The organism is Nocardioides sp. NPDC054178, from assembly GCF_055585005.1.
The window spans coordinates 1,139,266-1,192,896 of record NZ_JBVJKY010000002.1 but is presented as its reverse complement, the minus strand read 5'-3'; the positions used below and the strand labels follow the sequence as shown (position 1 = coordinate 1,192,896).

General features: G+C 69.8%; 58 protein-coding genes and 3 tRNA genes (2 of these 61 cut by a window edge). 31 read left to right on the top strand and 30 right to left on the bottom strand.

All coding sequences use genetic code 11. The features are described 5' to 3' along the window. A protein-coding gene (locus tag ACZ6WN_RS12435) for a cytochrome P450 (RefSeq protein ID WP_465864941.1) crosses the window boundary here: on the top strand, positions 1–691 show its 3' end. It extends 701 nt beyond the left edge of the window; the window shows 691 of its 1,392 coding nt (coding positions 702–1,392); its start codon lies beyond the left edge, outside the window; the stop codon is at positions 689–691. A 59-nt stretch (positions 692–750) separates the two neighbouring features. Here ACZ6WN_RS12435 and ACZ6WN_RS12430 read toward each other — a convergent pair whose 3' ends face one another. Beyond that, positions 751–1,701, bottom strand: a complete 951-nt coding sequence (locus ACZ6WN_RS12430; RefSeq protein WP_465864940.1) for a helix-turn-helix transcriptional regulator — start codon at positions 1,699–1,701, stop codon at positions 751–753. A gap of 127 nt (positions 1,702–1,828) precedes the next feature. Here ACZ6WN_RS12430 and ACZ6WN_RS12425 point away from each other — a divergent pair, with 127 nt between their 5' ends. From ACZ6WN_RS12425 to ACZ6WN_RS12415, 3 genes are read left to right on the top strand one after another with little or no spacing between them, the layout of a single operon-like run. Continuing rightward, complete coding sequence (locus tag ACZ6WN_RS12425) at positions 1,829–2,464, top strand: histidine phosphatase family protein (protein ID WP_465864939.1); 636 nt, start codon at positions 1,829–1,831, stop codon at positions 2,462–2,464. Beyond that, positions 2,461–2,790, top strand: a complete 330-nt coding sequence (locus ACZ6WN_RS12420; protein WP_160026218.1) for a YnfA family protein — start codon at positions 2,461–2,463, stop codon at positions 2,788–2,790. Before ACZ6WN_RS12425 ends, ACZ6WN_RS12420 begins: the two co-directional genes overlap by 4 nt. 10 nt (positions 2,791–2,800) lie before the next feature. After that, on the top strand, positions 2,801–3,370 hold the full coding sequence (locus tag ACZ6WN_RS12415; protein ID WP_465864938.1) for an NUDIX hydrolase: 570 nt from the start codon (positions 2,801–2,803) through the stop codon (positions 3,368–3,370). A gap of 265 nt (positions 3,371–3,635) precedes the next feature. Here the strand turns inward: ACZ6WN_RS12415 and ACZ6WN_RS12410 are convergent, their stop codons facing one another. The 4 genes from ACZ6WN_RS12410 to mobA all read right to left on the bottom strand — a co-directional run bounded on the left by ACZ6WN_RS12410 (position 3,636) and on the right by mobA (position 6,216). After that, a complete protein-coding gene (locus ACZ6WN_RS12410) occupies positions 3,636–3,851 on the bottom strand; it encodes a hypothetical protein (protein WP_465864937.1) in 216 nt (71 codons plus the stop codon). Between the two features lie 198 nt (positions 3,852–4,049). Next, positions 4,050–4,640, bottom strand: a complete 591-nt coding sequence (locus ACZ6WN_RS12405) for a bacterial proteasome activator family protein (RefSeq protein WP_465864936.1) — start codon at positions 4,638–4,640, stop codon at positions 4,050–4,052. A 14-nt stretch (positions 4,641–4,654) separates the two neighbouring features. Further along, positions 4,655–5,629, bottom strand: a complete 975-nt coding sequence (locus ACZ6WN_RS12400) for an NAD(P)H-quinone oxidoreductase (RefSeq protein ID WP_465864935.1) — start codon at positions 5,627–5,629, stop codon at positions 4,655–4,657. A 17-nt stretch (positions 5,630–5,646) separates the two neighbouring features. Then, positions 5,647–6,216 (bottom strand): molybdenum cofactor guanylyltransferase, encoded by a 570-nt coding sequence (gene mobA / locus ACZ6WN_RS12395; protein ID WP_465864934.1) that lies wholly within the window; start codon positions 6,214–6,216, stop codon positions 5,647–5,649. Between the two features lie 23 nt (positions 6,217–6,239). Here mobA and ACZ6WN_RS12390 point away from each other — a divergent pair, with 23 nt between their 5' ends. The 4 genes from ACZ6WN_RS12390 (at position 6,240) to ACZ6WN_RS12375 (ending at position 9,244) form a co-directional block, all read left to right on the top strand. Then, positions 6,240–7,040: a carbon-nitrogen hydrolase family protein gene (locus tag ACZ6WN_RS12390; RefSeq protein ID WP_465864933.1), complete on the top strand. Its 801-nt coding sequence runs from the start codon at positions 6,240–6,242 to the stop codon at positions 7,038–7,040. A gap of 169 nt (positions 7,041–7,209) precedes the next feature. Continuing rightward, entirely contained in the window at positions 7,210–8,835 is a 1,626-nt protein-coding gene (locus tag ACZ6WN_RS12385; RefSeq protein ID WP_465864932.1) for a hypothetical protein, read from the top strand. A gap of 48 nt (positions 8,836–8,883) precedes the next feature. Continuing rightward, positions 8,884–9,114 carry a biotin/lipoyl-binding carrier protein gene (locus ACZ6WN_RS12380; protein ID WP_465864931.1) on the top strand — a complete coding sequence of 77 codons (231 nt, stop codon included), beginning with the start codon at positions 8,884–8,886 and terminating at the stop codon, positions 9,112–9,114. A gap of 42 nt (positions 9,115–9,156) precedes the next feature. Beyond that, a tRNA-Ser gene (locus ACZ6WN_RS12375) sits at positions 9,157–9,244 on the top strand. A 3-nt stretch (positions 9,245–9,247) separates the two neighbouring features. Here the strand turns inward: ACZ6WN_RS12375 and ACZ6WN_RS12370 are convergent. Continuing rightward, entirely contained in the window at positions 9,248–9,472 is a 225-nt protein-coding gene (locus tag ACZ6WN_RS12370) for a hypothetical protein (protein WP_465864930.1), read from the bottom strand. 171 nt (positions 9,473–9,643) lie between these two features. Here ACZ6WN_RS12370 and ACZ6WN_RS12365 point away from each other — a divergent pair, with 171 nt between their 5' ends. From ACZ6WN_RS12365 to ACZ6WN_RS12355, 3 genes are all read left to right on the top strand, one after another. Continuing rightward, on the top strand, positions 9,644–10,138 hold the full coding sequence (locus ACZ6WN_RS12365; protein WP_465864929.1) for a hypothetical protein: 495 nt from the start codon (positions 9,644–9,646) through the stop codon (positions 10,136–10,138). Between the two features lie 43 nt (positions 10,139–10,181). Continuing rightward, positions 10,182–10,272: transfer RNA gene (locus tag ACZ6WN_RS12360), tRNA-Ser, on the top strand. Between the two features lie 182 nt (positions 10,273–10,454). Then, entirely contained in the window at positions 10,455–10,601 is a 147-nt protein-coding gene (locus ACZ6WN_RS12355; RefSeq protein ID WP_465864928.1) for a hypothetical protein, read from the top strand. 77 nt (positions 10,602–10,678) lie between these two features. Here ACZ6WN_RS12355 and ACZ6WN_RS12350 read toward each other — a convergent pair whose 3' ends face one another. Further along, entirely contained in the window at positions 10,679–11,734 is a 1,056-nt protein-coding gene (locus ACZ6WN_RS12350) for a LuxR family transcriptional regulator (protein ID WP_465864927.1), read from the bottom strand. Positions 11,735–11,841: 107 nt separating this feature from the next. Here ACZ6WN_RS12350 and ACZ6WN_RS12345 point away from each other — a divergent pair. Then, positions 11,842–11,914: transfer RNA gene (locus tag ACZ6WN_RS12345), tRNA-Arg, on the top strand. 110 nt (positions 11,915–12,024) lie between these two features. Here the strand turns inward: ACZ6WN_RS12345 and ACZ6WN_RS12340 are convergent. Further along, the gene (locus ACZ6WN_RS12340) at positions 12,025–12,330 is read right to left on the bottom strand and encodes a tyrosine-type recombinase/integrase (protein ID WP_465864926.1); all 306 of its coding nucleotides are present in this window, start codon (positions 12,328–12,330) and stop codon (positions 12,025–12,027) included. A gap of 63 nt (positions 12,331–12,393) precedes the next feature. Between ACZ6WN_RS12340 and ACZ6WN_RS12335 the strand changes: the two genes are divergently transcribed. The 6 genes from ACZ6WN_RS12335 to ACZ6WN_RS12310 all read left to right on the top strand — a co-directional run bounded on the left by ACZ6WN_RS12335 (position 12,394) and on the right by ACZ6WN_RS12310 (position 16,757). Further along, positions 12,394–13,515, top strand: coding sequence for a hypothetical protein (locus ACZ6WN_RS12335; protein WP_465864925.1), 1,122 nt, complete (start codon positions 12,394–12,396; stop codon positions 13,513–13,515). Further along, complete coding sequence (locus tag ACZ6WN_RS12330) at positions 13,505–13,924, top strand: hypothetical protein (RefSeq protein WP_465864924.1); 420 nt, start codon at positions 13,505–13,507, stop codon at positions 13,922–13,924. Before ACZ6WN_RS12335 ends, ACZ6WN_RS12330 begins: the two co-directional genes overlap by 11 nt. A gap of 148 nt (positions 13,925–14,072) precedes the next feature. Then, positions 14,073–14,459, top strand: coding sequence for a hypothetical protein (locus tag ACZ6WN_RS12325; protein ID WP_465864923.1), 387 nt, complete (start codon positions 14,073–14,075; stop codon positions 14,457–14,459). Positions 14,460–14,915: 456 nt separating this feature from the next. Then, complete coding sequence (locus ACZ6WN_RS12320; protein WP_465864922.1) at positions 14,916–15,194, top strand: DUF4265 domain-containing protein; 279 nt, start codon at positions 14,916–14,918, stop codon at positions 15,192–15,194. A gap of 798 nt (positions 15,195–15,992) precedes the next feature. Continuing rightward, positions 15,993–16,118 carry a hypothetical protein gene (locus ACZ6WN_RS12315; RefSeq protein ID WP_465864921.1) on the top strand — a complete coding sequence of 42 codons (126 nt, stop codon included), beginning with the start codon at positions 15,993–15,995 and terminating at the stop codon, positions 16,116–16,118. Between the two features lie 342 nt (positions 16,119–16,460). Then, positions 16,461–16,757 (top strand): hypothetical protein, encoded by a 297-nt coding sequence (locus tag ACZ6WN_RS12310; RefSeq protein WP_465864920.1) that lies wholly within the window; start codon positions 16,461–16,463, stop codon positions 16,755–16,757. A 488-nt stretch (positions 16,758–17,245) separates the two neighbouring features. On the opposite strand, the gene ACZ6WN_RS12305 is transcribed toward ACZ6WN_RS12310, so the two are convergent. Further along, a complete protein-coding gene (locus ACZ6WN_RS12305) occupies positions 17,246–18,043 on the bottom strand; it encodes an APH(3'') family aminoglycoside O-phosphotransferase (RefSeq protein ID WP_465864919.1) in 798 nt (265 codons plus the stop codon). A gap of 74 nt (positions 18,044–18,117) precedes the next feature. On the opposite strand from ACZ6WN_RS12305, the gene ACZ6WN_RS12300 reads away from it, so the two are divergent. Beyond that, on the top strand, positions 18,118–19,467 hold the full coding sequence (locus ACZ6WN_RS12300; protein ID WP_465864918.1) for a serine/threonine-protein kinase: 1,350 nt from the start codon (positions 18,118–18,120) through the stop codon (positions 19,465–19,467). Here ACZ6WN_RS12300 and ACZ6WN_RS12295 read toward each other — a convergent pair. Beyond that, complete coding sequence (locus ACZ6WN_RS12295) at positions 19,464–19,895, bottom strand: anthrone oxygenase family protein (RefSeq protein WP_465864917.1); 432 nt, start codon at positions 19,893–19,895, stop codon at positions 19,464–19,466. The genes ACZ6WN_RS12300 and ACZ6WN_RS12295 overlap by 4 nt on opposite strands. Then, positions 19,892–20,680, bottom strand: coding sequence for an NAD(P)H-binding protein (locus tag ACZ6WN_RS12290; RefSeq protein WP_465864916.1), 789 nt, complete (start codon positions 20,678–20,680; stop codon positions 19,892–19,894). Before ACZ6WN_RS12290 ends, ACZ6WN_RS12295 begins: the two co-directional genes overlap by 4 nt. Positions 20,681–20,753: 73 nt before the next feature. On the opposite strand from ACZ6WN_RS12290, the gene ACZ6WN_RS12285 reads away from it, so the two are divergent. Then, entirely contained in the window at positions 20,754–21,665 is a 912-nt protein-coding gene (locus tag ACZ6WN_RS12285; protein WP_465864915.1) for a cupin domain-containing protein, read from the top strand. A 26-nt stretch (positions 21,666–21,691) separates the two neighbouring features. Here the strand turns inward: ACZ6WN_RS12285 and ACZ6WN_RS12280 are convergent, their stop codons facing one another. Together ACZ6WN_RS12280 and ACZ6WN_RS12275 are read right to left on the bottom strand one after the other, a co-directional pair. Continuing rightward, positions 21,692–22,918, bottom strand: a complete 1,227-nt coding sequence (locus tag ACZ6WN_RS12280; protein WP_465864914.1) for a TerC family protein — start codon at positions 22,916–22,918, stop codon at positions 21,692–21,694. A 65-nt stretch (positions 22,919–22,983) separates the two neighbouring features. After that, positions 22,984–23,610, bottom strand: a complete 627-nt coding sequence (locus ACZ6WN_RS12275) for a TetR/AcrR family transcriptional regulator (protein WP_465864913.1) — start codon at positions 23,608–23,610, stop codon at positions 22,984–22,986. Positions 23,611–23,661: 51 nt separating this feature from the next. On the opposite strand from ACZ6WN_RS12275, the gene ACZ6WN_RS12270 reads away from it, so the two are divergent. Both ACZ6WN_RS12270 and ACZ6WN_RS12265 read left to right on the top strand, forming a co-directional pair. Beyond that, the gene (locus ACZ6WN_RS12270) at positions 23,662–26,376 is read left to right on the top strand and encodes an MMPL family transporter (protein WP_465864912.1); all 2,715 of its coding nucleotides are present in this window, start codon (positions 23,662–23,664) and stop codon (positions 26,374–26,376) included. Further along, complete coding sequence (locus ACZ6WN_RS12265; protein WP_465864911.1) at positions 26,373–28,463, top strand: YhgE/Pip domain-containing protein; 2,091 nt, start codon at positions 26,373–26,375, stop codon at positions 28,461–28,463. Before ACZ6WN_RS12270 ends, ACZ6WN_RS12265 begins: the two co-directional genes overlap by 4 nt. A 113-nt stretch (positions 28,464–28,576) precedes the next feature. Here the strand turns inward: ACZ6WN_RS12265 and ACZ6WN_RS12260 are convergent, their stop codons facing one another. Then, positions 28,577–29,269: a nitroreductase gene (locus ACZ6WN_RS12260; RefSeq protein ID WP_465864910.1), complete on the bottom strand. Its 693-nt coding sequence runs from the start codon at positions 29,267–29,269 to the stop codon at positions 28,577–28,579. A gap of 215 nt (positions 29,270–29,484) precedes the next feature. Here ACZ6WN_RS12260 and ACZ6WN_RS12255 point away from each other — a divergent pair, with 215 nt between their 5' ends. The 3 genes from ACZ6WN_RS12255 (at position 29,485) to ACZ6WN_RS12245 (ending at position 32,452) form a co-directional block, all read left to right on the top strand. Then, on the top strand, positions 29,485–30,375 hold the full coding sequence (locus ACZ6WN_RS12255; RefSeq protein WP_465864909.1) for a hypothetical protein: 891 nt from the start codon (positions 29,485–29,487) through the stop codon (positions 30,373–30,375). Between the two features lie 82 nt (positions 30,376–30,457). Then, complete coding sequence (locus ACZ6WN_RS12250; protein WP_465864908.1) at positions 30,458–31,225, top strand: SDR family oxidoreductase; 768 nt, start codon at positions 30,458–30,460, stop codon at positions 31,223–31,225. A gap of 9 nt (positions 31,226–31,234) precedes the next feature. After that, positions 31,235–32,452, top strand: a complete 1,218-nt coding sequence (locus tag ACZ6WN_RS12245) for an acetyl-CoA C-acetyltransferase (protein ID WP_465864907.1) — start codon at positions 31,235–31,237, stop codon at positions 32,450–32,452. A 122-nt stretch (positions 32,453–32,574) separates the two neighbouring features. Here the strand turns inward: ACZ6WN_RS12245 and ACZ6WN_RS12240 are convergent, their stop codons facing one another. Beyond that, positions 32,575–32,826 (bottom strand): type II toxin-antitoxin system RelE family toxin, encoded by a 252-nt coding sequence (locus tag ACZ6WN_RS12240; RefSeq protein ID WP_465864906.1) that lies wholly within the window; start codon positions 32,824–32,826, stop codon positions 32,575–32,577. Further along, positions 32,823–33,083: a hypothetical protein gene (locus ACZ6WN_RS12235; protein WP_465864905.1), complete on the bottom strand. Its 261-nt coding sequence runs from the start codon at positions 33,081–33,083 to the stop codon at positions 32,823–32,825. The genes ACZ6WN_RS12240 and ACZ6WN_RS12235 overlap by 4 nt, the downstream gene beginning before the upstream one ends. An 82-nt stretch (positions 33,084–33,165) precedes the next feature. Between ACZ6WN_RS12235 and ACZ6WN_RS12230 the strand changes: the two genes are divergently transcribed. Further along, positions 33,166–34,770 carry a cation:proton antiporter domain-containing protein gene (locus ACZ6WN_RS12230; RefSeq protein ID WP_465864904.1) on the top strand — a complete coding sequence of 535 codons (1,605 nt, stop codon included), beginning with the start codon at positions 33,166–33,168 and terminating at the stop codon, positions 34,768–34,770. Here the strand turns inward: ACZ6WN_RS12230 and ACZ6WN_RS12225 are convergent. Then, positions 34,752–37,598 (bottom strand): FG-GAP-like repeat-containing protein, encoded by a 2,847-nt coding sequence (locus ACZ6WN_RS12225; RefSeq protein WP_465864903.1) that lies wholly within the window; start codon positions 37,596–37,598, stop codon positions 34,752–34,754. The genes ACZ6WN_RS12230 and ACZ6WN_RS12225 overlap by 19 nt on opposite strands. 71 nt (positions 37,599–37,669) lie before the next feature. Then, the gene (locus tag ACZ6WN_RS12220; RefSeq protein ID WP_465864902.1) at positions 37,670–39,205 is read right to left on the bottom strand and encodes an AMP-binding protein; all 1,536 of its coding nucleotides are present in this window, start codon (positions 39,203–39,205) and stop codon (positions 37,670–37,672) included. Positions 39,206–39,251: 46 nt separating this feature from the next. On the opposite strand from ACZ6WN_RS12220, the gene ACZ6WN_RS12215 reads away from it, so the two are divergent. Beyond that, the gene (locus tag ACZ6WN_RS12215; RefSeq protein ID WP_465864901.1) at positions 39,252–39,869 is read left to right on the top strand and encodes a TetR/AcrR family transcriptional regulator; all 618 of its coding nucleotides are present in this window, start codon (positions 39,252–39,254) and stop codon (positions 39,867–39,869) included. A 137-nt stretch (positions 39,870–40,006) separates the two neighbouring features. Here ACZ6WN_RS12215 and ACZ6WN_RS12210 read toward each other — a convergent pair whose 3' ends face one another. Genes ACZ6WN_RS12210 through ACZ6WN_RS12185 form a run of 6 tightly spaced genes read right to left on the bottom strand, consistent with a single transcriptional unit; the run spans position 40,007 to position 45,512 of the window. Then, the gene (locus ACZ6WN_RS12210; protein WP_465864900.1) at positions 40,007–40,756 is read right to left on the bottom strand and encodes a CoA-transferase subunit beta; all 750 of its coding nucleotides are present in this window, start codon (positions 40,754–40,756) and stop codon (positions 40,007–40,009) included. Beyond that, on the bottom strand, positions 40,753–41,577 hold the full coding sequence (locus ACZ6WN_RS12205) for a CoA transferase subunit A (protein WP_465864899.1): 825 nt from the start codon (positions 41,575–41,577) through the stop codon (positions 40,753–40,755). The genes ACZ6WN_RS12210 and ACZ6WN_RS12205 overlap by 4 nt, the downstream gene beginning before the upstream one ends. Then, on the bottom strand, positions 41,574–42,530 hold the full coding sequence (locus tag ACZ6WN_RS12200; protein WP_465864898.1) for an acyl-CoA dehydrogenase family protein: 957 nt from the start codon (positions 42,528–42,530) through the stop codon (positions 41,574–41,576). The genes ACZ6WN_RS12205 and ACZ6WN_RS12200 overlap by 4 nt, the downstream gene beginning before the upstream one ends. Continuing rightward, positions 42,527–43,549 (bottom strand): acyl-CoA dehydrogenase family protein, encoded by a 1,023-nt coding sequence (locus tag ACZ6WN_RS12195; protein WP_465864897.1) that lies wholly within the window; start codon positions 43,547–43,549, stop codon positions 42,527–42,529. The genes ACZ6WN_RS12200 and ACZ6WN_RS12195 overlap by 4 nt, the downstream gene beginning before the upstream one ends. Beyond that, positions 43,546–44,688 (bottom strand): acyl-CoA dehydrogenase family protein, encoded by a 1,143-nt coding sequence (locus ACZ6WN_RS12190; RefSeq protein ID WP_465864896.1) that lies wholly within the window; start codon positions 44,686–44,688, stop codon positions 43,546–43,548. The genes ACZ6WN_RS12195 and ACZ6WN_RS12190 overlap by 4 nt, the downstream gene beginning before the upstream one ends. After that, the gene (locus tag ACZ6WN_RS12185) at positions 44,685–45,512 is read right to left on the bottom strand and encodes an enoyl-CoA hydratase (protein ID WP_465864895.1); all 828 of its coding nucleotides are present in this window, start codon (positions 45,510–45,512) and stop codon (positions 44,685–44,687) included. The genes ACZ6WN_RS12190 and ACZ6WN_RS12185 overlap by 4 nt, the downstream gene beginning before the upstream one ends. A gap of 47 nt (positions 45,513–45,559) precedes the next feature. Between ACZ6WN_RS12185 and ACZ6WN_RS12180 the strand changes: the two genes are divergently transcribed. From ACZ6WN_RS12180 to ACZ6WN_RS12170, 3 genes are read left to right on the top strand one after another with little or no spacing between them, the layout of a single operon-like run. Further along, positions 45,560–46,738 (top strand): acyl-CoA dehydrogenase family protein, encoded by a 1,179-nt coding sequence (locus tag ACZ6WN_RS12180; protein ID WP_465864894.1) that lies wholly within the window; start codon positions 45,560–45,562, stop codon positions 46,736–46,738. After that, positions 46,735–47,529, top strand: a complete 795-nt coding sequence (locus ACZ6WN_RS12175) for an SDR family oxidoreductase (protein WP_465864893.1) — start codon at positions 46,735–46,737, stop codon at positions 47,527–47,529. Before ACZ6WN_RS12180 ends, ACZ6WN_RS12175 begins: the two co-directional genes overlap by 4 nt. A 16-nt stretch (positions 47,530–47,545) precedes the next feature. Continuing rightward, on the top strand, positions 47,546–48,694 hold the full coding sequence (locus ACZ6WN_RS12170) for an acetyl-CoA C-acetyltransferase (protein WP_465864892.1): 1,149 nt from the start codon (positions 47,546–47,548) through the stop codon (positions 48,692–48,694). Between the two features lie 19 nt (positions 48,695–48,713). On the opposite strand, the gene yidC is transcribed toward ACZ6WN_RS12170, so the two are convergent. The 5 genes from yidC to ACZ6WN_RS12145 all read right to left on the bottom strand — a co-directional run bounded on the left by yidC (position 48,714) and on the right by ACZ6WN_RS12145 (position 52,391). After that, complete coding sequence (gene yidC, locus ACZ6WN_RS12165; RefSeq protein WP_357340926.1) at positions 48,714–49,529, bottom strand: membrane protein insertase YidC; 816 nt, start codon at positions 49,527–49,529, stop codon at positions 48,714–48,716. 56 nt (positions 49,530–49,585) lie between these two features. After that, complete coding sequence (locus ACZ6WN_RS12160) at positions 49,586–49,873, bottom strand: hypothetical protein (protein ID WP_465864891.1); 288 nt, start codon at positions 49,871–49,873, stop codon at positions 49,586–49,588. Positions 49,874–49,908: 35 nt separating this feature from the next. Beyond that, entirely contained in the window at positions 49,909–50,478 is a 570-nt protein-coding gene (locus tag ACZ6WN_RS12155; protein ID WP_465864890.1) for a GNAT family N-acetyltransferase, read from the bottom strand. Positions 50,479–50,494: 16 nt separating this feature from the next. Next, positions 50,495–51,565, bottom strand: a complete 1,071-nt coding sequence (locus tag ACZ6WN_RS12150) for a nitronate monooxygenase (protein WP_465864889.1) — start codon at positions 51,563–51,565, stop codon at positions 50,495–50,497. A gap of 82 nt (positions 51,566–51,647) precedes the next feature. Then, complete coding sequence (locus ACZ6WN_RS12145; RefSeq protein ID WP_465864888.1) at positions 51,648–52,391, bottom strand: enoyl-CoA hydratase family protein; 744 nt, start codon at positions 52,389–52,391, stop codon at positions 51,648–51,650. An 81-nt stretch (positions 52,392–52,472) separates the two neighbouring features. Here ACZ6WN_RS12145 and ACZ6WN_RS12140 point away from each other — a divergent pair, with 81 nt between their 5' ends. Next, on the top strand, positions 52,473–53,354 hold the full coding sequence (locus ACZ6WN_RS12140; protein ID WP_465864887.1) for an SDR family oxidoreductase: 882 nt from the start codon (positions 52,473–52,475) through the stop codon (positions 53,352–53,354). 101 nt (positions 53,355–53,455) lie between these two features. Here the strand turns inward: ACZ6WN_RS12140 and bla are convergent, their stop codons facing one another. Then, on the bottom strand, positions 53,456–53,631 hold the 3' portion of the coding sequence (gene bla, locus ACZ6WN_RS12135; RefSeq protein ID WP_465864886.1) for a class A beta-lactamase. 712 nt of this gene lie beyond the right edge of the window; the window shows 176 of its 888 coding nt (coding positions 713–888); its start codon lies beyond the right edge, outside the window; the stop codon is at positions 53,456–53,458.

Genomic DNA, 53,631 nt, shown 5'->3' with positions numbered 1-53,631 from the left:
GAGCCTCGACATCGGGCTCGACTGGCGCACCTTCCGGGACATGGAGGCCTCTCTGGAGGAGTTCGACACCTGGCTCCGCGGCCACCTGGAGTATCTCGCCGAGCACCCCGGTGACGACCTGCTCAGCCAGCTCGTCGCCCTCCGCGACGACGGTGACCGGCTCAGCGAACGGGAGCTGCGGGCCATCGCCGGGCTGGTCTTCGCGGCGGGCTTCGAGACCACCGTGAACCTGATCGGCAACGGCATCGCGCTGCTCCACGACAACCCCGCTCAGCTCGAGATCCTCGAGGCGCAGCCCGACCTGTGGTCGAACGCCTCCGACGAGATCCTGAGGCTCGATCCGCCGGTGCTGCTCACCGGCCGGGTCGCCCGGCGCGACTCCACCATCGCCGGCCAGGCGATCCCGCGCGGCACGATCATCAACACCGTCCTGGCCGCCGCCAACCGCGACCCCGCCGTCTTCACGGACCCGCACAGCTTCGACGTCACCCGGGAGAACGCCCGCGACCACCTCTCCTTCTCCAGCGGCCGCCACTTCTGCCTCGGCGCCGCCCTGGCCCGGATGGAGGGCGAGATCGGCCTCCGGCTCCTCTTCGAGCGCTTCCCGGACCTGAAGCTCCGCGACGGCCGCGAGCGCCACCCCACCCGCATCCTCCGCGGCTACTCGCACCTGCCGGCAAAGCTCTCCTGAACCTCCGCCGGTCGAGCCGCTCGGTCGCAGGCGGTCTCCCGGCTCGACCAACGGGCGAGTCAGCGCTCGGCGGCGTCGAGGAGTCGCCGACCGAGGACGGCTAGGCAGCGGCGTACCTCATCGCCTTCTACGACGCGGAAGGGGACGGCGCGGCGGGCGAGCTCCTGGGCGTACCAGTCCGGGCTGTTGGTGCTACCGACGAGACGGCAGTGGTCGTCGTCGATGGGCTCGAGGCGGCCCAGGACGCGCGGGAGGTAGCGGTCGACCTGCTCGAACGGGGCGTCGAAGACGACCTCGACCGCGTAGGCCCAGCCCTCGCCGAGGTGTTCCTCGACCTCGGTGACCGGGTCGATCTCGGGACGTACGAAGCTGGTCTCCTCGATGTCGACGGCGCCCATCCGGTCGACCCGGAGCACCCGGCGCGCGTCGGCGGTGTGCGACCAGCAGAGCAGGTACCAGCGGGCGTGGCGCACGACCACCGCCCACGGGTCGACGACCATCTTGCGCTCGTTGCCGTTCTCGGTCGTGTAGGTGAGGGTGGTGCGCCGCCGGGAGTCGCAGGCCTGGACCAGGCTGGTGGTGATGTCCGGGTCGGGGGAGACGGCGCTCTGGTCGGGGACGGCCGAGATCGTACGCCGCACCGCGGCCACCGTCTGGGACAGCGACTCGGGCAGCACCCGGCCGATCTTGCCGACCGCGCTCCCGACCGGGCCGGTGGCGTCGGCGATGTCGTGGTGGCCGTCGAGCAGGGCCATCACCAGGCCGAGCGCCTCCGCGGTGGTGAAGATGAGCGGCGTACGCATCCCTCGGCCGAGCCGGTAGCCGCCGTAGGGACCGCGCTCGGACTCGACGGGGATCCCCGCCTCCCGCAGGATCGCGACATAGCGCCGGGCGGCTCGCTCGGTGACCCGCAACCTCTCGCCCAGCCGCTCGGCGGTGATGCCGGGGGAGGACTGCAGCAGCTCGAGGGTGAGCAGGGCCCGAGCGGTCGGGCTCTCGTCATGTCCCATCGTGGCGGCTCCCGGAAGTAGTTCGTCCGGATTCAGCGTAGTCGGTGACGCCTCGGCCGACGTGAGCGACTTCTCGGCCGTCGTAAGTGACTTCTCGGCGGGGGTGGTCCCGTACCCTTACCGGCATATGAGACTCCTGCTGATCAGACACGGCCAGACCCCGAGCAACGTCTCGGGGGCGCTCGACACCGCCTTCCCGGGGGCGGGCCTGACCGAGCTCGGACTGGCCCAGGCCGCGGCGGTGCCGGATGCCCTGGTCGGGGAGCGGATCGCGGGGCTGTACGCCTCCCGGCTGGTGCGTACGCAGCTGACCGCCGAGCCGCTTGCCAACCGGCTCGGGATACCGGTCGTCGTGCAGGAGGGGTTCGAGGAGATCAACGCCGGCCACCTGGAGATGGCCACTGACACGGAGTCGGTGACGGCGTATCTCGAGGCGCTGGGCGACTGGATCCGCGGCACGCTCGAGACCCCGGTCCCGGGCGGCGAGGCCGGCCACGAGTTCCTGGCGCGCTACGACGCCGCGGTTCAGTCCGTGGTCAAGCAGCACGACCCCGATGACACCGTCGCGATCGTCTCGCACGGTGCGGCGATCCGGATGTGGACCGGGCTGCGCACCACGCGGTCGCCCGCCTTCGGCGACGACAACCGGATCCGCAACACCGGCCTCGCGGTCGTCGAGGGCAGCCTGGAGGAGGGCTGGACGACGATCTCCTGGAACAACGACCCGCTGGGCGGTGCGCACCTGATCGGCGAGGGCTTTTGATCCTCCGATCGCTCCTGCTCTTCGTGCTGGCCGCGATCGCCGAGATCGGTGGCGCCTGGTTGGTCTGGCAGGGACTGCGGGAGCATCGCGGCTGGCTCTGGGTGGGTGCCGGATTCATCGCGCTCGGTCTCTACGGTGTCGTCGCCACGCTCCAGCCCGACGCCCACTTCGGGCGGATCCTGGCTGCGTACGGCGGTGTCTTCGTCGTCGGCTCGATCGCCTGGGGGATGGCGATGGACGGCTACCGGCCCGACCGCTGGGACATCGCCGGCGCGGCGCTGTGCCTGGCCGGGATGGGCGTGATCATGTACGCGCCGCGTGGGTGAGGATGGCGCCATGGCCTCACCGGAAGACTCACCACGCACCTTCGTCCCGGTTCCGCCGGCAGAGCGGCCACGCCGCAGCCGGAGCACGGTCCGTGTGCTCCTGATCGACGACCGCGACCGGATCCTGCTCTTCGCCGACTCCGACCCGGGCATCCCCGGAGCACGCTGGTGGATCACTCCCGGCGGCGGCATCGATCCGGGCGAGAGCGAGCGGGTCGCCGCGGTGCGCGAGCTCGAGGAGGAGACCGGTCTCCGGGTCACCGAGGCCGACCTGCTCGGGCCGACGATGCGGCGGTCCGTGGTGCACGGCTACAGCGACGTGGTCATCGACCAGGACGACGTCTTCTACGCCTGCTGGGTGCCCGCCTTCGAGGTCTCCACCGCCGGCCACACCGAGGAGGAGCAGCTCACCATGGCCGAGCACCGCTGGTGGGCGCGGGCGGAGCTCGCGGCGACCGACGAGGACATCTGGCCGGCGGTGCTCCTCGACCTGTGGAAGGACGCCGACGTACGCCGCGACGCGCCCGCCTCCGCTCCTGCCGACGGCGGTCGGGTGGAGGAGTCCTCGGTCCCGGCCTGACGTCCGTGCTCCGGAAATGCCGCAGCCGACCATCCCCCTCGATGGTCGGCTGCGGTCTTGCGAGATCTGTCCATCTCCCTCGGTGAGACGAGATCTCTCGCACGTGTCGGCCGCCCGAGCGTGAATCCCCCGATCCGCTCGTGCGGCGACACTCAGTCCGTGGTGCGGCCCCCCGACCGCGCCCTGGTCCTCCCCCTCAGCAGGCCCAGAGCGTCCACCCACAGCATCAGGCTGTGTACGACGGACCGAAGATGTAGGCGCATGGTCAGCGCACGGCGCCGAGCGCGACGATGCCGGTGGCTGCCAGGGCGGCGACACCGAACATGGTGGTGCCGACGGCAGGCGGCATCCCGCCACGGTGCTTGTGCTCGGACGGGTCGGTCTTGCGGAGGCTGCGAACGGCGTCGAGGACGTTGTTGCGGATCGACTCGACGGCGCTCAGGTCACTGCGGTGACGTGCGGTGATCGTGGTGGTGGCCATGGCGTTTCCTCTTCTCGGCGGACGGCGCTGGCCGTCCGTTGTCCGGCGGCCTTCACGGGAGAGAAACGTGGTCGCGACCAGGTCATGACGCAGGTTTTCCCCACTTTGGGGCCACAGAAGATCCACAGTCCAGAAACACCAGCCGAAGTCGGGCCGGATCGGCGTCGGTGACGTCGTCCTTGCCGGTGGGCCGCTGTCCTAGAGGTAGAGCCCGCCGGAGGAGTCGCCGTGGTCGTGCTGACCCGGCTGCTGCGGGGCGCCCTGACCGGGGCCGTTGTGGCCCTCGGGGGAGAGGCTGACGCCCGGCGGCAGACCCTTGCGGATCTGCTCGAACTGGGCGCGGGCGGCGACCTGCTGGGCGTAGATGGCGGTCTGGATGCCGTGGAAGAGGCCCTCGAGCCAGCCGACCAGCTGCGCCTGCGCGATCCGCAGCTCACCCTCGGACGGGGTCTGCTGCTCGGCGAAGGGCAGCGAGAGGCGCTCCAGCTCCTCGACCAGCTCGGGTGCGAGCCCGGACTCGAGCTCCTTTATCGAGGCCTGGTGGATCTCACGCAGACGGTTGCGGGAGGCCTCGTCGAGCGGGGCGGCCTTCACCTCCTCGAGCAGCTGGCGGATCATCGATCCGATCCGCATCACCTTCGCGGGCTGCTCCACGAGGTCGGTCACGTCGCGCTCTTCGGCCTCGTCGGTCTCCCGCGCGGTGGCGTCCTTGAGTACGTCGGCGGGCACCGCGATCGGCTGACCGTCGGGCCCGATGACCACGACTTCCCCGGTCTGCTCCTGAGTCATGCGCCCAACCCTACCTAGGGTGCGGTGGTCAGCAGGATCTTGCCGGTGTGCGTGCCGGACTCCATGAGCCGGTGTGCCTCGGCGGCCTCCGCCAGCGGAAGTACGTCCTGCACGACCGCCTTCACCTCGCCGGCCTCGACCATCGGCCAGATGCGCTCGACGACCTCGGCGCAGATCGTCGCCTTCTGCTCGACCGGGCGGCCGCGGAGGTTGGTGGCGATCACCGCGGCCCGCTTACGGAGCAGCGCGTTGATGTCGAGCTCGGCCTTGGTGCCGCCCTGCATGCCGATGATGACGAGACGGCCCTCGGGGTTGAGGGCATCGATGTTGCGGGCGAGGTATTTCGCGCCCATGTTGTCGAGGATGACGTCGGCGCCGCCGTAGACCTTGGCGACCTCGACGAAGTCCTGGTCCTTGTAGTTGATGGCCACCTCGGCGCCGAGCGACTTCGCGAGCTCGGCCTTCTCGGCCGAGCCGACCGTGGTGAGCACCCGGGCGCCGATCTGGCTGGCGAGCTGGATCGCCATCGTGCCGATCCCGCCGGCGCCGCCGTGGACCAGGAACGTCTCGTCGGGGGTCAGGCCACCGACCATGAACACGTTCGACCAGACCGTCGTGGTGACCTCGGGGAGCGCAGCGGCGGTGACCAGGTCGACCCCCTCGGGCACCGGCATCACCTGCCCGGCCGGCACGGCGACCTTCGTGGCGTACCCGCCACCGGCCAGGAGCGCGCACACCTCGTCGCCCACCTTCCACTCCTCGACGCCCTCGCCGACCGCGGAGACCACGCCGCTGCACTCCATCCCGATGATGTCGCTGGCGCCCTTCGGGGGCGGGTAGAAGCCCTGGCGCTGCAGCAGGTCGGCCCGGTTGAGCCCCGCGGCGGCGACGTCGATCACGACCTCGCCAGGTCCCGGCTCCGGGTCGGGGAGCTCGGTGACGGTGAGGACCTCGGGCCCTCCGGGCTGCTCGGCTACGACTGCTCGCATGCCCCCACCCTAGGAGCCTAGAGCGACTTCAGGTCCGTCCAGGTGTCGATGTCGCGGTGCTCGTCCCCCTCCGAGGGGACCTCGACGAGATCGAGGTCGGCCAGCAGCTTGCGCAACGGCATCCCGTGCTGCCCCTCGTGGTCGGGACGGACCTCGGCGAGCCGTGCGGCGGAGAGGACCAGGGCCAGCTGCCGGCGCTCGTCGGGACCGACGAGCACGGCGCCGTCGCGACCGAACGCCGCCTCCCGGAGCCGGGAGAGCGTCCGCGGACGGAGGAACGGCATGTCGACGGCGATCACCCCGACGTACGCCCGCGGGGTCAGCAGCGCGTCCACGCCGGTCAGCAGCGCGGCGACGGGGCCCCCGAAGCGGGGATCCTCGCGGACGAAGGTCACCGGACGCTCGGTGTGCACCGGGTCGCCCACCACGACGACCTCCATCGCGTCGACGACGGCGTCGAGCGCCCAGGCCAGCATCGTGCGGCCGCCGAGCTCGATCCCGGACTTGTCGATCCCGTCGAGGCGGGAGCTGCGTCCTCCGGCGAGCAGCACGGCTGCGTACGGCTCCCATTCGTCCCAAGCAGTCACAGGGCAGACCCTAGTCTGGAGCCGTGACCACCTGGAACAGCCTCCGGATCAGCCTCGTGCAGCACGCCTCGGGCCTCGAGCCCGACGCCAACCGGGAGCTCCTGGCCGAGCTGACCCCGAGCGACAGCGACCTGGTCGTCTTCCCCGAGGTCTTCGCCCGCGACTTCGGCAAGCCCGGCTCCGACCTCGGCCCGTACGCCGAGAGCGAGGACGGGCCGTTCGGGACCGAGCTGTCCCGGGTGGCCGGGGAGCGTGGGGCCACGGTGGTGGCCGGGATGCTCGAGACCAGCGGCGATCCCCACGGCCGGCCGTTCAACACCCTGCTCGTGCGGGGTGGGGCGGAGGCGGCGTACCGGAAGATCCATCTCTACGACTCCTTCGGCTACAAGGAGTCGGATGCGCTGGTCGCGGGGGAGATCGAGCCGGTGGTGGTCGACATCCCTTCGACAAGCTCAGGACATCGCGACGGGGTGCCGACCGGGCTGATGACCTGCTACGACCTGCGCTTCCCCGAGCTCGCCCGGCGGCTGGTCGACGAGGGTGCCGAGCTGATCGTGCTGCCGGCGGCCTGGGTGGCCGGTCCGCGCAAGGTCGACCACTGGCGCACCCTCGTGCGCGCCCGCGCGATCGAGAACACCGTCTTCATCGCGGCGGCCGCCCAGTCGGCCCCTCGCTACTGCGGTCACTCGATGATCGTCGACCCTCTCGGCGACGTGCTGGCGGAGGCCGGCGACGGCGACGAGATCGTCTCCGCGACGATCGATCGAGCCGTGCTCGAGGAGGCGCGTCGCATCAACCCTTCCCTGGTCAACCGCAGAATGTGACCCTCGTCAACAACTCCCCGTCACAGCGGTAAACGGATATCGATGACTCGTTAGGTTCACCCCTTCCCCGGTATCCTCGCCTGTTATGGACCGAGCCCCCCGCCGTCGCGCTGACAAGAGCAAGCGTGGCCGTCGTGCAGCCGGTCGCAGCGAGCCCACACCCGCTTACGTGGAGCCGACCTCGAGCGAGTCGCTGGCGTATGACCAGTGGGCGGAGGACGACTGGGCCGGCTATCAGGACACCGGCCAGACCTACGCCGGGCAGGGCAACGGCCAGGGCTGGAGCGAGAGCGGCTGGGCCGACGAGACGTGGTACGACGAGCGTCAGCCGCCTCAGGAGCCCCCCTCCACGGGTGGCGGTCGCCGGATCGCCGGGCGCGCCGAGCCGGAGCAGCTCGACGAGCCGAACGGCTACACGGGCAAGCGCGCCGCGCGTCAGGCACCGGAGGAGACGCCCTACGACAGCTACCCGGCGCCGGAGTTCCGGGTCCAGCCCGAGCCGGCCCTGAGTGGGCCGACAGCGCCGCCGCCGAGCGCCTGGCAGGCGCCGGCGTACTCCACACCGGTGCCCTACCTCGGGACCACCGGTCTGGCGCAGGCGCCGCAGACGCCGTCCCACCTCCAGCAGCCCGGCTACCAGTCCGACCCCTACCAGTCCGGCTATCTCGAGCCGGTCCACGACCCCGTCGGGCCCTACGACACCGAGCCGTCCGGGCGGCCGAACACCGCCGCCAAGGTGACCTCGTTCCTCGCTCAGCCGCGAGTCCCCGGAGCGGGCGCCGCCCGCGCGGGCCTCGGCCTCATCGAGAGCCTGACCGCCGGCACCATCCGGGTGATCTGGCTGGTCGCGCTCGCCGTCGGCGTGCTCGGCCTCGCGGTCAGTGCCTTCGACCTGGGCCCGGAGATCTTCGGCGGCCTCGGCGCCGTCGTGGTCGGCACGGCCTTCACCTTCGCGCTGGCTCACCGCACCGGTGGCCGACCGCTGATCTTCGGCTCCCTGGCAGGGGTGGCCGGGCTCGTCGTGGTGCTCGTGGACAACGAGGCGCTGCGTACGGGTGCGGCGGTCCTGGTCGCATCGGTGGCGGCGGTCCTCGCGGTGATGGCCACCGTCCCCTCGCGTCGTTTCCCGAAGACGATCCGGGAGACGTTCATCGCGGTCGGCATCGCCGCGCTCGGAAGCTTCGCCGCGCTCGGCTTCGAGCCGGTGGTGATGGTCTCCCGGTTCGAGTACGCCACGCTGGCCTGCTCGCTCGCGATCGCCTTCTTCGCGGTCTACCGCCTCGGCGCCGGCCTGCACGGCCTCGGCCGGCGCGGTGCGATCGTCGTCGGCATCGGCGGCCTGATGCTGGCCCTCACCCTCATCTACGCCGAGATGCTGCGCCGCTACGGCAGCACCGGCCTGATGGACTCGGTCGATGACATGCAGCGCTGGTGCCGTATCCACCTCGGTGGCTACCCGCACCCGATCCAGGCGCTCTTCGGGGTCCCGGCGCTGGTCTGGGGCACCCACATGCGCTCCCGCCGCCGCCAGGGCTGGTGGGTCTGCCTCTTCGGCGTGGCGCTCACCGCGCCGGTCGCGAGCACGTTCCTCAATCCCGATGTCGGGCTCGCCGAGGCCGCGCTCTCGGCTGTCTACAGCATCCTCATCGGCCTGGTGATCGCGTTCGTCATCATCCGGATCGACCTCGCGCTCACCGGCTCGCCGGCCGCCGGCAGCGGGCGCAGGGCGGCGCGTGAGGCCGACGAGGCCAGCGCCGTCCGCCCCGAGCCCGGCCGCACCCACGCGCTGCTCTGAGGCCCTCTCCGCTAGGGCTACCACGGGGTAACCCATAGGTTCTGGGGTATGAGCCGCAGAACCCCCACGACGATCGCTGCCGAGATGGTCGCGAACGTCATGAGCATCGGAGTGCAGCCCGGGGACACGGTGGCCGTCGGGGACACCGTCATGCTCCTGGAGTCGATGAAGATGGAGATCCCCGTCCTCGCCGAGACCCCGGGCACCGTGGTGGCGGTCAAGGTCGCCTCCGGAGACGTGGTCCAGGAGGGTGACGTTCTCGTCGAGTTGAGCGCCTGACGCTCAGGCGCACTAGACTCGCCCACGCGCCCTCGGGCGCATGGAGGGATGCCGGAGTGGCCGATCGGAACCGCCTTGAAAGCGGTCGTAGGGAGACCTACCGCGGGTTCGAATCCCGCTCCCTCTGCCAGAGCTAGACCTCTTGCAGGTGCCGATCCACGTCGATCATCATCCGCCGCAGCTCGAGGAGGAGATCCTCGAGGTCGGTGCGGTCGAGCACGTCGTCGGCGAGGACGGCGAGCCGGCTCAGCAGCGTGCCGCGGTCGCGGAGCGCGCTGACATCGGTGAGGGCATGCCACTCCTGTCCGGTATCGAGGACCAGCAACGCGTCACGTACGCCTGCGAGGCGCTGGCGCACCGACCACCGCCACAGACCTACGTTGGCCCCAGGACGGGGAGCGGCGATTGCGGTATCCAGGGCCCGAAGAGCATCCGACATATTGGGAAGCACACCTGTCATGAGCAGATTGTGACCTAGGTCACGTAAAGGAGCAAGCCGATGCGGCCTCCGGCCCTCGTGTCGGCCACAATGGAGAGCGTGTCATCTGCTGAGCTCACCTACTACCGCCTCGCTCCCACCGTGCAGGCCCGCCTCCTCGGCGCCGCCGTGGTCGGCCTGGCGCTCCTGGTCTTCGCCGGCACCGCCGTCGTGATCGCGGCGCGGATCGACTTCGCGTGGCTCTTCATCCCACTCGTCGTCGGCGTCGCCGCCGTGGTCGGGTTCGGCTGGTGGCTTCGCAACAAGGCGTACGTCCTGCGCGCCAGCGCCCAGGGCTACCGGATCGCGTTCGTCCGCGGTGCCGGCGTGCGCGAGGCCCGCTGGGTCGACATCCAGGAGGCGGTGACGACCATGCCCCACGGCACGCCGTGCCTGGAGCTGCGGCTCAAGAAGGGCGGCGCCACCACGATCCCGGTGACCATCCTCAGCATCGACCGTGAGCAGTTCGTACGCGAGCTGCAGGTCTATCTGAAGGCCACCATCAAGCCCCTCGACCCGGCTTCGGGAGCAACCGAAGGGCCCTGATTGGTCCCTGGAGCGTTGGTCTTGTAGCCTGTTCGCGCAGTATGGAGGCGTCGCCTAGTCCGGTCTATGGCGCTCGACTGCTAATCGAGTTTGGGGCTTAAACCCCATCGAGGGTTCAAATCCCTCCGCCTCCGCTGGTTTCTATGAGTTTGGCCCCCTTCAAGAGGGGGCCAAACTGCTTTCTGACCTGCAGTTTTAAGCATTGCAGAAGTCCGTACGACGGAACTTGGGTTACCCGAAACGTCTCGACCTGCACAATAATCATTCCGTAGGCCTCTCGGCACAGCACCGGCCTCGAGACCAGGAAGGAACGAACATGAAGTTCGCACGCGTTGCCGCTCTTGCGTTGGCCGCTGCGGCCACCATCGCGGTCAGCATGTTTGGTGCCACGGCATCTGCACAGGCTGACACCACGTGGCCCATCAAGCCCGTCAAGATTGCTAGCGACACTACCTGGCCGTGAGGCTGGTAGCGCACTGAGACAAGACGATTCTGGCAGTGGCTAGAAGCGCTCGTTCCGGGTGAGGATCGGTCTCGACCTCACCCGGAAATCTCTCCGTCGATCTCGGCGCCGGCTCTTCCGATCTCGTAGCCGAGCTGGAACCGCGTGTCCGCGTCGTACTCTTCCTTGAGATCCGCGACGTATCCCGCGTAGGTCCGCGGGCTGACGCCCAGCCGCTTCGACGCTGCCGGGTCGGAGTGGCCTTCGATGAGCATGCGCAGGGTCATCGTGCGCTGCTCGCCGGCGATGTCCTTGAGGGTCGTCGAGTCTGCCGACGAGAACGGTCGCCCGCGTTCCCAAGCCCGCTCGAAGACGTCGACCAGGTAGTTGACGATGGCGGGCTCGCGGATCGCTACCGCGGCCCCGAGGCCCTCGGGGCCGGGGATGATCGCAACGTTCCTGTCGAAGATCATCGTCCGGTTGAAGAACTCGTCCAGGGTGCGCACCTCTGCTCCTGCCGCGGTGACGGCTGCGACGTACTCCCGAGTTCCACTGTTTCTTCGGGCGGAGTGCTGATAGAGCGTGCGGAGCTTGACCCCTCGTTGGATGAGCTGGGTGTCCTTCTTGATGGCGTTCGCGAGGATGGTGCCGGTGTCCCGGCCTTCCTGTGGCTGAGCCGTGAGCGCCTCGAACTCACACTCCGCGACCAAGGAATCGATATAGCGCTGGATCGCAGGCCCGTGCATGTAGGCGAACGGGCCCAGTTCGTCCCTCGGTGCAGACCGGCGCCACGCGCTGCGTAGCGCGGCGAAGTCGTTCGCCCACTCCGCCGACTCCTGCAGAAGGCGGATGCCTTCTTGGGTCATAGGGGTCACGACCTGCGCCTGGACGGTGGCTGGGTCAACCGTGATCCACGTCGTGGGGTCCTCGACGGGCCGTCGTACGAGCCCGAGATCGACCAGCGCCGTCAGCGCCTCTGCGTACTCGCCGCCGTCTGCGATTCTCGGGTCGGACGAGGGTAGCGGCCCCTTCTCTGCGATGAGCTCGAACAGCTCGATGCCCTTGGCCTCGAGCAGTGCGCGCGTCCTGGGTTCGTGTCCTTCATCATTCACGTTCTTCTCCTCGCCGGACGGCGTGGGTTGACGCTTGCTCACGCTCCACCTCCCCGATGCTGTGGCTGGCGCAAGATCCTCTCACACGTGGCGATTTCTGGTCACCGACCATCTTCCGCTAATGTTCTACACGTTGCTTCGGTAACACTGCGCCTGTAGCTCAACGGATAGAGCATCTGACTACGGATCAGAAGGTTTGGGGTTCGAATCCCTACAGGCGCGCAGCACCTGGAAACCGCCCTTGACCAGCCGAGACGCTGGGACAGGGCGGTTCTTCTTTCCCCATCGTGGGCAACCGCTCCCCGTCGCTCTCCCCCGCCACGCCATCGCTATCACCGCGCCGAATAGGCGGTCAGAGCAGCTGCCGTCAGAGTCAGAGCGTCATCGTGGGGACGGGCATAGCCGTTGGTCACCCGAAGGTCCGTGTGGCCCAAGATGTCACGGACAACATGCGGGGGCACGTTCGCGCTCAGGAAGTTGGTTGCCGCAGTCGCTCGCAGATCGTGAATGCGGAAGTCGGCGAAGCCCAGCCCGGCAACGAGCTTCTTCCAGTCGGTCCGCTTCTTCAACAGCGGGGCCTGGTCCCGTCCGGGCGGGCGGGCGTCGGAATCGACGTGCCGACCACCTGCCATCATCATTTTTGAGTATGGGACCGACTATCGCGCAGCCCGGAGCAAACAAGGCCGGAATCATCCTGTGCCGTGTCGGATGCAGACGAGTTCGCGTACTTCAGTTTGCGAGGTAAGCGTTTCAATCGGCCCGGGATGCCACTTGCGGCGTTCTCCGAGCTCGTCGCGTTTCAAGACCTCGTCATTGACGTCGCCCGCCGCCTATGGCTCGCAGATCATCCGCAGCGTCGTCGACTTCCGAAGGGTTTCGTCGACAGCCTCGACCTGAGGGTGCGTGAGGTACATGAAGGCAGTGCGGCCCCCGTCATTGAGCGACATCCTGCGGATCATCCCGCTCTGAACTTCGATGTGGATGAGTACTTCGCCCTCAGTCGAGACATCATCACCGGCGCTGTCGCAAGCGTTTCAGCCTCGGGAAGGCTATCCAGCGACTTTCCGCCGGCCTCCCTGCCGAAGCTCCGAGGTCTTGGCCGCACGCTAGGCGACTCCGAAGAGCTAGGGATTGGTCATCCACTGGATTCGATGCGCCGCGCGAATCTCACTAGGAGTGTGAGAGAGACCCTGCGAGAGTTGGACGAGGAGTCAGCCTCGACAGCGTTCGTTCGACTTGTGGGCCTGATCGTGGAACTCGACATGGACGCCTCGACCTTCAACCTCCGAACCGGGGACGGACTTCGCGTGGTCTGTCCGTTCGACATAGGCCAGGCTCAAGACGTCCACCCGCTAATGGCGCTTGCGACCGATGAAGATGCACTCGTGGCCGTCGAGGGACCGGCTCTGGTCGACGGCAACGGTGCCGTGCAACGATTCACTCAACCGGTGGTCGTTGAAAGTGTGCCTGTGAACGTGATGGTGGCAGTCCTACAGCAGTTGACCTCCCTTCTGCACAACCAGGGGAGCGACCCGAGCGCGCCCGCTGAACCCAACCCTGAAGCGGTGAACGTTCTACGGGAAGACGTGATCATGGATCTCGCTCGTCTCTACCCGGACGTGGCCTTCGCGGACCTTCCTGATGGGACCTTGCGCGTTGAGTTCATACGCGGGAATCGCGAGCACGTAGTCGAGCTCGAGCTCGACGGCAGCATGTACCTCTACATGTACGACCCAACTTCGGGTGCCGATGAGGAGCAAAAGGTCGATACCTACGACCTTGGGGTGCTTCGAAACTTCTTGCGAGGTTCAGATGACTTCTGACGTGCCACACCTGGAGGATGACGAACTGCTGCACCGACAGGTCGTGCCCAAGTGGCGGTACCCCGACGGGAGACCCCAGAGCGTGAACTTCAGGCCGCAGACGAAGGATGGTGGCCTACTGTCGACACGAATCGCCAGCAGGATGAGTGCCGAAGAGGCGTACCAGAGTCATGTCGACGCTGGCTGGCAATCAGCCGGGACCTGGAGTTTCACGGGCGCTGAAGCGGGCGGTCTTCCTGTCCTCGACGACGGCGACCTCGAGGACAATCCGGAACATCACGCATCCGTCGACTTCCGTGACCTCACGAGGCGAGAGGCCGAGCGGGCGGCGGCCAAGATCAGAGACGCCGCACTGTCGCGCGGTGCTACCTACCAGCCTCCGGATGAGGACTGCGAACAATCGGCCTAGCGTCTCGAGCCGCACAGGCGACTGCATTGTCATCCGTCAACAGACATGCGACATATCTCCGACAACTGATCTGCGACAACTGATCTGCGACACCTAGGCGGATAGCCGGGCCCCAAGTGTCCGAGAAGGCCGCTACGCTCTGTGGGCCGTGAGCTACGACATCCTCGCCTTCGACCCGAAGGCCGTGACAGACGCAGACTTCCTCACGTGGTGGGACGATCAGGCCGAGTGGGCAGAAGACCATTCTTATGAGGATCCAGCCGTCACGACGCCGGAGCTCAGGGCGTTCTACAACGACATGAGACAGGTCTTTCCGTCACTGGGACCTGATGCGCCGACAGATGGCGACCTCGATGACAACCCTGACCTCGCAGTCGGCCGCGCTGAGTACACCTTTGGCACCTCGCTGGTTTACGCGTGTTTCCGGTGGGGCGCAGCGTCGGAGGCACGCACGACCTTCATGACTTTGGCCGCCAAGCACGGTGTCGCCGTCGCTCTCGTGAGCGACGACTGTTCGATTCACCGACCAGCCTGACCCAACCAGCCTTCTGCGGTCTGCCCAGACTCGGGCAGCCGACCACGACCGATGTCGCAGATCAGTTGACGGACGCGTGTCGCACATCTATCGACGGAGCACAACAGGCGACTGCATTCGGCGTGAGAACTTTCTCTACTGACTCAAGGCGCGCTCCGCGCGCAGGGCCCGCCGCCGGCGGGCCTGGGACCCCCGCGCTCCCGGGCATGCGGCCTGGCGGCCGGTCCCTCCCGCGCACCCCCGTCCCGACGGCACCGGGCCCAAACGAGAAGAGCGCCCAGTCCGTAGACCAAGCGCTCACTCTCCAACCGTCGACCAGACCGACCCGACCCGCTAGCCGTCCGGGGCCCGTATCACTCGGCGTAGCGACGACGTTCTGCCGTCGACCACAGAGTTGCTAACGCGTCGGTTGATCAGGAGATCCATCCAACGGGCAACCTCTGTGCCGATGGTGTAATGGCATCCACTTCTCTGATGGTCCTGCCTATGAAACGCGGTATTGCCTTGACCGGGCACCTTTACGTAAAGCTCGTCCAAGACGACGACGGGTACCCCCCATACACGGCGGAGGAGCTCGATGCGACCTTGGTGGACGGCAATCTCTGGGCCATAGATCGTGCCCCAGCCTGGGCGCATGGGATCTCCAGAGGCGACGTCGTGAAGGTGCATCGGGACCACGACAGTTCGCTGTGGATCACTGAGGTCGTCCAGCCAAGTTCGAACTGGTGCGCTTGAGTGGTGCCGCGCGGCGAGGTTCGTGACTCGAGCGTCGTCGACCGATTCAAGCAGCTCGGGGCGGACGTCTGGCCAACTCGGTTCGGGTTGGTTGTCGTGGATGTTTCCGGCGACGTGCCGCCGAGGCCGATCATGGAAGCGCTTCAAGATGGAGAAGAGAACGGGAGTTGGTACTTCGACTTGGGAGTTGGCCCCAACTCTTCGTGAACCGCCAACTCGACGACCGAGCACGCATCGCGACGTACGTATCCCGTTCCTCCCGGCGATCACCGTCACGTCGGCGCCAGGCACGGCAGGAGGCTGGCGACGAGGGGGAGGTGGGCGCTGCTGCCGACGGGGACACTCCCCGCGACACTTCTAAGCTCGAGGATGTTGGGCAGCGTGGGGGCAAGCCCCCAGACCCCCGCAGATGGGGCCACTCTCGGGAAGACGTAGCGCTTACCCCTGCCACCTGCCGCCCCAGCGTGCTTGAGAGCTAGAACCAAGATGACGACCAGGATCGGCCAAAGGGTTGGATTCTCCCCGCCAGGCTCCCCGCCAAACCATCCGAAATCGTCGGCCGAGACCCGATTTCTCGGGTGTTTCGGGCCAGCCATTCCGCTCAACGGTGCGGAAATGGTGTGGTGCGAGTCCCTACGGATCAGAAGGTTTGGGGTTCGAATCCCTACAGGCGCGCAGAACATGGGTAAGTGAGAGGTTAGCCCCTGACCAGGCATTACGCCGTGGTGAGGGGCTTTCTTCATGTTCACGGTGTGCCCCGAGTGCAAGGCGCTTGCCAACGCTTCTGCTAACAGAGTCATGGTTTCAGCGGCCTTCTTCGGTGTCGTCGCCGTGGTCTTCGGCGCTCTTGTCGTCCTCGTCGACCAGGTCGGCGAAGCGGTCCGCAACCTCGGCAGCCTTCCTGCCCGGAGCCCGTCGCCCTAGAGCCACTTCGAGCACGCGGCAGCCACGATCTTGATGAACGCATCGCGGCCTGGCGCGAGCCTCCGAACCTGCTGGACGCAGATGTCAGGATCGACACGAGCGAGACAGCGCCCGAAGATGCAGCGCGCCGATCGATCACGCCGCCGCCGGCTTCGTGAGAACTGTCTCTGACTCAAGGCGGTCTTCGGCCGCGTGCGCGGCCTCCGGGGCGTGCGGCCTGGCGGCCGGTCCCCTCGTGCCGCGCCAAAAATGAAGAGTGCGCCCCTTCCCCGTAGAGAAGACACGCACTCGCGAATCGGATCCAGGCAGTCCTCAGCCGCCGGGTCCTGCCATCCTGTGCCCATGACCGCTCAGCCGCTGCGCATTGCCGATCTCCGAGCTGCCCTCGAGCGCACACTCGACGTCGTCGAAGCCCAGCACGGTCCCGAGGTCACCTTCGACGTCGACTACTACTGGAACGTCCCGATCACCGCGGCCTACAACCTCGACCAGGAGCCCGAGCTCGATATGGGGCAACTCAGTGACGACGGCGAGACCATCAGCACGACGGCGAAGGGCTCCGATCCCGTCAGCATCTGGCACGAATGCGACCATCTCGCCGGTCTTCTCCGAGCCCTGGGACGCCTCGACCTGCCGTGAAACTTCTCACGACGCACCACCCCGAGCCTGACCACTGATGCCGGCGACGTCCCGGCGAGAGTGGATCCAGGTTGTTGGCTGATGACGAGGGAGGAGGAGGGGTTGCTGCCGACAGGGACACTCCCCGCGACACCTCGAGGCGCGGTGGGGTTGGGCAGCGTGGGGGCAAGCCCCCAGACCCCCGGAATGGGTGACGCTCCGCCCCCGAGATATGGACTTCCAGCATGACGGCGATGTTGCTCTCAGTTCTGCTTTCAGGAGCGCCGGACGGATATGGACGAGGGTGGAAGATCCGGGGTAGCCGAGCCCGAGCCCGAGCGTGGAACGTACGCCCATGGACGCCCCGGGGGTATCTGCGGATCAGAAGGTTTGGGGTTCGAATCCCTACAGGCGCGCAGGACTCAAGACCGCCTCTGGATCAGCCGAAGTGCTGGTTCGGAGGCGGTTGGCGTTTTGCGTGTCGATGCATCGCTCACTGTGGTCCTGGCTCAGGCCGGCCAGGTCAGGGGGTCGAGCAGCAGGTAGAAGCGGCGGCGGTCCGCATCGAGGGTGATCCCGTAGCGGTCGGCGAACTCGTCGTCGGCCTGCCGGGCGAGGGCCTCGTCGGGCCAGGTCTCGCGGGCGTTGGCCAGGAGCAGGGCGATGTCGGCGTACGGGTCGGCGATGCCGAGGCGGCCGAGGTCGATCAGGCCGGCTACGCGCATCGTGTCGGGGTCGATGAGGATGTTCGGCAGGCAGAGGTCGCCGTGGCAGACGACGCGCTGGTCCTCCTCCTGACGTCGGCGCTGCGGCAGCTCGTCCTCGAGCTGGTCGAGGATCTGGGGCGGCGGAACCTGCTGCATGGACACCGGCAGGAACTCGGTCTGGACTCGGTCCTCGGCCACGGTCGCGCGCGCCAGGGGCATCATCGACGCGAGTCCTCTGCTGAAGGGACAGGCCACCGCAGGGATGGAGTGCAGCTCACGCACGGTGGCGGCGATCCCCGGCCAGGCGCGCCGAAGTGCCGGAGCGTCGAGCTGGTCGGCCGGGACGCCGTGAACGGCACTGGTGATCAGGCACGCGCCGTCGTGGGTGGCTCGCCAATCGAGCACGGACGTGGTCGGGAGGCCTGACTCGGCGAGCCAGGCGATCCGGTCCCGCTCCGCAGCCAGATCATCCACGACCGCGGTGGAAACGACCTTCGCGTAGCGCCCACGGGCAGGATCGTGAAGTACGACGGCGCCGGACTCTCCGGTCGTGACCGGCTCCCAGCTCGCGCCGTCGGTGGGCAGCAGTTCGACCGACATGGATCCATGATCCCGTAGCCGGCGGGAGTGGCGGATCGCGCGCCCGGGCTGACGCCCGGCCCCATAATGTCCCGGTGACTCTTCCCCAGATGCTCGGGCGCCTGCGCCAGGTCAAGCCCCTCGGCTCCGGCGGTTTCGCCGAGGTGTGGCTCTACCAGGACCCGGTCCTCGACTCGCTCGTTGCGGTGAAGGTGCTCAGCGCCCAGTGGACCCAGGCGGCCGACATCCGGGAGCGGTTCCTGCAGGAGGCACGCTTCCTCCGGTCGGTCGACTCGTCCCACGTCGTCTCGGTCCACGACATCGGCGAGACGCCGGAGGGCGCGCCCTACTTCGTGATGGCGTACGCCGACGCGGGCAGTGTCGCGGAGCTGATCGCCCAGCACCCGCAGGGCATGCCGGTGCAGCTGGTGGCAGACCTGGTGGCGCAGGCCGCGTCCGGCCTCGACGCCCTGCACGTACGTTCGGTGATCCACCGCGACGTGAAGCCCGCCAACATCCTGCTCGCCGGTGGGTCCGACGGCCGGCTGCGCGCGATGGTCGCCGACCTCGGCGTGGCCCGGGCGCTCGACCAGCACACGGAGGTGACCAGGCAGATCGGGACGCCCGCCTACATGGCGCCCGAGCAGTTCGACGAGTCGCTGCCGATCGACCATCGTGCCGACGTACGCAGCCTGGGTGCGGTCGCGTGGGCGATGTTCGCGGGCCGCTCGCCCGCGCCGGCGTTGACGGTCGTCTCCCGGGTTCCCGACCTCGGCACCGTCGCGCCCGTGCCGGCAACGGTGTCCGCGGTGATCATGCGCGCCCTCGAGCCGCGGGCCGAGGACCGCTGGCCGGACGCGGGGAGCTTTGCCGCTGCACTCACCGCCGCGGCCGAGGGACGAGCGGTTGCCGTACCTCCGCCTTCGGACGCGCAGACCGTGCTCCGTTCGCCGAACTCGAACCCGAATCCGGTGCCGGCGACACAGCCGCAGCCGGCGGCGCCCCGCCGACGCACGGCGATCCTCGTCGCAGCCGTCGTCGGCGTCGCCCTGGTGCTGGGCGGCGCGGCGACATGGTTCGTGACGCGCGGAGGTCCGGACGAGGACCCGGTCGGCGGCGAGGAGCCTGCGGCCGGAGCGCCGGTCAGCGGCGCGGAGACCGCAGCCGTCAAGTTCGTCGACGCACTCCAGGCAGGTGACTGCGAGGCCGCCGGCCTCTACATGCCCGACCTCGACGACCCGGCCGCATGGGACTGCACCGATGACGCCAACGGTGGCGACGGCTTCTACTACCACATCCTCGACGACCTCGACGCCGGCGGCGAGCGACGGGTCGAGGACCTCGGAGACGGGTTGTTCCGAGTGGTCTGGGTGGACCAGGGGTACGTCAACATGCAGCGCCAGGAAGACACCTTGTTCACGGTGCAGCAGGTGGTCTGCTGCTAGGTCCGGGTGACCGCCGCGGGCAGGCTGAGCAGGACGAAAGCACCCGTGGCGGTGAGGGTCCGTAGCGTGTGGAAGATCAGCCACGGCTTCTCGAACGAGGACACGGCGCCGCCGTTCGCCAGGGCGTCGTTCAGGGGCAGGTTCGCCGCGAAGGTGATGACCACGGCGGCGACGGCGAGGCAGGCGGCGGTGATGAAGAGCGGGCTGCGGTGCCAGCCGAGGAGAAGCAGGGCCAGGAGCGGGGCGCCCAGGAAGAAGGCCAGGAACACCGGGTTGACGATGACCACGTTGAGCCGGTTCATGACCCGTGCGTAGACCTCGTCCGGCTGACCGTGCAGCGCCGGCATGAAGGCGACCAGGAAGGCGATGTAGATGCCGGCGGTGACGCCGTTGAGCAGCCTCGCGCCGGTGAGTACGACCTCGCTCATGACTGCGCCCCGCGGTCGAGATCAGCGATGCTTCGGGCGGCGCGGCCCAGGACCGCCTCGACGTCACCGGTCACGTAGGCGTTGCGTCCGTCGAGAACCTCCTCGAAGAGGTACGCCAGCCCGGCGGCGTCCGCTGCCGGAAGCCCGGCCGCGGTCAGCGTCGCGATGTAGTCGTCGGTCGGCACGGGGCGGTAGGCGACGGCCGGCCCGCCGATGGCGCGCGCAGCCTCCTCGAACGTGAGCAGCTCCGGCCCGGTGAGCTCCAGGACCCGGCCGGCATATCCGGGGTCGAGGAGCGTCGCGACGGCGACCGCGGCGATGTCGTCGACGTCGACGAACGGCTCCGTGACGGTGTGCTCGACCATGGTGAGCGACCCGGCGGCCAGCTCGTCCGCGAACGCACCCTCGGTGAAGTTCTGCAGGAAGAAGGCCGAGCGCAGGATCGTCCACTCGGCGCCCGAGGCCATCAGGGCCTTCTCCGCTCGTTCGGCTCCCTCCTCTCCGCGACCGGAGAGCAGCACGATCCGCCGGCAGCCGGCGGCGACCGCCTCGGCGGCGAACGCGCCGATGATCTCGTCCGCGCCCGGCAGGCCGAGATCGGGCTGGAAGGTCAGGTAGGCCGACTCGCAGCCGGAGACGGCCTCGGCCCAGGTGGTCCGGTCGTGCCAGTCGAACCGCGGGGTGGAGTGTCGGGTGACGCCGCGTACGTCGTGGTCGAGGGCTTGGAGGCGGTGGACGACGCGCTGGCCGGTCTTGCCGGTGGCGCCGGTGATGAGTGTTGTCATGCCTCTAATCTGGTCGAGAGCGAGCGACGATGGAATACGTACGGCTCCAGCGAGGATGCGTTATCGTCTCACCATGTCCTCACTGGATCTGCTGCTGGACGGCCCCCGGGCCCAGCGCGCCTTCCTGCTGAAGGCGGTGTTCGCCGGGGAGTGGTCGATCACGACCGAGGACGAGGCACCGCTCGCGGTCATCGCGATCGCGCGCGGCGAGGCGGTCTTCACCGGCGGCGAGGGACCGCAGGAGGTGGGCGCCGGTGACGTGATCGTGTGCCGCGGTCCGGCGAGCTATGTCATCGCCGACTCGGCCGACCGCCCCGCCGACATCCGGATCCTTCCCGGCCAGGTCTGCGTCGACCCGAGCGGGGCGCTGCTGGCCGAGGAGCTGGCGCTGGGCGTACGCACCTGGGGGAACACCCGCTCGCCGGACTCGACCGTGATGCTCATCGGGACCTACGAACGCGAGACGTCGGTGGGCTCGCTGCTGCTGTCCCGGCTGCCGACGAGCGTGGTGCTGCGCGGCTTCGACACGGCCGTTCTGGACCTGCTGTCGAGGGAGCTGGCGCGGGACGAGGCCGGCCAGACGGCCCTGCTCGACCGGCTGCTGGACGTACTCGTGGTCAAGGCGGTGCGTGAGGTGCTCTCCGCGTCCTCGGCTCTTCCTGCCGACGACGCGGTGGCCGCGGTGCTGCGTGCGATGGAGGAGCACCCCGAGCTGCCCTGGACGGTGGCCGGCCTCGGCGAGCAGGTCGGTCTCTCCCGCGCCGCCCTGGCCCGACGCTTCGTCGAGCAGGTCGGTGAGCCACCGCTGGCGTACCTGACCCGGTGGCGGCTCGCCCTGGCCGCAGACCTGCTGGTCGGTACCGAGCTGACCCTGTCGGCGATCGCCGCCCGCGTCGGCTACGCCAGCCCCTTCGCGCTCAGCGCTGCCTTCAAGCGCCTCCATGGCACCTCGCCGACCTCGTTCCGGGGTCGCCACGCCGCCTGAGGCCTCGCCCGGGGCTCCTGGCCCGGCTACTCCTCGCGCAGGATCTTCGGGGGTCCTGCGGGGGTGGCCTCGCCACGCTCGACGGCGGCGGTGTGGCTGGCGAGGGCGCGCTCGAGGAGCTCCATGAGCGGGGTCTCGTCGCGGGCGATCTGCAGGTACTTCGGGCCGAGGGCGACGATCGTGTCGCGCTCGGCGAGGAGGGCGTTGTGGATGCGCTCGCGCTCGGCGGGATCGGCGGTGTACTCCGAGTCGAGGTAGGCCGTGGCGTGGCGGCGGGCGTTGGCGATCGCGTTCTTCGCACGGCCGCGCTTGCTGAACAGGGAGGCGACGATGGTCACGACGAGTACGCCGAGGATGACGCTCAGGGAGAGGCCGGTGCTGATCTCCACCACGTGCACCGGATCACCGTCGTTGATGAACGGGATGTTGTTCTCGTGGAGGGCATGCAGGATCAGCTTCACGCCGATGAAGGCGAGGATCGCGGCCAGGCCGTAGGACAGGTAGATGAGCCGGTCGAGCAGGCCGTCGAGCAGGAAGTAGAGCTGGCGCAGGCCCAGCAGCGAGAACGCGGTCGCGGTGAAGACGAGGTAGACGTTCTGGGTGAGGCCGAAGATCGCCGGGATCGAGTCGAGGGCGAAGAGGATGTCGGTGCCGCCGATGGCCACCATCACCAGCAGCATCGGCGTCAGGATGCGCTTGCCGTCCTCCACCGTGAAGAGCTTGTCGCCGTCGTAGTGCTCGCTGACGTGGAACAGTCGCCGGGCCAGGCGGACGACGAAGTTCTCCCCGTGGGAGTCGTTGTCGGGCTTCAGCATGTTGCCGGCTGTCATCAGCAGGATCAGCCCGAACAGGTAGAACACCCAGGCGAAGGTGTTGATCAGCGCGGCGCCCACGAAGATGAAGCCGGTGCGGGCGATCAGCGAGAAGGTGATCCCGAAGAGCAGCACCTTCTGCTGGTCCTCGCGCGGCACCCGGAAGCTCGTCATGATGATCAGGAAGACGAACAGGTTGTCGACCGAGAGCGCCTTCTCGGTGATGTAGCCGGCGAAGTACTCCCCACCCATCGTGCCGCCGCCGAAGATCAGCACGCCGACGCCGAACAGCAGCGCGATCGCGACGTAGATCGCCGACCAGGTGGCCGCTTCCTTGAGCGTGGGCGTGTGGGCCTTGCGTACGTGGAAGACGTAGTCGAACCCGAGCAGGCCGAGGATCGCGATGACGGTGACCAGCCACACCCATGTCGGTGTGCCCATGGTGACTACCCCCTGAGAGTCGGTCAGCGAGGCGGTCCGAGTGCCGACCTCGGACTCAGACTAGATCACCCCTGGCCGGTGGACCGGGGGACAGACACGCCGTCGAGGACCAGGGGGAGCGCCTCGTCGAGGAGCCGGTCGGCCCGAGGGTCGTCCGGATCGACCGTACGCAGCGCGAGGCTGTGCAGGAAGACGCCCATCACCGTCTGGGCGAGGAGATCGACCGGCACGGTCGAGGTGCGGTCGATCCGGTCGAGGGCGAGCTCGACGACCTCGACGAGCTGGGCGTTGAGCGCGGCGAAGGTCGCGGCGCTGATCTCGCGGGCGTCGGGGTCGCGCAGGCTCTGCAGCATCACCTCGCTCTGCAGGATGAACCACCGGTCCTGGGTCGGCCGCAGCGCTTCGAGGGCGGCGGTGATCAGCAGGCCGCTGGACCCGGTGTCGGTGTGCTGGTCGACGGCGTCGCGTACGGCCTGGATCTGCTTCTCGGCCTCCTGCTTGAAGGCCGCCAGCAGCACCTCGTCGACGCTGTTGAAGTTGGAGTAGAAGGCGCCGCGGGTGTAGCCGGCGGCACTGACCAGGTCGTCGACGGTGACCCGGCGCGCTCCGCGCTCGACGAAGACATCGACGGCGGCGGCCAGCAGTCGTGCGCGGGTGTTCGTACGTCGTCTGGGGGCCTTCACCTCGGTCATGTAGCAATCCTCACATACGCGCGACGATACGTTTCTGTATTGGATGCGTTAATGTATCGAACTGTGTCCTCCTACCTCTATCGCCTCGGCCGGCTGGTGGCCAGCCGCGCCAAGACAGTGCTGGCGCTCTGGCTCCTGATCGCCGTGCTGCTGGGTGCGCTGACCGTCTCGCTCGGCGGCAAGCTGCAGAACGACTTCACGATCCCCGGCACCGAGTCCCAGCAGGGCCTGGACGCGCTCACGCAGCGCTTCCCCGAGGTCTCCGGGACCTCGGCCCAGCTGGTCTTCGTCGCGCCCGAGGGGGAGAAGATCGAGGATCACCGCAAGGAGATCCGGGCGGTGCTCGCCGACGTGGAGAAGGTCGATCACGTCGCGACGGTCACCGACCCGCTGGCGAAGGACAGCCGGACCGTCAGCGACAACGGGCGGGACGCGCTGGCGACGGTCCAGCTCGACCTCGGTCTCGACGAGCTCCCCGAGGGCGTGACCTCGGACCTGGAGAAGGCCGCGGAGCTCCCGGCCGGGTCGTCGCTGGAGCTCCACATCGGCGGAGATGCGTACTCCGTCACCGGGGTGCACGTCAGCGCGACCGAGGCGATCGGGCTGCTCATCGCCCTGCTGGTCCTCGCGATCACGTTCGGGTCCCTGCTCGCGGCCGGGCTGCCGATCCTGACCGCGCTGCTCGGGGTGGCGATCGCGATGGCCGGGATCTTCTCGGTCGCCGCGGTCACCACGATCTCGGCCACCACCCCGACCCTGGCGCTGATGATCGGGCTCGCGGTCGGGATCGACTACGCGCTGTTCGTGATCGCCCGGCACCGCAGCCAGCTCGCCACCGGTCTCGGGGTGGAGGAGTCGATCGCCCGGGCGGTCGCCACCGCCGGCAGCGCGGTCATCTTCGCGGGTGCCACGGTCATCATCGCGCTGTGCGGCCTGGTGGTCGCGGGCATCCCGTTCCTCGCGGTGATGGGGTACGCCGCGGCCTCGGCCGTGCTGGTCGCGGTGCTCGTCGCGCTCACCGCGGTGCCGGCACTCCTCGCGGTCGCGGGCGAGCGGCTCCGGCCGAAGCCGGGTTCCCGGGCGGCCCGGCGGGAGGCTGCCGCGGAGGGGCGGCCTCAGGCGGTCACCCTCGGGGCGCGGTGGGTGCGGCTGGTGACCAGGGTCCCGGTCGTCACGATCGTGCTCTCGCTGCTGGTGATCGCCGTCCTGGCCGTCCCGGCGCGCGACCTCGCGCTGGGGCTCAACGACAACGGCAGCGCCGAGCCGGGGACCGCTCCGCGGGAGACGTACGACCTGATCAGCCGTGACTTCGGGCCCGGCTACAACGCACCGCTGTTCGTGACCGCGGACATCATCGACACCACCGACCCGATCGGGGTGATGGACTCTCTGGGCACGTCGCTCGGGGGTTACGACGGGGTGCAGAAGGTCGCGCTGGCCACGCCGAACCGGACCGCCGACCTCGGGCTCGTGGTGATCTACCCGACCACCGAGAAGAGCGACCCCGCGACGGCGGACCTGGTGAAGGAGATCCGCGCCGACGCGGGTGGTCTGGAGAAGCGGTTCGGGATCGAGGACGTCAGGGTCACCGGGCAGACCGCGGTGGCGATCGACGTCAGCGCTCGGCTCTCCGGCGCGATCCTGCCGTTCGGGGCCGTCGTGGTCGGGCTGTCGCTGATCCTGCTGACGGTCGTGTTCCGCTCGATCGCGGTCCCGCTGAAGGCGACGCTGGGCTACGTGCTGTCGGTCGCGGCCTCGTTCGGGGTGGTCGCCGCGGTCTTCGAGTGGGGCTGGGGCGCCGACCTGTTCAACGTCGCCAAGGTCGGGCCGGTGATCGCGTTCTTCCCCATCATCCTGATGGGCGTGCTCTTCGGGCTCGCGATGGACTACGAGGTCTTCCTGGTCTCGCGGATGCGGGAGGACTACGTCCACACCGGCGACGCCCGGGCATCCGTGGACAGCGGTTTCGTCGCGAGCGCCCGCGTCGTCACCGCCGCGGCTCTCATCATGATCGGAGTCTTCGCCGCCTTCGTGCCCAACGGCGACCCGATCGTCAAGCCGATGGCGCTGGGGCTCACCGTGGGGGTGCTCGTGGACGCCTTCCTGGTGCGGATGACGCTGGTGCCGGCGGTGCTCGCTCTGCTCGGGCGGGGCGCGTGGTGGCTGCCGCGGTGGCTCGACCGGCGGATGCCGGTCCTGGACATCGAGGGCGAGGCGCTCGTCCATCATCTCGAGCACGCCGATCACGTCGCCGCTCACGGTGAGGTCGCGGTGCGGGCGCACGACGTCGAGGTGCCGGGTGCGCTCGCGCCGCTCTCGCTCGGCCTGCGCCCGGGTGGGCTCGGGATCGTCCACGGGTCCGACCCGGTCGCTCGATCTGCCGCGCTCGCGGCGATCACCGGGCGGCTCGGGTTCGCCGGACGGCTGGTCGTGCTCGACCGGCTGCTGCCGGAGGAGGCGGGCGCGGTGCGGGCGCGGGCCGCTCTCGTCGACGACGTCTCGGCCGCCCTGGACCTCGCGGGCGCCCGTCGTGTCCCGGCACTCGTCGCGATCGACAGCGCCACCTCGCTCGACCCCGGTCGGCTCGCGGCCCTGTCCGCGCTGACCTCACGCGGCACGACCGTCGTCCTCGGGATGCCGTCGCCGCCCGCGGTGCCACAGGTCGCGGACGCGATCGCTCAGGCCCTGCCGCCCGCCCGCACCCGACCCGAGCCCGAGCTCACCGACGCTGCGGCTGCGGCCGCTGATCTGGAGACAGTCCGATGACACGTACGAAATCCTGGTGGTCGGGCCGTCGCCTGGTGGCGGCCGCGATCCTGCTGCCGGTGGTCGTGACGGCGCTCGCGCTCGTCGCGCTCGGCGACCGTGGCGAGAATCTCGACAAGGTGCCCGCCGCGGTGGTCAACCTCGACGAGCCGGTGACGACGGGGAGCGGGAAGAACAAGCAGACGGTCTACGCCGGGCGGGCGCTGGCCGCGGACCTCGTCTCCACCTCGCGCTCGTCCGCCGGCCCCACGCTCGGCTGGGAGCTCACCGACGAGAAGGACGCGCGCTCGGGCTATGCGGACGGGACGTACGCGGCGGTGATCACGATCCCCGCGGACCTGTCGAAGACGCTGTCCGGGGTGCGGGGGAGCGACCCGAGTGCCGGCCGGGTCACGGTGGAGGCGTCTGACGCCTCCAGCGAGGTGACCGCCGAGATCGCCCGTCAGGTCGCCCGGCAGTCCGCCTCGACCCTGGGACGTACGGTCACGACGACCTACCTCGACGGGGTGCGGGACCAGACCGGGAAGCTCAAGACCAGCCTCGACTCGGCCGCCGACGGTGCCGACCAGCTCGCCGAGGGCACCGCTGCCGCCGACTCGGGCGCCGGGAAGGTCGCCGATGGTGCTCTCGCGCTCAGCTCCGGTGCCTCCGGCGCCGCCGACGGTGCCGCGCAGGTCGCCGGCGGCCTCGACTCGCTCGCCGGCGGGACCGCACGGCTCGAGGAGGGTGCGGGCTCGTTGGCCGGGGGCGCGGGCAAGGCGTCCGAGGGCGCGTCCTCGCTGGCCGCCGGCGCGGGCGAGCTCAGCGGCGGTCTCGACAAGCTCGAACGCTCGACTGCGGACCTGCCTTCGCAAGCCTCCTCGCTCGCGGACGGTGCCTCGCAGGTGTCACAGGGAGTGGACGGCTACACCCGGCTCGCCAAGGGCTGGGCGCAGGCGTGCGCGAGCGACCCGCTGCTCGCGGCCTCCAAGCCGCAGCTGTGCGGTGCCACCGCCACGGCGGTCGGCCCCGGTGGGGCTCAGGCCGACCAGCTCGCCGCCGGGGCGGGTCAGGTCGCCTCGGGCACCTCGGAGCTGTCGCAGGCGGCTCCCGAGCTGGCCGGCGGGATCTCGTCGGCGGCGGACGGTGCCGGGAAGGTCGCCTCCGGTGCGTCCCGGGTCGCCGACGCCAACGCCCGCCTCGCCAAGGGCGCGCGTGAGCTCTCCGGCGGCCTCGGGGAGGCGAACGACGGCGCCACCGAGCTGGCCTCCGGGGCCGATCGGCTCGCGTCCGGGACCGAGCAGCTCGAGAGCGGCTCGGCGGAGCTCGCGACCGGTGCCGACTCGCTGTCGTCCGGGACGTCCTCGCTGACCGAGGGTGCCGACTCGCTGGCCTCGGGTCTCGACGACGGCGCCTCGAAGATCGCGGTTCCCGGGGAGAAGCAGGCCGAGGTCGTCGCCGACCCGGTGCAGGTCTCGGTCGCCTCGACGAAGTCCACGTCCGGGGCGACCCGGCTGGCCCCGGCGGTGATCGCACTGGCGCTGTGGCTCGGTGCGCTCGCGATCTACCTGCTCCGTCCGGCCTTCCCCGCCGGCCGGCTGCGGGATGCGCTCACGGCACGCCGGCTCACCTTCGCCGGCCTGTGGCCGGCGGCTCTCGTGGGGCTGGCGCAGGCAGTGCTCCTCGTGGTCGCGGCCGGGGTTCTGGGTGCCGACCTCGCGCGGCCGCTCGGCGCGGTCGGGATCGCGGCGCTCGCCGCGGTGGCCTTCGTCGCGGCCCACCAGGCCGTCGTCGCGCTCGCCGGCCAGCACCGTGGCTGGCTGATCTCGCTCGCCTTCCTCGTCCTGCAGCTGGTCTCCCTCGGAGGGCTGCTGCCGGTGGCCACCACATCGGCGCCCTTCGGTGCGCTCGCCGGCATCCTGCCGGTCCCGCTCGCCGCGGAGGCGCTCCGCGGGGTCGTCGTCGCGCAGAGCGGTGCTGCGGTCGCTGCCCCGGTCGGGGGCCTGGTCCTCTGGCTCCTGCTGGCGGTGGCGGTCAGCCTCTTCGCGGCGGGTCGGGCGCAGCGTACGTCTGTGGCGGAGATCCGCGGGGCGGCGGCCGCTCGCTGAGCGGGGTGCCGCACGTGTAACACGTCGTTCGTAGGTCTATCCGGTCGTCCCGATAGGGCGAGAAGACCTACGAACGACGTGTTACAGCTCGATCGACAGCTCGTCGCAGCGGCTCAGAGCGAGGTGTCGTGCAGCACGATGTGCTCGTCGAGCGGGGCGCGGCCGAGGTCGAGGCGGTTCACCGAGGCCTCGGGGTCGGCGGTGCCGAAGGAGATGCCGTAGAGCAGCTTGAGGTCGGCGGGCAGGCCGAGGTGGGCGCGGACGGTGTCGGCGAAGAGGCCGTGCATGCCCTGCGGCACGCCGTGGTAGCCGCGGGCGGTGAGGGAGAGCAGGAAGTTCTGGGCGTACATGCCGACGTCGTTGGCAGCCCGTACGACATCGCCGAGCTCCGGCACGAAGAGCAGTGCCACGTGGGGCGCACCGTAGAAGCGGAGGTTCTCGGCCACGGCCTTGGTGCGGCCGTCGACGTCCTCGCGGGCGATGCCCATGGCGCCGTAGAGAACGGCACCCGCCTGCTGCGACCGCCGGGTGTGGATGCTGTCGTCGGCACCGTACGTCGTGGTGAAGTCGGGGCTCATCTGGCCGGCCTCGAACGCCTTGAGCATCGCCTCGCTGAGGCGGTCGCGGGCCTCACCGGAGAAGACGTGGACCTCCCACGGCTGGGTGTTGCTGTGCGACGGGGCGCGCTGGGCGTCCTCGAGCACACCGCGGATGTCGTCGGCGGGCACCGGGTCCGGCAGGAAGGCTCGCGCGCTGCGGCGCGAGCGGATCACGTCCGTGAAGGTGTCGACGGCGGTCGTGGTCACAAGAAGTTCCTCTCAGGTCTGCCGGGGCCGATGGCCCCGATCCACTCCTGACGCAAGACGGAGGGAGTCTCCGGTATTCCCTCTGGTGTGGCCGAGGTGGCCGATCACACAGTCCGGGGTCCTACCCGGTTCGGGCGATACCGGGTGGGCGCGAGGTGGCCTTGACCGCGGCGCGGCGAAGACTCGAGGTCCGACCTATCCGAGGGGGGAAACCCATGATGCGAAAGCTCGTCTGTGCTGTCGCGGCGACGGTCGCCGCGGCGGCGCTCTGGTCGATGCCGGCCTCGGCTGCGCCCCTGCTGCAGCTCTCCGGCGCGATCTTCACCACCGATGTCACCGGTGCGCCCGTCAACCTCAACCACTACGCCGCGAAGGAGGACGTCTATCTCAACGGTGGTCCCGGCATCAACGCGCCCGTCGACGCGGCCGGCCTGCCTGCCGGGATCTACGCCTTCCAGGTGACCGACCCGTCCGGCAAGACCCTGCTCTCCACCGACCCGGTCGCCTGCCGCCGGGTCCAGGTCGACGCCAGCGGCCGCTTCGTCAGCGTCGCCCCGAGCGGCGGCTGCGCGCACGCGACCGGCACCGACGCGGAGGACGGCGGCATCACCGTGCAGCTGTTCCCCTACCTCGACACCCCGAACAACGGTGGCGAGTACAAGGTCTGGCTGACGCCGTACGACGCGCTCGACTCGACCGCGCCCGGCAACCGCCACGGCTTCGTCCCGGCCGACAGCAAGACCGACAACTTCAAGGTCAAGGCCAAGGCGATCGTCGAGATCGACACCCGGTTCTCCCGCCACGGAGGTCCGTACCTCGATGGTCTGGCCGCCGAGTGGACCGACACCCTGGGTGCTCACAACGTGAAGTACTCCGAGTACGACCCGGCGGTCCTCGCGTTCCACGAGGCGCACGTCGAGGCCGCTGAGGCCGGTCTGCACAAGATCACCGTGTCCGACCAGGCCGGCTGCACGATCGCCGACGTGCACGGTCCGGACGGGGCGACCTATCTCCCCGGTGCGAGCGGCTCGGTCACCGTCTCGGTGCCGGTCAAGAAGCACATGAGCGGAGAGCACACCTACTGGGTGGACGTGCACTGCGTCTGAGGCGCTGCGTCTGACCCTCGTCAGCCGGTCACCGTGACCATCAACCTAGCATTTGCTTGGTAGGCGCTCTAGACTGCCGGACATGGCAGTCGAGATCGACTTCAGCGGCAAGGTGGTCGCGGTGACCGGTGGTGCGCGCGGGGTGGGCGCCGGGATCGTCGCGCGGTTCCTCGAGGCCGGCGCGGAGGTCGAGATCTGCGGCCGAAGCGCGCCCGAGGAGCTGCCGGTGATCGACGGGCGCAAGCCGGTCTTCTCCCAGGTCGACGTGCGCGATCCCGAGCAGGTCGCGGCGTGGATCGCGGCGATCACCTCGCGGCTCGGGCGGCTCGACGTGGTCGTGAACAACGCCGGTGGCGCGCCGTACGCCGACTTCGCGACCGCGTCGCCGCGCTTCCACGAGAAGATCGCGGCGCTCAACTTCCTGGCGACCGCCTACGTCAGCCAGGCGGCGTACGAGGCGTTGAAGGCCTCCCGCGGGTCCATCGTCAACATCAGCTCGATCTCGGCACGACGGCCCAGTCCCGGGACCGCGGTCTACGGAGCCGCGAAGGCGGCCGTCGAGAGCCTGACCGGGTCGATCGCGGTGGAGTGGGCCCCGGACGTACGCGTCAACGCCATCTCCTGCGGGCTCGTCGCCACGCCCGGATCCGAGGATCACTACGGCAGCCCGGAGCAGCGGGCCGCGGTGGCCGCGACCATTCCGCGCGGCGTCTTCGCGACCCCGTCGGAGATCGGGGATGCCTGTCTGATGCTCGCCTCGCCGCTCGCCGCGCACATCACCGGCGCCGTCCTCGCCGTCGACGGCGGCGGCGAGTGGCCCGCCTTCCTCCAGCACACCCCCAACTCCTGAGGAGAAACCGTGCCCGAAGCAGTCATCGTCTCTGCCGCCCGCTCGCCGATCGGCCGCGCCTTCAAGGGATCGCTGAAGGATCTGCGTCCCGACGAGCTGGCCGAGCAGATCGTACGCAGCGCCCTCGCGTCGGTTCCGGAGCTGGACCCGACGCAGCTCGACGACCTGATGATGGGCTGCGCCCAGCCCGCGGGAGAGCAGGGCTACAACATCGGGCGGGTCGTCGGCGTACGCCTGGGCCTGGACGCCGTGCCCGGCACCACGGTCCACCGCTACTGCGCCTCGTCGCTGCAGACCACCCGGATGGCCTTCCACGCGATCCGCGCGGGCGAGGGCGACGCGTTCGTCTCGGCCGGGGTGGAGTGCGTGTCCCGCTACGAGCGCGGCAAGGCCGACGGGATGCCGGACACCAAGGCCGAGGAGTTCCTCAAGGCCGGCGAGCGCGGTGCCGCACGGGTGGCCGCGGGCGAGGCCTGGATCGACCCTCGCGAGGCCGGCGATCTGCCCGACTACCACCTCGCGATGGGCGAGACCGCCGAGAACGTCGCCGAGATGTGCGGGGTTTCGCGGGAGGCGCAGGACGAGTGGGGCGTACGTTCCCAGAACCGCGCCGAGGCCGCTGCTGATCGCGGCTTCTGGGAGCGGGACATCACGCCGGTGACCTTGCCGTCGGGTGAGGTCGTCTCCACCGACGACGGTCCGCGGGCGGGGGTGACGCTCGAGAAGGTCGCCGGCCTGGCGCCGGTCTTTCGGGAGAACGGCACCGTCACCGCCGGCAACTGCTGCCCGCTGAACGACGGCGCGGCCGCGCTGGTGATCATGAGCGACTCCCGTGCCGCCGAGCTCGGCATCACGCCCCTGGCCCGGATCGTCTCGACCGGCGTCTCCGGGCTCTCGCCCGAGATCATGGGACTCGGGCCGGTCGACGCCTCTCGACAGGCGCTCGCCCGGGCCGGCCTCTCGGCGTCCGACATCGACCTCGTGGAGATGAACGAGGCCTTCGCCGCCCAGGTGCTCCCCAGCATCGCCCAGATCGGCCTCGACCCCGAGCGGGTCAACGTCAACGGCGGCGCGATCGCCCTCGGCCACCCCTTCGGCTCCACCGGCGCACGTCTCACCACCACGCTCCTCCACGGTCTGCAGGAGACCGGCGGCCGCTACGGCCTCGAGACCATGTGTGCCGCCGGTGGGCAGGGCATGGCGATGGTCATCGAGCGGCTGGGCTGATCGGGCTGGCGGCGGCATCTGGCATGTAACACGTCGTTCGTAGGACTACTCGCCCTATCCGATAGGGCGAGTAGTCCTACGAACGACGTGTTACACGACCGCCGGAGGCTCGGCCAGCGGCGTCAGGCGCTCCGCCGACCCAGGTGGATGACGGCGACGGTGATGCGGCGCTCCTCGACCACGTAGACGATGCGGTAGCGGCCGACGCGGAGGCGGTAGCGGTCCTTGCCCCAGGCGTAGGCGCCGACGTCGCGCGGGGTCTCGGCCAGGGTGTCGACGGTGTCGAAGACCTGGATCAGGCCGATGGGGTCGTCGTCGACGTACGCCTCGGCCGACTGCAATGCCTCGTCGGCCCAGACGACCTGATAGCTCACTCGGCGGCAGGGCGGTCGAGACCGAGGGCGCGGCGGGCCTCGGTGTGCGGGGTGTAGCGGACCTCGCCGAGCTCGCGGCGCAGGGAGTAGCGCGCGATGGCGAGGTCGTCCTCGAGATCCTCGATGCGCCGGTCGTGGTCGTTGAGATAGGCGCGGATGGCCTCGCGGGCGATCTCCTGCTTGGACCGGTTCTCCGTCCGGGCGCGGTCGGTCAGCAGCCGGTCGTCGGCCTCGCTGAGTCGCAGAGTCATAGCCATGGACCCACTGTAACCCTGCGTGGTATCACGCGGTATCGTACGTGTGTCCGAACCGTCGAGCTTTACCCTGGGGGACGTCCATATGTCGCTGACCGCGCTCTACCTTCTCGTTGCACTCGGGGCGGGGCTGGTCGCGATGTTCCTGAAACTTCCGCCCATGGTCGGCTTCCTCGCCGCCGGGTTCGGGCTGCACGCCGCCGGGGTCGGCGAGCTGGACGGGCTGCACACGCTGTCCGAGCTCGGGGTCACGCTGCTCCTGTTCGGTATCGGTCTCAAGCTCGATGTGAGATCGCTGCTCCGGCCCGACGTGTGGCTGAGCACCTTCGCCCACCTGGGGTTCAGCGTCATCATCGGGATCGGGATGCTGGCCGGGATCGCACCGCTCGGCTTCGCGCTCCTCGCCGACGCCGACCTGGGCGAGATGGCGCTGATCGCCTTCGTGCTCTCGTTCTCCTCGACCGTCTTCGCGATCAAGGTCCTCGACGAGCGCCACGACAACAACACCCTCTACGGCCGGATCGCCATCGGTGTGCTGGTCATGCAGGACATCGTCGCGGTGGCGTTCCTGACCATCTCCAAGGGTCACTGGCCCTCGCCGTGGGTCTTCGCGCTGGTGCTGCTCCTCCCGGGCGCCTGGCTCGCCCACCGGGTCTGGGACCGGATCACCTCCGCCGAGCTGACCGCGCTCTTCGGACTGACGATCGCGCTCGTGCCGGGCTACTGGCTCTTCGAGACCGTGGGGCTCAAGGGCGACCTCGGAGCCCTGGTGGTCGGCGTACTCCTCGGGTCGCACGTCAAGGCGCCGGCGCTGGCCAAGCTGCTCTTCAGCACCAAGGAGCTCCTGCTCATCGCGTTCTTCCTGAGCATCGGACTGACCGGGGTGCCCTCGCTCGAGGACTTCGCCCTGGCCGCCGTGCTGCAGGTCCTGCTGCCCCTCCAGGCCGCGGCGTACATCGTGATCTTCGCGTTCATGGGGCTGCGCTACCGCACCGCGACGCTGGCCTCGTTCACCTTGGCCAACTACTCCGAGTTCGGGCTCATCGTCATCGTCATCGCGTCGGCCTCCGGGCTCGCATCGGCCCAGTGGCAGACCGTGCTCGCGGTCGCGACCGCGCTCTCGTTCCTGGTGGACGCGCTGTTCAACGCGTACGCCCCGGCGATCATCAATCTGCTCAACCGCCGGCTGCCGGTGCGGAGGCCCGAGCGGCTCCAGGAAGCGGACCGGCCGATCAACCTCGGTGACGCCAAGGCGCTGGTGGTCGGCATGGGCCGGGTGGGGCGTACGACCTACGAGGAGCTGCGCGACACCCAGGGCTACCACGTGCTCGCCGTCGAGCACGACTCGCTGCGGGCCGACTCGCTCAAGGAGGAGGGCTTCGACGTGGTCGAGGCCGACGCCACCGACCAGGACTTCTGGGAGCGGGTCAAGAAGGGCACCGGCATGGAGCTGGTCGTCCTCACGATGCCCTTCCACGGCGACAACCTGCTCGCGATGGACCTGCTCCGGAAGCTCGGGTTCACCGGCACCGTGGCCGCCATCGCCCTGCGCCCCGAGGAGCGTGACGAGCTCAAGAAGCGTGGCGCCCACGCGGTCCTGAACCTGTACGCCTCGGCCGGCTCCGACCTCGCCGAGAAGGCGCTCCGGGTGAACCAGGAGCGCCAGCTGGCTCAGCCGAGCAGGTCGTAGCCGGAGGACAGTGCGCCGAGGTAGGTGCGGGTCACCCCGGTGCCTGTGCTGTTGCGCTCGAAGGCGTAGAGGTTGCCGCTCGAGCGCGCGATCAGGTCACCGCCGGCGCCGCCACGCAGGTCGCGGACCCCGAGGACCGCGTCGTAGCCGGAGAGGTTGATCGACAGGCTCGTGGAGGAGACCAGGCCGCCGGGGCCGTTGCCTTCGTGGACGACCAGCGAGGTGCCGTTGACGAAGAGCACGTCCGGGGTGTTGCTGCCCGCGGTCCAGCGGCCGACGCCCACCAGGCGGGTGCCGGAGGCCGAGGAACGCATCACGACCGAGGCGCCGACCTTGGCCGAGCCCTTGCCCGGCCACAGCTTGATCGTGCCGTCGGAGGTGCGGCCCATCAGGTCCGGGTAGCCGTCGCCGGTGATGTCGCCGACGGCGTCGATGACGCTCACCGTGCCGAGGCCGGTCGCGATCGTGATCGCGCTGGCGAACTTGCCGGCACCGTCACCGCGGTAGAGGCGTACGGAGCCGTCGGAGAGCTTGGCGAGGAAGTCGCCCTTGCCGTCGCGGTTCCAGTCGCCGGCGTTCATCAGCGCGGTGGCACTGGTCAGGGTGACGCCGGAGTCGATGGGTGCCGCCAGGCTGACGCGACCGCTGTTGGGCTTCACGTAGAGGGTGCTGCCCGAGCGCATCATCAGGTCCGGCAGGCTGTTGCCGACCAGGTTGACCGCACCGACGAGGGTCTTGTCCACGCCGGCGAAGGGACCCAGCGGCTTGCCGAAGCCGGAGCCGCTGGCGGGGTAGATCCAGCCGCGGTTGGAGCCGTCGCGGCCGATCAGGTCACCGCGGCCGTCGCCGGTGAAGTCGCCGTAGCCGCTGATCTGGACCAGCGAGGACCAGGCCGGGCTCTGGGTGGCGAGCTTGACGGGGGAGCCGAACGTACCGCTGCCGGATCCCTTGAAGTAGTAGAGCGCCCCGGACTTGCGGCCGATCAGGTCGCGCTTGCCGTCCTTGTTGACGTCGCCGGTCGCGGCGAGCTTGTCGAAGCCGCTCAGTGAGCGGGTCGTGCCCGCCCGGGTGAACCCGCCGGCGCCGTTGCCGGTGTAGCGGACCAGGTAGCCCTTCGCGTTCTTGCCCACGAGGTCGTTGTGCGACGTACCGCCGATGTTGCCGACCGCGGTGATCTTCGAGACGCCGGAGAAGGTCGAGGTCGACAGGTTCTTGTAGACCGCCGCGAAGGTGCCGTCGCCGCGGCCCTTGCGGATGCCCGCAGAGCCGTCCTTGCGGACGAAGATCAGGTCGGCCTTGCCGTCGCCGGTGATGTCCGGGGTGACGACCTGCTCACGCGTGGTGCTGCCGAACGTCGTCGACGTCCTGGTCGCGTCGAACCCGGCGAAGCCGCCCGTACGCATCGTGAACACCCGGCCGTCGGACTTGCGTCGCGCGACGAGGTCGGAGTGGCTGGTGCCGGCGATGTTGGACTCCAGGTCGCGCCCGGACCAGCTCTTCTGCAGGCCGGCGGCGAGCGTACGGATCTGGGGGAGCTTGGCCTCGAGGTTCTCGCCGGGGCAGATGGTCGCCGTCGTGTTCGCGTCACGGTGGCCCTGGATCGCGTGCGGGAAGACCGTCTTGGTGCCGTCGGTCTTGATCAGCGACACGTTGGTGGCGTTGGCGGTGACGCCGTGGAGGGACAGCTTCCAGGCGTAGAGGGAGCCGTACGCCTGGATCATGGCGTCCGTGGGCGTGTTCTGGCTGGTCGACGCCTCGGAGGCGTCCGGGCAGCCGGCGGCGACCGTGTCGAAGCAGCCCAGCGCCGCGGCGCCGAAGCTGTCGTAGTTGTAGCCGCTGGTGTGAGCGCCCTCGACCGGTAGCTCGACGCCGCCGTAGCGTCCCTCCCAGATGCGACCGAACTTGTCGACGAAGAAGTTGTAGCCGATGTCGCGGTAGCCGCGGGTCTTCACGTGGTACTCGTAGATGCCCCGGATGATGCTGGGGACGTCGGTCTCGGTGTAGTCGTTGGTGCCCGCGGCGTGGTGGACGAAACCGCCGTGGACCTGGCGGTAGGTCGGGGGCGTCTGCTCCCGGAGCGTCTCGTCGGCGCCCCACTGCGCACGGCTGTAGATCGTCGGGCTCGAGGTGTAGGTGGACGCGACCAGGTTGAGGTCGGAGTCCTTGCTGCCGTCGTGGACGTTGGTCGCCCGGGGCGTGTCCTTGTCGGTCTCGATCTCGGGGAGCTCCTCGACCGTGTCCGACGGCTTGCCCGGCTCGATCACCGCGAGCTCGAGGTCGCCGGGGATCTCGGCCGCGTCAGGGACGATGATCCGGGTCTGCACCTGGTCGACGTGCCCGGCCAGGAACTCGTCGGTGCCCGGGCGGACACTCTTGGCCTCCGCGGTGCCGGCGTCCGGGCCGTGGTCCTCGACGTCGACCGTCATCGGGCTCCACGAGGACCACACGCCGTCCTTCAGGGTGCGGATCTCGGGGCGTACGTCGTCGGCGTCGGTGTCGTCGCCGGACCAGGTCACGCCGACGACGCCGAAGCCGGTGACGTCCTGCGGTTCGCTCTTGATGACGTCGGTGCGGGGCTTGTCGACCTTCGTCGCGTGCTCGGTCGCCCTGCCGGCCGAGCTGGTCAGCGCGACCTCCTCGACGTGAGCCTCCACGGGTCCGGCGGGAAGGGTGGACGGCTCCCTGTTCGCGGCCTCGAACGCGGCCAGCGGGCCGGACGTGGTCGGCTCGGCGGTGGCGGAGTTCAGCGTCAGGGGGATCGCCACGGCGACCGCGCCGAGAACGAGGGTGGTGCCGGAGAGGGACGCGATCATGGCGCGTCGGGGCATCGAGAGCCTCCGTGGGGGAAGTAAAGAACGGGCTGAGGAAACCTATACCCCCGCGGGGTCGGGTGTCTCACCTATATCGAGACGTCACGCAGATCCGTCTTCAGGACCTTGCCGCTGGCGTTGCGCGGCAGGCTCTCGACCAGGACGTACGACCTCGGCTGCTTGTAGTTCGCGAGGCGGTCCTTGAGCCAGGTCGCGATCGCGTCGGGAGTCAGGTCGTCGCGTACGACGACGAAGGCCTTGCCCACCTGACCGAGGCGCGCGTCGGGGATCCCGATGACCGCGGCCTCGACGATGCCGGGGTGACCGGCGAGGGCGTTCTCGACCTCGGCGGGGTAGACGTTGAAGCCGCCGACGGTGAACATGTCCTTGATCCGGTCGGTGATCTTCAGGCAGCCGTGCTCGTCGAGGAAGCCGACGTCACCGGTGTGCAGCCAGCCGTCCTCGTCGATCGCCTCGGCGGTGGCCTCGGGGTTCTCGAAGTAGCCGAGCATGACGTTGTCGCCGCGGATCCAGACCTCGCCGGCCTCGCCGGGCTCCGCGTCCTCGCCGGCTGCGGTGACGGTGCGGATCTCCAGGCCTTCGACCGCCGGCCCGACCACCTTGGCCACGTGCTCGGGGTCCTCGCCGGGGCGGGTGGTGGTGGCGACCATGCACTCGGTGAGGCCGTACGCCCCCTTGACCTCGTCGATCCCGAGGACGTCGCGCATGTCGGCGAAGAGGCTCTCCGGGACGCTCGCGGCGCCGGCGATCGCGAAGCGCAGCGAGGAGAGGTCGTACGCCTTCAGGTCGGGGTGGTTGATGAGCGTGGTGAAGATCGTGGGGGCGCCGGGCAGGACCGTGATCCGCGCGTCCTGGATCAGCTGCAGCGCCTGGGACGGGTCGTAGGTCGCGATCGGGTAGATCGTGCTGCCCGCGGTGAATGCGGCGATGAAGCCGGCCTTGTAGCCGAAGCCGTGGAAGAACGGGTTGACGATGGCGTAGCGGTCCTCGGGGGAGAGTGCGGCGCCGCGGGCCCAGACGTCGGCGACGCCGATCGTCTGCCGCTGGGCGCTCATCACGCCCTTCGGCTTGCCGGTCGTGCCGGAGGTGAACAGCAGGTCGGCGAGGGTGTCGGGGGTGACGCTCGCCTTGGCGTCCGCGAGGCGCTTCTCGGTCGTGTCGTCGCCTCTCGCCAGGAACTCGTCCCAGTCTGCGGCGAGGTCGACGATCGTGAGCAGGTGCTCGGGGAGCGGCCCGGCGTCGTGGAGCATCTGGATGTAGTCGGTGCCGAGGAAGCCGTTGACGGTGACCAGCGCGGTGGCTCGTGAACGCGCGAGGATCTCGCGCGCCTCATGTCCGCGATAACGCGTGTTCAGCGGCACCACGGCCGCCCCGATCGTCTGCGCGCCGAGGACCGCGACCGGGAACTCCCAGCGGTTGGGCGCCCAGATCGCGACGCGGTCGCCGCTGCGTACGCCACTGGCGAGGAAGGCGCGCGCCGCCCTGTCCGCCGCGTCGGCGAGCTCGGCGTAGGTGAGCGTCGTGGGTCCGTCGACGATCGCCGGGTGGTCGGCGTACGTCTGCTTGGCCTTCTCGAGCAGGGCGGGGATCGTGCGCGGGGTCATCCTGCTGAGCGTAGTTGAGCAACTGCTTGTTTGGTAGGCTTCGTCCATGACTGACACGGGGGTTGCGCCGAGAAGGCGGGGGACGGCGTCGGGTTCGTCGCGGCGGGCCGAGCTGCTCACGCTGGCTGCCGAGATGTTCGCGACGAAGGGTTTCGCCCAGACGACCGTACGCGACATCGCCGATGCCGCGGGGATTCTCTCGGGCTCGCTCTACCACCACTTCCGGTCCAAGGAAGCGATGCTGACCGAGCTGCTCTCGGGGTTCCTCGACGGGCTCAACGCGCGGTTCACCGAGATCGTCGAGTCCGGCGTCGACCCGCAGGCAGACCTCGACGGGCTGATCACGGAGTCGTTCCGGACGATCCACAACGAGCGGCTCGCGGTCGCGCTCTACCAGAACGAGGCGTCCTTCCTCTCCACCGTCGAGGGCTTCGAGTTCGTCGCCGAGCGTTCGCGCGAGAACGAGGCGCTGTGGATCCGGGTCATCGAGGCCGGGCAGGCCTCGGGAGCCTTCCAGCCCTCCCTGGACCCCGCGCTCACCTACCGGTTCATCCGTGACGGCGTCTGGTCCACCGTCGCCTGGTATCGCCCCGGCGGCCGCCACACCCCCGAGACGCTCTCGGAGCAGTACCTGAAGCTGCTCCACGCCGGCATCCTCGCCTGATCCACCGCTGGTCGAGCCGCGAGGCCGCCTGCGGCCGAGCGTGTCGAGACCAACACGGTCCCATCCGCGCTCGATGGCACCGTGTTGGTCTCGACACGCCTTCGCCTAGCGGCTCCGGCGGCTCGACCAGCAGGGAATTACGGGACCTCTTTGAAGCGGAGGCCCTTGGGGTCTTCGGCCTCGATGATCTTCAGCTCGTCCGGAGTGGGCTCGCGGGTGAGGGGCGCGTCGGTGGCGTCGATGGCGAAGCCGGTGGCCTCCTGGAGCTCCTCGGGGGTGACGCCGGGGTGGATCGAGACGACCTTGACGAGGCCGGCGTCGTCATAGCCGAAGACGGCGAGGTTGGTGACGATGACGCCGAGGTCGTGATACTTCCCCGCCGTGCCGGTCGCGCGGTCGTTGCCGACGCCGCTGGCGACGTCGACGCTCTCGACGAAGATCCGGGCGGAGTGCTTGGCGACCCAGTAGTCGACGCGGTGGTTGACGGTGTTGCCCGGCGCCCCGCGTACGCCGATCAGCTGGCGCTTGGGCTTGCGCCAGTCGCCGATCGAGGAGATGTTCTGGTTGCCGTGGCGGTCGATCTGGCTGGCGCCCATCATCGAGTGCCGGCGGCCGCTGGCGACGATGTCGAAGATGCTGCGGAACGGCACCCAGGCCTCCGGGGTGCCGCCGGCCGCCGCGGTCTTCAGCAGCGGCGGCGCCTCGGCCATCATGAACGCCTCCCCGTCGCTGAGCGCGAGCTCGGGGGTGTGGGTGGCCTTGGCCAGGCGTACGCCGATGGCCGGGACGATCCCGACGGCGTGGGCGAGCACCTCGCCGGAGCCCTGGAAGGCGTCGGAGACGGCGGCGACGCAGACGTCTGCTCGGCTGATCGTTTGCGTGGTCACAGGTAACGCTCCTCGAACTCGGTCCACTGCTCGTCGGACTCGGCCTTCGCCGCGGCGACGTACGCCTTCTGGAACTCTTCGTCGCGGCCGTAGTCGGGCTCGCAGGTGGTGAAGTGGGCGCCGCCGGGGGCCTCGACGACGTGGTTGACGAAGATCCTGGGGACCAGGAGGGTCTGCGGCGGGGCCTTGGCGGTCAGGTCGTCGGTGGAGACGATCTGCTCGACCGACATGATCGTGATGTCGGCGGCCATCGCGAAGAGGTCGTCGAAGTAGGGGTCGGGGCCGAGGTACTGCCCGTTGCCGGCCGCGTCGGCGCGGTTGAGGTGGATCAGCGAGACGTCGAGGCGGAGGCCGGGGACGGCGACGTACTCCTCGTCGTCGTAGGGCGACTTCACGGTCTTGAGGTCGGGGTTCATCGCCATCACGTCGCTGCCGAGGCCGGCCCGGATCGGCTGGAACGAGAGCCGGTTCGCCCCGGCGCGGAGGCCGGCGACGAACATGCCCTCGTCGTACTCGCTCGTCTCCGGGATCTCGCCGCGCTCACGGGCGCGGGTGAAGTTGGGGTCGAGCGGGATCGAGTCGAGGCTGACGAAGCCGTAGACCAGCTTGCGGATCCTCCCGGCGCGGGCCAGCAGGCCGACGTCGGGGCCGCCGAACGCGACCACGGTCAGGTCGGTGATGTCGCTGCGGAGGATCTCCTTGACCAGCGCCATCGGCTTGCGGCGTGAGCCCCAGCCGCCGATCCCGATGGTCATCCCGGACTCGAGCTTGCTGGCGACCTCGGTGAGGGGCAATGTCTTGTCGAGCGGGGTCGTGTTCACGTGTCTCCTCGGAAGAGCTGGGCGGTGGCGTGGGCGCGCTTGAAGTAGAGGTGGGCGTCGTGCTCCCAGGTGATCGCCACGCCGCCGTGGAGCTGGATCATCTCGGCGCTGACCTGCGAGAACGCGTCGGAGCACCAGGTCTTGGCAGCCTGGATGAGCCGGCGATCAGGGGTCGGCTGGGTCAGCTCCCAGGCGGCCGCCCAGCTCATCGTCCTGGCGGTCTCGACCTGGACCAGGAGGTCGGCGCAGCGGTGCTTGAGCGCCTGGAAGGAGCCGAGCGGGCGGCCGAACTGGTGGCGCTCCTTGAGGTAGGCGACCGTACGCTCCAGCGCCTCGCGCGCGGCGCCGGCCTGCAGCGCGGTCATCATGGTGGCGCCGACGGTGGTGACGTACGCGGGGTCGACCGCGCCGATGGCATCGCCGGCTTCGTCGTCGACGGTGACGGTCGCGAACCTCCAGGTCGGGTCGAGGGCCGGGTTCGCGGTGATCTCGGCCGCCGAGGGCTCCACCGCGTGGACCTGGTCACCGCGCAGCACGAGGAGGATCTCCGCGCCGGTCCCGTCGATGACGAGCTCGGATCCCGGCGTCACCACCGCGGCCGGCGCGCCGCCGGCGATCCGCTCCAGCAGCTCACCGGCGGGCGGGGTGTCGGCCGCGACCAGGATCTGGGTCGCCAGCAGCGTGCCGACGAACGGCGACGGAGTCAGCGTGCCGCCGAGCTCCTCGAGGACGAGGTGGGCCTCGAGGTAGGAGCAGCCGACACCGCCGTTCGTCACCGGGATGGCGAGTGCGGTCACCCCGATCTGCTCGGTCAGCGTCTGCCACAGGGTGGTGTCGTAGCCCTCGGGTGTCGCGATCGCGGCCCGCAGGTCCATCGAGGCGGCCCGCTTGGCGATCAGCGTGTGGACCGTCGCGACCAGGTCGGTCTGCTCCTCGGTGAGCGCGAACCTCATCGACCCTCCACCAGCGACTCGAGGATCCGCGCCCGGTGCTCGGCCGGGGTGCCCCAGGCGCCGACCAGCGCACGCACCTTGAGGATCCACAGGCTCAGGTCGAACTCGCGGGTGTAGCCGATCGCACCGTGGACCTGGAGCGCCGTGCGCGAGGCCAGGTACGCCGCATCGCCGGCCGCCACCTTCGCGGCCGAGACCGCGCGGCCGGCTGTGGGGGTCCCGGCTTCGAGCTCGACCGCCGCGTTGTGCACCAGCGGGGCGGCGAAGTCGAGGGCGACGCGTACGTCGGCGAGCAGGTGCTTGACCGCCTGGAACTCGCCGATCGGGCGGCCGAACTGCGTCCGCTGCTTCACGTAGGCCACGGTGTCGTCGAGCAGGCGCAGGCCCGCGCCGAGGAGCTGGGCCGAGCAGGCGAGCGTGCCGAGATCGAGTGCAGGCGTCGGGTCGATCGCGGCGATCTCCTCGCCCGCAGTGACCTCGAAGAGTCGTCGGGTCGGATCGACCGACGTCTGCTCGGCGCCGACGGCCGCATGATGGAGGGTTGTGCTCGATACGTAGGTCCGCTCGGCGATGTCCGCGTCGACAGCTCGCGCGGGTTGTGAAAGAAACTTTTCTTTCACAACCGACGACAGCTCTGCTCCCGGCCAGGCGAGCGGTGGCGCCACCGAGACCACGCACTCCCCGGCGGCCACGCGGCCGAGGAGGTCGGTCTGGGGCGTGCCCGCAACGAGCGCCGGTGCCACGGCGGCCGATTCGATCCACGGGCCGGGCACACCGTGATACCCGAGCCGCTCGAAGGCGACGGTGAGGTCGACCGAGGATGCGCCCAGGCCGCCGTCCGCCTCCGGTACCAGCAGCCCGGTGACACCGAGATCGGCCAGCCGCTGCCAGAGCTTGAGCCCGGCCGAGTGGTCACCGCTCGCCCAGGAACGCGCGACCGACGGGACGTCGGCGGCACCGAGCAGGTCGTCGAGTGCTTCGGAGAAGGCGTGCTGCTCCGACGTACGTCCGAATCTCATCGGCCACCCCTCGGCAGGCCGAGCACGCGCTCGGCGACGATGTTGCGCTGGATCTGGTTGGTGCCGGCGTAGATCGGGCCGGACAGGGAGAAGAGGTAGTCGTCGACCCAGGGGCCGGAGAGCTCCGCGTCGGCGCCGAGCAGCGAGAGCGCGGTCTCGTGCAGCGAGAGGTCGAGGTCGGACCACCACAGCTTGTTGATCGAGCCCTCGGCGCCGACCGAGCCGCCGGCTTCGACGTGGGTGACGGTGCCCCAGGTGTAGAGACGGTAGGCCTCGGCCCCGATCCAGGCATCGACGACCTGGTCGCGCAGGTGCGGCTGCGGGTCGGTCTGCCACAGGTCGAGCAGCCGGTCGGCGGCGGCGCAGAACCGGCCCGGCGAGCGCAGCGATAGGCCTCGCTCGTTGCCCGCGGTCGACATCGCGACCTTCCAGCCGTCGCCGACGCCGCCGAGCACATCGTCGTCGGACACGAAGACGTCGTCGAAGAAGATCTCCGCGAACCCGGGCGTCCCGTCGAGCTGGTCGATCGGCCGGACGGTGACGCCGTCGGCGTCGAGCGGGAAGAGGAAGTACGTCAGGCCCCGGTGCCGCTCCGCGGACGGATCCGAGCGGAAGAGTCCGAAACCGCGGTCGGCGAAAGGGGCCCGGCTGCTCCAGGTCTTCTGCCCGTTGAGCCTCCAGCCACCGTCGACGCGGGTGGCCGTGGCGCGCAGCGAGGCCAGGTCGGAACCGGCCTCGGGCTCCGACCACGCCTGCGCCCAGACCAGCGTGCCGTCGGTCATGTCACGCAGGTAGCGGTCCTTCTGCGACTCGGTGCCGTGGCCGAAGAGGATCGGCGCGAGCAGCGAGATGCCGTTCTGCGAGATGCGGGTGGGGGCGCCGGCGAGGTAGTACTCCTCCTCGAAGATGACCCACTCGGTCAACGACGCGTCCCGGCCCCCGTAGATCTCGGGCCAGGTGACGACCGACCAGCGGCCGGAGGCCAGCGTGCGCTCCCACTCCCGGTGCGCCGCGGCGCCCTCGGCGGTGTCCATCGACGGCAGCCGGCCGGGGTTGTTGGCGGCGAGCCACTCGCGCGCCTCGAGGCGGAAGGCCTCCTCGGCCTCGGTGAACTCCAGAATCCCCTGTTCGACAGTCACTGCTTCATCGCCTTCGCGTCCATCCCCGCGAGCGAGTCCTCGCCGACCTCGGCGTTGTGCGCGTGGGCGGCGTGGTGGAGGCCGAAGACCGAGTCCATCCCGGCCCGCATGCCCATCAGGTCCTCGGCCTGGTTGACCGCCTTCTTGGCCAGGGCCAGTCCCAGGCGCGGCATCTCGGCGATCCTCCCGGCGAGAGCCAGGGTCTCGGTCTCGAGGTCGTCGCGCGGGACGACGTGGTTGACCATGCCCCAGGTCTCCGCCTGGGACGCCGAGAAGCGGCCGCCGGTGAAGAGCATCTCCTTGGCAGCGCGCGGGTTGGTGACCCACGGGTGGGCGAAGTACTCGACCCCGGGGATGCCCATCTTGACCACCGGGTCGGAGAAGAAGGCGTCGTCGGAGGCGACGATGAAGTCGCAGGACCAGGCCAGCATCAGACCGCCGGCGATGCAGGCGCCCTGGACCATCGCGATCGTCGGCTTCGGCAGCTCCCGCCAGCGGCGGCACATGCCCAGGTAGACCTCGGACTCGCGCGCGAAGCGGGAGTCGACGCCCTCCTTGCCGACGTGGTCCCACCACATCACGGCCTTGCGCTCGAAGCTCTCGTCGATGTCGCGGCCCGGGGTGCCGATGTCGTGGCCGGCGCAGAAGTGCTTGCCGTTGCCACCGAGGACGATCACCTTGACCTCGTCATCGTTGGTCGCCCGGGTGAACGCCTCGTCGAGCGCGTAGGTCACCTTCGAGTTCTGCGCGTTGCGGTATTCGGGGCGGTTCAGCCGGACCACCGCGACGGGTCCGTGGGTCTCGTACGTCACGACGTCGCTCATGCCGCAGACGCTACCAAACAAGTGCTTGGTTTGGTAGGTTGTCCGTCATGGACCTGACCTACTCCGCCGAGGACGAGGCGTTCCGTGCCGAGGTGCGCGAGTGGCTGGCCGACCATCTGGTCGGTGAGTGGGCCGCGTTGCGCGGCACCGGCGGGAACGGCCGCGATCACGAGTCGTACGAGGCCCGGCTGGCGTGGAACCGCTACCTGGCTTCTCACGGATGGACGTGCCTGGGTTGGCCCGAGGAGCACGGCGGGCGCGGTCTGCCGCTGTTCCAGCAGGTGATCTTCCACGAGGAGTACGCCCGGGCGGACGCCCCGGTGCGGATCAACCACCTCGGCGAGGAGCTGCTCGGCCCCACCCTGATCGCGCACGGCACCGACGCCCAGAAGGAGCGGTTCCTGCCCAAGATCGTCGCCGTCGAGGAGCTCTGGTGCCAGGGCTACTCCGAGCCCGGTGCCGGCTCCGACCTGGCCGGGGTGCGCACCCGCGCGCGGCTGGACGGTGACCGATGGATCGTCGACGGACAGAAGGTCTGGACGTCGAACGCCCACCTGTCCGACTGGTGCTTCGTCGTGTGCCGCACCGAGCCGGGCTCCTCGCGCCATCACGGGCTGTCCTACCTGCTGGTGCCGATGGCGCAGTCCGGTGTCGACGTACGACCGATCGAGCAGCTCACCGGCACCTCGGAGTTCAACGAGGTCTTCTTCGACGGCGCCGTCACCGCGGCCGACCTGGTGGTCGGTCGGCCGGGTGACGGGTGGAAGGTCGCGATGGCGACCCTCGGGTTCGAGCGCGGCGTCTCCACGATCGGCCAGCAGGTCGGCTTCGCCCGCGAGCTGGAGACGGTCGAGGAGGCCGCCCGCGCCAACGGCGCCATCGACGACCCCGGCATCGCCGCCCGGATCGCCCAGGCCCACGTCGGGCTGGAGGTGCTCCGGCTGCACGCGCTGCGGACCCTCTCGGCGTACGACTCCGGCTCCTCGGGCCCCGAGGCGAGCGTCTCCAAGCTGCTGTGGGCCCGCTGGCACCGCGACCTCGGCGAGCTGGCGATGGACGTCGTCGGGCTCGCCGGCCTGACCACCGGCGAGGACTACGCCCTCGACCGGCTGCAGTCCCTCTACCTCTTCTCCCGCGCCGACACCATCTACGGCGGCTCGGACGAGATCCAACGAAACATCATCGCCGAGCGTGTGCTCGGCCTGCCACGAGAGGCACGTGCATGAAGCCGGAACAGCCAACCCCCGCGTACGTCCCCGGCCACTCGCTCCTGGAGGGCCGGGTCGTCGTCGTGACCGCCGCCGCTGGCGCGGGGATCGGAGCCGCGGTGGTGCGGAAGGTGCTCGAGGAGGGTGCCAAGGCGGTCGTCGTCTCCGACACCCACGAGCGGCGGCTCAAGGAGTCCGTCGACGCGCTCGGGGAGGAGTTCGGGGCGGACCGGATCACGGGCGTGACCTGCGACGTCACCCAGGAGGACCAGGTCCAGGCGCTGCTCGACGCGGCCGAGCCTTTCGGCGGTGTCGACGTGATGATCAACAACGCCGGTCTCGGTGGGACCGCGTCGGTGCTGGAGATGACCGACGAGCAGTGGTCGAAGGTCCTCGACATCACGCTGACCGGGACGTTCCGGTGCGTCCGGGCCGTCGGACAGCGGTTCGTGGCCGCCGGGAAGCGTGGCGTGATCGTCAACAACGCCTCCGTGATCGGCTGGCGGGCGCAGGAGGGGCAGGCGCACTACGCCGCGGCCAAGGCCGGGGTGATGGCGCTGACCCGCTCCGCCGCCGCCGACCTCGCGCCGCACGGGATCCGGGTCAACGCGGTCTCGCCGTCCCTGGCGATGCACCCGTTCCTGGAGAAGGTGACCTCGCCCGAGCTGCTCGTCGAGCTCAAGGGCCGCGAGGCGTTCGGGCGTGCCGCCGAGCCCTGGGAGATCGCCAACGTCATGGTCTTCCTGGCCAGCGACTACTCGTCCTACATGACCGGCGAGGTCGTCTCCGTCTCCAGCCAGCACGCCTGATCGAGAGGGTCACCACATGTCTGAGGCATTCATCGTCGACGCCGTTCGTACGCCTGTCGGGAAGCGCGGAGGCGCGCTCGCCGGCATGCACCCGGCCGATCTCGGCGCCCACTCGCTCGCCGCGCTCGTGGACCGCACCGGCATCGACCCGGGAGCCGTCGACGACGTGATCATGGGCTGCTGCGACACCATCGGCGGGCAGGCCGGCGACGTCGCGCGGACCGCGTGGCTGGTGGCCGGGCTGCCCGACCACGTACCCGGTGTGACCATCGACCGGCAGTGCGGCTCGTCGCAGCAGGCGGTGCACTTCGCGGCCCAGGGCGTCATGTCCGGGACACAGGATCTGGTGGTCGCGGGCGGGTTGCAGAACATGTCCGCGATCCCGATCTCCGCGGCCATGCTGGTGGGTCAGCAGTACGGGTTCACCACCCCGTTCGCCGAGTCGCCCGGCTGGGTGAAGCGCTACGGCGACCAGGAGGTCTCCCAGTTCCGCTCCGCGGAGATGATCGCGGAGAAGTGGGACATCTCGCGCGAGGACATGGAGGGCTATGCGCTGGCCTCCCATCAGCGCGCCAAGACCGCCATCGCCGAGGGTAGGTTCGACGGGGAGATCGTGCCCGTCGGTGATTTCGCCGTCGACCAGTGCCCTCGCGAGACCTCGCTCGAGAAGATGGCGTCCCTGGAGCCGCTCGCTCCCGGCGGGCGGATCACTGCGGCCGTCGCCTCCCAGATCTGCGACGCGTCCTCGGCACTGCTGGTCGCCTCCGCCCAGGCCGTACGCACCTTCGGCCTGACCCCGCGCGCCCGGATCCATCACCTCTCGGTGCGCGGTGACGACCCGGTCTGGATGCTCACCGGCCCGATCGAGGCCACGCGTCACGCCCTGGCCAAGACCGGTCTGACGGTCGACGACATCGACCTGTTCGAGTGCAACGAGGCGTTCGCCTCCGTCGTCCTGGCGTGGATGAAGGAGCTCGACGTCCCGCACGAGAAGGTCAACGTCAACGGCGGCGGCATCGCCCTCGGCCACCCCATCGGCGCCACCGGCGCCCGGCTGATGACGACCCTCCTCAACCAGCTCGAGCGCACCGGCGGCCGCTACGGCCTGCAGACCATGTGCGAGGGCGGCGGTCAGGCGAACGTCACCATCATCGAGCGCCTCTGAGGCTCTTGGACCGACCGGGTCAGGCCGGCTGCAGCCTGAGCGTGCGGCGCTCGGCGGCGGGGGAGCCGGGGGTGGGGAACCACCGGTGGATGACCGCGGCCTGGCCGGCGGTCCACAGGCCGCTGATGACCCAGTAGACGAGCAGGGCGAGCGGGACGCTGCTGCCGGCGAGGAGCATGCCGCCGGCGGAGATGACCGGCATCAGCTCCTGCATCCGGATCATCGACTCGGGCATGTCGGCACGCACCATGTTGGGGAGCACCCACATTCGCTGGCTGAGGTAGCTGACCGCGGCGGCGGTGGCGGCCAGGCCCAGCGTGATCACCAGATGGCTCGTGTCTCCGGAGAGGTAGCCGTGCCCGGTCAGCGGCGCGCCCAGAAAGGTCGCCTTCCCGAGCGAGGCGACGAGCGAGTCGCTCATCGCGCCGACCGAGTTGCTCCGGCTGACGTCGGAGAGCAGGTGGTAGAGCGCCAGGAAGATCGGCAGCTGGGCGAAGGCGGCGAGCATCGCGAAGCGGGGTACGCCGTGCTCCTCGTTGATCTTGCGGCGCTCCTCCATCATCGCCATCATGTCGGCCTGGCTGGCGCTGCCCTTCGAGGTCTGCTTCTTCTGGTACTTCTTCGTCAGCGCCTGGAGCTGTGGACGGGCGCGGGCGGAGGCGTGGGCGGTGCGTACGCCGCGGATCGTCAAGGGCAGGAGGGCGAGCCTGACCAGGACGACGACGGCGGCGATGGCCAACAGCCAGCTGGCGTTGTCGCCCGCGAAGGACAGGACGTGGTGGGCGCCGGCGAGGACGGCCGCGAGGGCGTGCGACAAGGGGGCGAGAACGGACATGGGTGTGCTCCTGAGGTGAGTGGGTAGGCCTGACGGGCTCGCCGATGGGCGAGCGGTCAGACCTGCTCAGGAGCGCGCGGGCGGCGCGGGGAGCACACCGGGTCGGTGACCCGGGCAGCGAGATGGCGAGGTCCGTCGGATCCGTCCGGCGGGACCGTCGAACGTGCCCTGACCAGGGCGAACGCGCTGACGTTGTGGAGCGCTCCGACGGCGACGGCCGCGAGCGCGGTCGAGACGGCGATGGTGAGCAGCGCCTGCTCGGGATCGACGCTCATCAGCGCCGGGAGCATCAGCGTGAAAAGTGCGACGAGCGCGATGCGTACGCGGCTCGTCTCGGTCTTCACGCAGGTCAGTGTACCGATCGGGGTCAACCAGGGCATCATCCCAAGGTGCGCCTCATCAGGACGCGCGGGTGACCCGCGAGGACCGAGGTGGTGTCGGCGGCCCAGACGAAGCCCGCTGCCTCGAAGTTCTTGCGGAGCCCGGCGTACGCCATCGTCAGGTCGACCTTCGCGCCCTGGTTGTCGAGCGGGTAGGCCTCGACGGCCGGGGCGCCGCGGTCGCGCGCGAAGTCGACGGCGCCCTCGATGAGCGTGTGCGAGATGCCCGTGCCGCGGTGGCCAGGCCGGACCCGGATGCACCACACGGACCAGACCGGCAGGTCGTCGACGTGCGGGATCTTCCGGTTGCGGGCGAAGGTGGTGTCCGCGCGCGGGGCGACGGCCGCCCAGCCGACGGGCTCCTCGCCGTCATAGGCGAGCACGCCCAGCGGGCCGTCGGTGAGCAGGTTGCGGACGTACTCGCCCCGCTCCTGGCCGCGCATCCTGTTGTTGATCGTGGAGGGGATCCGATAGCTCAGGCACCAGCACACGCTGGCGTCGGGCCGCTTGGGACCGACCAGAGTGCGTACGTCCTCGAACACCGTCGCCGGGCGAACCTCGATCACCATGGGGCCACCCTGGCCGTCAGACTCGGGTCGCGTCCAGATATTTGAGGCGGTCGGCGGCGCCGGCGACGATCCGGTCGACGAGCTCCTCGCAGGTGGGGAGGTCGTCGAGGAGGCCGACGACCTGGCCGCTGGAGAGCATCCCGGCGTTCGTGTCGCCCTCGACGAGGCCGGCGCGGAGCAGCATGGGGGTGTTGGCGGCCAGGACGACCTCGGCCCAGGTGCGGTCGCCGCCGTGGACCATGTTCCGGCCGTCCTTGACGAGGGTGCGCCAGGGGAGGCCGGACATCTCCTTGAACTGCCGGGTGCGCTTGAGCGTGCGGAGGAGCTTCGCGGTGATTCCCTCCTTCTCGAGCGTGTCGATGAACTCGGTGCGGAGCAGGCGGTGCGGCATCCCGTCGGCCTTCGTGGTCACGACGGTGCCGTCGAGGCCGAAGGTCAGGTAGCGCCTGCGGACCTCTTCGGGGACCGCGGAGTCGGCGGTGAGCAGGAAGCGCGTGCCCATGCCGATGCCGGCGGCGCCGTAGGCCATGGCCGCGGCGAGACCCCGGCCGTCGAAGAAGCCGCCCGCGGCGACGACGGGGATGTCGACGGCGTCCAGGACGCTCGGGAGGAGCAGGGTCGTCGGGACCGCGCCGGTGTGGCCGCCGCCCTCGCCGCCCTGGATCATCACCATGTCGGCGCCCCAGCTCGCCACCTTCTTGGCGTGCTTGGCCGCGCCGATCGACGGCATCACCACGACGTCGTGCTCCTTGAGCTTGGCGATCAGCTCGGGTTTGGGGGCGAGGGCGAAGCTGGCGACCTTCACGCCGTGGTCGATGAGGAGCCGGCAGCGGTCCGCGGCGTCCGAGGCGTCGGCGCGCAGGTTGACGCCGAACGGCCTGTCAGTGCGCCCCTTGACCTCGACGATCGCCTTCTCGAGCTCGTCGAGGGTCATCGTGGCCGAGGCCAGGATGCCGAGGGCGCCCGCGGCGGCGGTGGCCGAGACGAGGCGCGGGCCGGCGACCCAGCCCATGCCGGTCTGCACGATCGGGTGGTCGACGCCGGTCAGGTCGGTCAGCGGCGTACGAAAGGTCTGGGCGGTGCTCATCGGGTCTCCTGATCCTGCCGAGTCGGCGCGAACTGACGAGATGCGGCGCCGAGTCGGCGCGTCATGACGAGCCGGGTGGGCATCATTTGCCGTCCTTCACGAAGGCGTCGCGGCGCTCGTCGGCGACGCCGGCGAGGTTGAGCTCGTAGGTGAAGCCCTGCTCGAAGCGGTAGGAGGCGTTCACGTCGACGGGGTCGATGCCGTTGAGCGCGGCCTTGGCGGCGCGGATGACCTGCGGGTCCTTGGCGGCGACCTGCCGCGCGACCTCGAGGGCGGCCTCGTCGAGGTCCTCCCTTGCCACGACCGCGTGCACCGAGCCCAGCTCGTGGAGGCGCTGGGCGGTGATGGTCTGGGCGGTGAAGTAGAGCGTACGCAGCATGTGCTGGGGCACCAGCCGGCTCAGGTGGGTGGCGGCGCCGAGGGCACCGCGGTCGACCTCGGGTACGCCGAAGAACGCGTCGTCGCTGGCCACGATCGTGTCGGCGTTGCCGACCAGCCCCACCCCTCCGCCGAGGCAGAAGCCGTTGACCGCGGCGATGACGGGGACGGGGCACTCGTAGATCGCCTTGAAGGCCGCGTAGCAGCCGCGGTTGGCGCCGAGGATGCCCTCGAACCCCTCGATCTGCTGCATCTCCTTGATGTCGACGCCGGCGTTGAAGCCCTTCCCCTCGGCGCGCAGGATCACGACGCGCGCACCCTGGTCGGCGGCGGTCGTGACGGCGTCGGCGACCTCGAACCAGCCCTTCACCGGCAGCGCGTTCACCGGCGGGTGGTTCATCGTGACGACGGCGATCTGCTCGTCGGTGATCTCGGTGGAGATGCCCATGGTCCGTTCCTAACCTAGCGATTGCTTGGTAGCCTAGCAGTTGCTTGGTTTCTGAACGCAAGACTGGAAAGGGACGCCACCATGGCTCGACTGCTCGAAGGCCGGATCGCGATCGTCACCGGGGCGGGGCGAGGCATCGGCCGTGCCCACGCGCTCGAGCTCGCCCGTCACGGAGCGAAGGTGGTCGTCAACGACTTCGGCGTCTCGCTGGCGGGCGAGGGCACCGGTGAGTCGCCCGCGGAGCAGGTGGTCGCCGAGATCGTCGCCGCGGGTGGGGAGGCGGTCGCCAACGCCGCCGACGTGGCGGACTTCGCGGCGGCCTCGGAGATGGTGCAGCAGGCCGTCGAGACGTACGGAGGTCTGGACATCCTCGTCAACAACGCCGGCTTCGTCCGCGACCGGATGCTCGTCAACACCTCCGAGGAGGAGTGGGACGCGGTGATCCGGGTGCACCTGAAGGGGCACTTCGCGACGCTTCGGCACGCCGGGGCCTACTGGCGGGCCGAGTCCAAGGCCGGGCGGCAGCGGGACGCCCGGGTGATCAACACCTCCTCCGGCGCCGGCCTGCAGGGCTCCATCGGGCAGGGCACCTACTCCGCCGCCAAGGCCGGGATCGCAGGGCTCACGCTCGTCGCCGCCGCCGAGATGACCCGGTACGGCGTCACCGTCAACGCCATCGCGCCGGTCGCCAAGACCCGGATGACCGAGGGTGCGTTCGACACCTCCGCCATGGCGCTGCCCGAGGACAACAGCCCCATCGTCGCCTGGCTCGCCTCCGAGGACGCCCGCGACATCACCGGCCGGGTCATCGAGATCGACGGGCCCACGATCACCGTCGAGAACGGCTGGGCCCACGGCCCCTCCGCCGACGCCGGTGCCCGCTGGGAGGCCGCCGACGTCGGCCCCGCGCTCCGCAAGCTCCTCGGCGAGGCGCCGGAGCCGGAGCCGGTCTACGGGGCCTAGGACCTGCCGAGGCGTCAGGTACGTCGGCCGAGGCGTCACGTACGTCGGCCGAGACGGCATTCAGGTGCCCACTCGGCCGACGCGGGTGACGTCTCGGCAGGTCAGCCGAGCTCCGCGCAGACCGTCGCCGCGATGTCCGCGAGCGGGGCGTCGAGCGGCGGAGCGGCGGGGTCGTCGGAGCGGGTGAGAGCGGCGATGACGATCGGGGCACCGTCCGGGGTCCAGGTGACACCGACGTCGTTGCGCGAGGCGTAGTCACCACCGCCGGTCTTGTCGG

Coding starts and splice junctions, on each gene's coding strand:
- ACZ6WN_RS12430 (WP_465864940.1), bottom strand. CDS start 1,701: ATGGGACATGACGAGAGCCCGACCGCTCGGGCCCTGCTCACCCTCGAG.
- ACZ6WN_RS12425 (WP_465864939.1), top strand. CDS start 1,829: ATGAGACTCCTGCTGATCAGACACGGCCAGACCCCGAGCAACGTCTCG.
- ACZ6WN_RS12415 (WP_465864938.1), top strand. CDS start 2,801: ATGGCCTCACCGGAAGACTCACCACGCACCTTCGTCCCGGTTCCGCCG.
- ACZ6WN_RS12410 (WP_465864937.1), bottom strand. CDS start 3,851: ATGGCCACCACCACGATCACCGCACGTCACCGCAGTGACCTGAGCGCC.
- ACZ6WN_RS12405 (WP_465864936.1), bottom strand. CDS start 4,640: ATGACTCAGGAGCAGACCGGGGAAGTCGTGGTCATCGGGCCCGACGGT.
- ACZ6WN_RS12400 (WP_465864935.1), bottom strand. CDS start 5,629: ATGCGAGCAGTCGTAGCCGAGCAGCCCGGAGGGCCCGAGGTCCTCACC.
- ACZ6WN_RS12380 (WP_465864931.1), top strand. CDS start 8,884: ATGAGCCGCAGAACCCCCACGACGATCGCTGCCGAGATGGTCGCGAAC.
- ACZ6WN_RS12365 (WP_465864929.1), top strand. CDS start 9,644: ATGGAGAGCGTGTCATCTGCTGAGCTCACCTACTACCGCCTCGCTCCC.
- ACZ6WN_RS12355 (WP_465864928.1), top strand. CDS start 10,455: ATGAAGTTCGCACGCGTTGCCGCTCTTGCGTTGGCCGCTGCGGCCACC.
- ACZ6WN_RS12340 (WP_465864926.1), bottom strand. CDS start 12,330: ATGATGATGGCAGGTGGTCGGCACGTCGATTCCGACGCCCGCCCGCCC.
- ACZ6WN_RS12330 (WP_465864924.1), top strand. CDS start 13,505: ATGACTTCTGACGTGCCACACCTGGAGGATGACGAACTGCTGCACCGA.
- ACZ6WN_RS12320 (WP_465864922.1), top strand. CDS start 14,916: ATGGCATCCACTTCTCTGATGGTCCTGCCTATGAAACGCGGTATTGCC.
- ACZ6WN_RS12315 (WP_465864921.1), top strand. CDS start 15,993: ATGGTTTCAGCGGCCTTCTTCGGTGTCGTCGCCGTGGTCTTCGGCGCT.
- ACZ6WN_RS12310 (WP_465864920.1), top strand. CDS start 16,461: ATGACCGCTCAGCCGCTGCGCATTGCCGATCTCCGAGCTGCCCTCGAG.
- ACZ6WN_RS12305 (WP_465864919.1), bottom strand. CDS start 18,043: ATGTCGGTCGAACTGCTGCCCACCGACGGCGCGAGCTGGGAGCCGGTC.
- ACZ6WN_RS12295 (WP_465864917.1), bottom strand. CDS start 19,895: ATGAGCGAGGTCGTACTCACCGGCGCGAGGCTGCTCAACGGCGTCACC.
- ACZ6WN_RS12290 (WP_465864916.1), bottom strand. CDS start 20,680: ATGACAACACTCATCACCGGCGCCACCGGCAAGACCGGCCAGCGCGTC.
- ACZ6WN_RS12285 (WP_465864915.1), top strand. CDS start 20,754: ATGTCCTCACTGGATCTGCTGCTGGACGGCCCCCGGGCCCAGCGCGCC.
- ACZ6WN_RS12280 (WP_465864914.1), bottom strand. CDS start 22,918: ATGGGCACACCGACATGGGTGTGGCTGGTCACCGTCATCGCGATCCTC.
- ACZ6WN_RS12275 (WP_465864913.1), bottom strand. CDS start 23,610: ATGACCGAGGTGAAGGCCCCCAGACGACGTACGAACACCCGCGCACGA.
- ACZ6WN_RS12270 (WP_465864912.1), top strand. CDS start 23,662: ATGTATCGAACTGTGTCCTCCTACCTCTATCGCCTCGGCCGGCTGGTG.
- ACZ6WN_RS12265 (WP_465864911.1), top strand. CDS start 26,373: ATGACACGTACGAAATCCTGGTGGTCGGGCCGTCGCCTGGTGGCGGCC.
- ACZ6WN_RS12255 (WP_465864909.1), top strand. CDS start 29,485: ATGATGCGAAAGCTCGTCTGTGCTGTCGCGGCGACGGTCGCCGCGGCG.
- ACZ6WN_RS12250 (WP_465864908.1), top strand. CDS start 30,458: ATGGCAGTCGAGATCGACTTCAGCGGCAAGGTGGTCGCGGTGACCGGT.
- ACZ6WN_RS12235 (WP_465864905.1), bottom strand. CDS start 33,083: ATGGCTATGACTCTGCGACTCAGCGAGGCCGACGACCGGCTGCTGACC.
- ACZ6WN_RS12230 (WP_465864904.1), top strand. CDS start 33,166: ATGTCGCTGACCGCGCTCTACCTTCTCGTTGCACTCGGGGCGGGGCTG.
- ACZ6WN_RS12225 (WP_465864903.1), bottom strand. CDS start 37,598: ATGCCCCGACGCGCCATGATCGCGTCCCTCTCCGGCACCACCCTCGTT.
- ACZ6WN_RS12220 (WP_465864902.1), bottom strand. CDS start 39,205: ATGACCCCGCGCACGATCCCCGCCCTGCTCGAGAAGGCCAAGCAGACG.
- ACZ6WN_RS12215 (WP_465864901.1), top strand. CDS start 39,252: ATGACTGACACGGGGGTTGCGCCGAGAAGGCGGGGGACGGCGTCGGGT.
- ACZ6WN_RS12200 (WP_465864898.1), bottom strand. CDS start 42,530: ATGAGGTTCGCGCTCACCGAGGAGCAGACCGACCTGGTCGCGACGGTC.
- ACZ6WN_RS12195 (WP_465864897.1), bottom strand. CDS start 43,549: ATGAGATTCGGACGTACGTCGGAGCAGCACGCCTTCTCCGAAGCACTC.
- ACZ6WN_RS12185 (WP_465864895.1), bottom strand. CDS start 45,512: ATGAGCGACGTCGTGACGTACGAGACCCACGGACCCGTCGCGGTGGTC.
- ACZ6WN_RS12180 (WP_465864894.1), top strand. CDS start 45,560: ATGGACCTGACCTACTCCGCCGAGGACGAGGCGTTCCGTGCCGAGGTG.
- ACZ6WN_RS12175 (WP_465864893.1), top strand. CDS start 46,735: ATGAAGCCGGAACAGCCAACCCCCGCGTACGTCCCCGGCCACTCGCTC.
- ACZ6WN_RS12170 (WP_465864892.1), top strand. CDS start 47,546: ATGTCTGAGGCATTCATCGTCGACGCCGTTCGTACGCCTGTCGGGAAG.
- yidC (WP_357340926.1), bottom strand. CDS start 49,529: ATGTCCGTTCTCGCCCCCTTGTCGCACGCCCTCGCGGCCGTCCTCGCC.
- ACZ6WN_RS12155 (WP_465864890.1), bottom strand. CDS start 50,478: ATGGTGATCGAGGTTCGCCCGGCGACGGTGTTCGAGGACGTACGCACT.
- ACZ6WN_RS12150 (WP_465864889.1), bottom strand. CDS start 51,565: ATGAGCACCGCCCAGACCTTTCGTACGCCGCTGACCGACCTGACCGGC.
- ACZ6WN_RS12145 (WP_465864888.1), bottom strand. CDS start 52,391: ATGGGCATCTCCACCGAGATCACCGACGAGCAGATCGCCGTCGTCACG.
- ACZ6WN_RS12140 (WP_465864887.1), top strand. CDS start 52,473: ATGGCTCGACTGCTCGAAGGCCGGATCGCGATCGTCACCGGGGCGGGG.